At 30.6% G+C, this 41,302-nt stretch carries 30 protein-coding genes and 1 tRNA gene; 26 read left to right on the top strand and 5 right to left on the bottom strand.

The genetic code is table 11. From position 1 onward, the window contains the following. Positions 1–450: 450 nt before the first annotated feature. Positions 451–690, bottom strand: a complete 240-nt coding sequence (locus tag A3M9_RS0108885) for a hypothetical protein (RefSeq protein ID WP_027308922.1) — start codon at positions 688–690, stop codon at positions 451–453. Between the two features lie 506 nt (positions 691–1,196). Here A3M9_RS0108885 and A3M9_RS0108880 point away from each other — a divergent pair. The 5 genes from A3M9_RS0108880 to A3M9_RS0108860 all read left to right on the top strand — a co-directional run bounded on the left by A3M9_RS0108880 (position 1,197) and on the right by A3M9_RS0108860 (position 3,943). Beyond that, the gene (locus tag A3M9_RS0108880) at positions 1,197–1,835 is read left to right on the top strand and encodes a hypothetical protein (protein ID WP_027308921.1); all 639 of its coding nucleotides are present in this window, start codon (positions 1,197–1,199) and stop codon (positions 1,833–1,835) included. A gap of 389 nt (positions 1,836–2,224) precedes the next feature. Further along, positions 2,225–2,431, top strand: a complete 207-nt coding sequence (locus A3M9_RS0108875; RefSeq protein WP_027308920.1) for a hypothetical protein — start codon at positions 2,225–2,227, stop codon at positions 2,429–2,431. Between the two features lie 39 nt (positions 2,432–2,470). Then, positions 2,471–2,794: a hypothetical protein gene (locus tag A3M9_RS0108870; protein WP_027308919.1), complete on the top strand. Its 324-nt coding sequence runs from the start codon at positions 2,471–2,473 to the stop codon at positions 2,792–2,794. A 408-nt stretch (positions 2,795–3,202) separates the two neighbouring features. Next, positions 3,203–3,559 (top strand): YtxH domain-containing protein, encoded by a 357-nt coding sequence (locus tag A3M9_RS13560; protein WP_051350668.1) that lies wholly within the window; start codon positions 3,203–3,205, stop codon positions 3,557–3,559. 3 nt (positions 3,560–3,562) lie between these two features. Next, positions 3,563–3,943 carry a DUF948 domain-containing protein gene (locus A3M9_RS0108860; RefSeq protein WP_027308918.1) on the top strand — a complete coding sequence of 127 codons (381 nt, stop codon included), beginning with the start codon at positions 3,563–3,565 and terminating at the stop codon, positions 3,941–3,943. 8 nt (positions 3,944–3,951) lie between these two features. Here A3M9_RS0108860 and A3M9_RS0108855 read toward each other — a convergent pair whose 3' ends face one another. Further along, positions 3,952–4,353 (bottom strand): hypothetical protein, encoded by a 402-nt coding sequence (locus A3M9_RS0108855; protein ID WP_027308917.1) that lies wholly within the window; start codon positions 4,351–4,353, stop codon positions 3,952–3,954. Positions 4,354–4,489: 136 nt separating this feature from the next. Between A3M9_RS0108855 and tadA the strand changes: the two genes are divergently transcribed. Beyond that, complete coding sequence (gene tadA / locus A3M9_RS0108850) at positions 4,490–4,924, top strand: tRNA adenosine(34) deaminase TadA (RefSeq protein ID WP_198011959.1); 435 nt, start codon at positions 4,490–4,492, stop codon at positions 4,922–4,924. On the opposite strand, the gene fetB is transcribed toward tadA, so the two are convergent. From fetB to A3M9_RS0108835, 3 genes are read right to left on the bottom strand one after another with little or no spacing between them, the layout of a single operon-like run. Further along, positions 4,919–5,707, bottom strand: coding sequence for an iron export ABC transporter permease subunit FetB (gene fetB / locus A3M9_RS0108845; RefSeq protein WP_027308915.1), 789 nt, complete (start codon positions 5,705–5,707; stop codon positions 4,919–4,921). The genes tadA and fetB overlap by 6 nt on opposite strands. 5 nt (positions 5,708–5,712) lie before the next feature. Then, the gene (locus A3M9_RS0108840; RefSeq protein WP_027308914.1) at positions 5,713–6,330 is read right to left on the bottom strand and encodes an ATP-binding cassette domain-containing protein; all 618 of its coding nucleotides are present in this window, start codon (positions 6,328–6,330) and stop codon (positions 5,713–5,715) included. 4 nt (positions 6,331–6,334) lie between these two features. Further along, positions 6,335–6,643 (bottom strand): PadR family transcriptional regulator, encoded by a 309-nt coding sequence (locus A3M9_RS0108835; protein WP_027308913.1) that lies wholly within the window; start codon positions 6,641–6,643, stop codon positions 6,335–6,337. Between the two features lie 134 nt (positions 6,644–6,777). Here A3M9_RS0108835 and A3M9_RS0108830 point away from each other — a divergent pair. The 20 genes from A3M9_RS0108830 to A3M9_RS0108740 form a co-directional block, all read left to right on the top strand. Continuing rightward, positions 6,778–6,867, top strand: a tRNA-Ser gene (locus A3M9_RS0108830). Positions 6,868–7,107: 240 nt separating this feature from the next. Then, a complete protein-coding gene (locus A3M9_RS15025; protein ID WP_051350667.1) occupies positions 7,108–12,204 on the top strand; it encodes a S8 family serine peptidase in 5,097 nt (1,698 codons plus the stop codon). A 190-nt stretch (positions 12,205–12,394) separates the two neighbouring features. Beyond that, positions 12,395–14,068 (top strand): formate--tetrahydrofolate ligase, encoded by a 1,674-nt coding sequence (locus A3M9_RS0108820; RefSeq protein WP_035166233.1) that lies wholly within the window; start codon positions 12,395–12,397, stop codon positions 14,066–14,068. A gap of 10 nt (positions 14,069–14,078) precedes the next feature. Further along, entirely contained in the window at positions 14,079–14,924 is an 846-nt protein-coding gene (locus A3M9_RS0108815) for a bifunctional 5,10-methylenetetrahydrofolate dehydrogenase/5,10-methenyltetrahydrofolate cyclohydrolase (protein WP_027308911.1), read from the top strand. A 464-nt stretch (positions 14,925–15,388) separates the two neighbouring features. Then, positions 15,389–16,399 carry a LacI family DNA-binding transcriptional regulator gene (locus tag A3M9_RS0108810; RefSeq protein WP_027308910.1) on the top strand — a complete coding sequence of 337 codons (1,011 nt, stop codon included), beginning with the start codon at positions 15,389–15,391 and terminating at the stop codon, positions 16,397–16,399. 114 nt (positions 16,400–16,513) lie between these two features. Next, the gene (locus A3M9_RS0108805; protein ID WP_035166231.1) at positions 16,514–17,866 is read left to right on the top strand and encodes an ABC transporter substrate-binding protein; all 1,353 of its coding nucleotides are present in this window, start codon (positions 16,514–16,516) and stop codon (positions 17,864–17,866) included. 74 nt (positions 17,867–17,940) lie between these two features. After that, on the top strand, positions 17,941–18,834 hold the full coding sequence (locus A3M9_RS0108800) for a carbohydrate ABC transporter permease (RefSeq protein WP_027308908.1): 894 nt from the start codon (positions 17,941–17,943) through the stop codon (positions 18,832–18,834). A gap of 13 nt (positions 18,835–18,847) precedes the next feature. Then, positions 18,848–19,699: a carbohydrate ABC transporter permease gene (locus A3M9_RS0108795; RefSeq protein WP_027308907.1), complete on the top strand. Its 852-nt coding sequence runs from the start codon at positions 18,848–18,850 to the stop codon at positions 19,697–19,699. Between the two features lie 150 nt (positions 19,700–19,849). Next, a complete protein-coding gene (locus A3M9_RS0108790; protein WP_027308906.1) occupies positions 19,850–23,065 on the top strand; it encodes a hypothetical protein in 3,216 nt (1,071 codons plus the stop codon). A 19-nt stretch (positions 23,066–23,084) separates the two neighbouring features. Then, entirely contained in the window at positions 23,085–24,422 is a 1,338-nt protein-coding gene (locus A3M9_RS0108785; RefSeq protein ID WP_027308905.1) for a glycoside hydrolase family 30 beta sandwich domain-containing protein, read from the top strand. 74 nt (positions 24,423–24,496) lie between these two features. Continuing rightward, positions 24,497–25,843: a GH1 family beta-glucosidase gene (locus A3M9_RS0108780; RefSeq protein WP_027308904.1), complete on the top strand. Its 1,347-nt coding sequence runs from the start codon at positions 24,497–24,499 to the stop codon at positions 25,841–25,843. Positions 25,844–25,894: 51 nt separating this feature from the next. Beyond that, complete coding sequence (locus tag A3M9_RS13545) at positions 25,895–27,775, top strand: hypothetical protein (RefSeq protein ID WP_370882855.1); 1,881 nt, start codon at positions 25,895–25,897, stop codon at positions 27,773–27,775. Next, positions 27,760–28,632, top strand: coding sequence for a GH36-type glycosyl hydrolase domain-containing protein (locus A3M9_RS15065; protein WP_370882856.1), 873 nt, complete (start codon positions 27,760–27,762; stop codon positions 28,630–28,632). The genes A3M9_RS13545 and A3M9_RS15065 overlap by 16 nt, the downstream gene beginning before the upstream one ends. Positions 28,633–28,844: 212 nt before the next feature. Beyond that, positions 28,845–29,798 carry a sugar ABC transporter permease gene (locus A3M9_RS0108770; RefSeq protein ID WP_027308903.1) on the top strand — a complete coding sequence of 318 codons (954 nt, stop codon included), beginning with the start codon at positions 28,845–28,847 and terminating at the stop codon, positions 29,796–29,798. Positions 29,799–29,808: 10 nt separating this feature from the next. Beyond that, complete coding sequence (locus tag A3M9_RS0108765; RefSeq protein ID WP_198011958.1) at positions 29,809–30,705, top strand: carbohydrate ABC transporter permease; 897 nt, start codon at positions 29,809–29,811, stop codon at positions 30,703–30,705. Between the two features lie 70 nt (positions 30,706–30,775). Beyond that, positions 30,776–32,419, top strand: coding sequence for an extracellular solute-binding protein (locus A3M9_RS0108760; RefSeq protein WP_027308901.1), 1,644 nt, complete (start codon positions 30,776–30,778; stop codon positions 32,417–32,419). Positions 32,420–32,542: 123 nt separating this feature from the next. Beyond that, positions 32,543–34,465, top strand: coding sequence for a histidine kinase (locus A3M9_RS0108755; RefSeq protein ID WP_084424735.1), 1,923 nt, complete (start codon positions 32,543–32,545; stop codon positions 34,463–34,465). Next, positions 34,443–35,999, top strand: coding sequence for a response regulator (locus A3M9_RS0108750; RefSeq protein WP_027308899.1), 1,557 nt, complete (start codon positions 34,443–34,445; stop codon positions 35,997–35,999). Before A3M9_RS0108755 ends, A3M9_RS0108750 begins: the two co-directional genes overlap by 23 nt. A 236-nt stretch (positions 36,000–36,235) precedes the next feature. Then, positions 36,236–37,978, top strand: coding sequence for a methyl-accepting chemotaxis protein (locus A3M9_RS13540; RefSeq protein ID WP_027308898.1), 1,743 nt, complete (start codon positions 36,236–36,238; stop codon positions 37,976–37,978). A 234-nt stretch (positions 37,979–38,212) separates the two neighbouring features. Next, positions 38,213–41,302 (top strand): carbohydrate binding domain-containing protein (locus A3M9_RS0108740; RefSeq protein ID WP_027308897.1); only part of this gene is annotated, 3,090 nt, incomplete at its 3' end.

The following is a 41,302-nucleotide window of genomic DNA, read 5'->3' as shown; positions in this document are numbered from 1 at the left end:
TTTATTATAATTTTAAATTAATTAAAATGCAAAATTCATATAGGTTATTTATATTATATTATCAATATAAAGTATAGGTTATTCTATTTTTTTCTTTATGTTTTAAAATTTATGTTGTCACTGACAACATAATGACAACGCACGAAATGAAATTTTATAAAAAATAATACAATGAAAAAGGACAAGCACTTGCTGAAAGCCTTGAAAAATCTAATGTTATAGAATGGGAAAATAAGACAAAACATAAGAAAAAACATATTTTTAAGGTTTCCTAAACCGTGTGTCGCACGTTCGAATCGTGTCAGGTGCACCACGAAAGTCCTTGAAAACAAATGTTTTCAAGGACTTTTTTATTACTAAAATGACGCTTTAATAATTTAGCTCAAGCCAATAATTTATTCAGGACAAGAATTACTATTATAATCAAAAAAATAAGACCTCAAAGGAGGTCTAACGACTCATAACAGATTTTAAATCGTTCATAAACTTATAAGTTTCTTCAACCTTGTAGAACTCTTTATCAACTTCTTTGATGAAAGTTAAAATTGTTTGTTGTGTTTTTTCAATAGAATCAAGTCTTAATTCAATAGAACCAAGCCTTGAATTGATAGAATCAAGTTGTTGATAAACAGAGCTAAGCTTTTCATCAAAAAGTTTTTCAAGAGCCTTTAAAAGCACTTCATTTTCCATAATAACACCTCTGAAAAAATACTGCTAATAAATTATAGCATAAGTATTATAGAAATAAAAGATTGAAAGAAAAAGAGAAGTAATATGAACTAAATTATGGGTTAGAAAATGCCTAATTTTATACATTTAAATTATTAACTTGAATTTAAATTTTAAATTATCTAAAATAGTAAGTACAATCTAAATGTTACAAAGAGTTAATGAGAATAAGTTTTTTAAAATGTAAGAAATGCAAATCAATAATTTATTAGGAAATTAATAATTTTATTTTAAAGGTGGTTGCTAATGAGGTTAAAATTTAAAATTTTTTATGTGTTAATTTTGATGTTTTTTTTATTTTAACAGGATGCAAAGTATCTGGTTTTAATAATAAAGATTCGGTATCTTATAAAAACATAGAGAATGTAGATATATCCACAGAAAATTTTAATTTAGCAGATATAAAATATAAGTTTAACTTAAAAGGTATAGATGTTAACTATAAAAATTTAAATGGTATTGTGAATTTGTTAAACGTATATTCCTTAAATAATGAAAAAAAGATAGAGATTAAATACAGGTCTACTGTAAGTAATGGTAATGTTAAAGTTATAATGATAAATGATGAAAATCAAATTATTGAGTTATTAAATGGAGCAAAAGAAGGTAGTATGAAGTCTACAATTAATAAGAATATAATTATAAAGTGTATTGGTGATAATTTTTCTGGAAATATTAAGTTAGATATTTTATATGATGAACAACCTATTGAAAAAAATGACGAAGAACTGAAAGAGCAAGAAAAAATAGCTAAATATTTAGATGATGGAGAATATTTTATAAATAAAATTAATGTAAAGGATAATTATGCTTATGGTAACATATATAGAATAAAAGTTATCAATAAAAAAATTGATATGATTGCAAAGATAAAAGTTCAAGGAGAAATACAGAATCAGTTAGTAGAGTCTAAATATAATGATGATGGGTGGGGAAATTCAGGTTATGTTATTTTGGACTTTAGTGATGGTGAATTAAAAAGTATAGAAATAAAAATTACACACAAAAAGAGAGAAGCTTCTAAATGGGGATTTGAAGAAGGAGTATACAAGCCTATAGATATTGATAAAAAAATACCTCAAGAAATATTAGATTCATTAAATTAGTATTTATATATAATATAAATTATGAGAAGCTATATAATGGCTTATAAAAGGTGAATTAAAATGAAAAAATTAAGATTTTTATATTAATTTTAATAATTGTATTTTATTTTACCAGTTGTAATAAAGTTAATATTAAAAAAGAAGATGAAAAAAGTAATAATTTAAACAAACCGCATTATTTAACTGAAAAATTTATTTTAAAGGATGTAAGTTATAACTTTAACTCCAAGGGTATTGATATAAATTATAATTAATTAAAAGGAACTATAAGTTTACTAAATATTTATTCATTAACCAAGCAGAATAATGTAAGTATAAAGTATAAATTAAATATTAATAGTGGAAGTGTAAGGATTATATTAGTAACACAAAATGATGAGGTAATAAATTTGTCTGAAAATAAACAAGAAGGAGTTGTTTATTCAAAAATTTATGGAAACAATATTATAAAATGTGTTGGTGACAACTTTACAGGTAATATAAAGATAGATGTTCAATTTGATGAACAAACTATTGAAAATAAAAAGAATTTAGAAAGTATCAATGATAATGCATTAAATAATTTAAATGAAGATAATAAAAATAATTATATGTAATATAATGGAGAATGGGTAGGCAAGGATGGTTTAAATAGTTTGTACATAAAGTTTATTAGTAATGATACAGCAGTTGTTAATTTATATTCCATATCAGATAAAAATGCTACACATATAGCAAATACTGAAGACTTTAAAGTGAAATTTGATAAAAATGGAGAAGGAAATTTTGTATTTAATGAAGACGGATGGGGGAGTTCAGGAATTGGAAAAATTAAAATATATAAAGATAAAATTGAGGTTAAAATTAAAATAAAACAAAATCAAGAATATGGAAGTTTATATTGTATTTTTGGTGGAAAACAAAATATTATATTTGATAATCACAATAGCAAAGAGTTTAAACCATCTTATAATAATTGATTTAAGATATTTGGAATTTATATCCTTTGGAGGCAGTGAGTCAGATTATTTTAACCAAACAGCAACAGAAGTCTCCCACTTCTATAAGTAGGTGATGAATGTTGTAAAAATATATAAAAAATGCTACAATTATTAGAGCGAAAACCAAGCTAAGATTAGCCATGTAAATGGTACATCTGGGGAAGGAACAGCCCTTTGAGCGTGGGATAACTTGCTCTGTTGGGAGTATTGACCACGAAGCCACTACTTCTATAAGTGGGGGTAGTTCACATAGCAACATTTATTACTCACTTTTCTGATACTAAGTAATAAATGTTGCTTTATTTTTTATCTTAAAATCTAATATTTGTCGAAATAGTTTACTTTTTTATACTTTGTGGTATAATATGACAAAAGGAGGTTGATACTATGAAAAGGTTTGACATTGATTTAAGAGGAGAAAAGAGAGCAAAAAAGAGCTTAAGGAAAGGTCTTGCAGCGGGTGTAGCTATAGGTGCGGCACTTGGAGCAATTTCAGGTATATTATTTGCACCAAAGTCAGGTAAAGAAACAAGAGAGGATTTAAAGGAGGGTGCAAAGGAGGCATTAGATAAAGCAAAGGAAGTTGCAGAAAACGTAAAGTCAAAGTTTGTTAAGACAAGTTGCTGCTGTGAAGGAGAAGAATGTTTAGAGGATTTTGATTGTTGCTGTGAAGATGATATGGGCTGCTGTTGTGGAGAAGATGAAGATTGCTGCAATGATGAAGAGGAAAAAGAGGGAGAATAATATATGGGTAGTTTAACTTTAACTATAACTTTAAGTGATATACTTGCGTTAGTTGGTATAGTTGCAGTAATTTTTATTACATACTATATAGTTACTACTTTAAAGAAGTTAGGTTTAATGGCAGACAAGATTAACAGCATATTAGATACAAATAAAAACAATATAGATAATACATTAAATACCCTACCTAAGCTTGTTGATAATGTGAATAAAATTGCAGCAAGTATAGAATCAAAGGGTGATGAGGTAGGAGATATTGTATCAAGTGTAAATGAGGTTGCAGCAACTGTGGATGATATAGTATCAGCAGTTTCTGATGTTGTTGATGTGTTTTCACAGTTCAGGAGTCTTTTTTCTAAAAAGAAGTTTAAAATAAAGCGATAAGCATAGGCTTATCGCTTTATTTTGTAGAGAGTGTCAAACTTTATTTGATTTGGATATTTGCTAATAAATTCATTGAAGTTAATTTCTACGGTTTCAAATTTAGATAAAAAGGATTCAAAGTCCTTATTTTCTTCAAGTAGAGGTTCAACATCATCCTTTTCGCTATCTATTATTATAAAATTAAAGTTGCCTTCAATGTTAATAAGTACGTCCTTTACATTGTCAATTAATCTATGGGGACTTACTGCAATGTCGCAGGCACAGTGACCGTTACTTATATGATATAAATTTTTATCCTTAATTTCAACTAAATTAGATAAGTTTTGTACATAAAGGCTGCTCTGTTCGTTTCTTTCTATAACCTCTTCGTTAATAGTATTACTTGTTTCGGCAAAAATAAAATAACACATATAATCACCCCTTTTGTTTTATTAATTATATATTACCAAAAAAAATTATTAAAGTAAAGTAATTGTCGTTATAATTGTGTTTATTTTATTATTAACATAATTTATAATATCTTTGGGTGATGTTATGGAGTATTTTATGAATGAGGCTATTAAGGAAGCAAAAAAATGCCTATATTTAGATGAGGTTCCAGTTGGTGCTGTGATTGTTAAGGATGGGAAAATAATAGGAAGAGGACATAATTTAAGGGAAACTTTAAAGGATGCAACAGCCCACGCAGAGATAATTGCAATAAAGGAAGCCTGTAAAACGTTGGGTGGATGGAGGCTTATTGACTGTGAAATATATGTAACTTTAGAGCCCTGTGTTATGTGTGCTGGAGCGCTTGTAAATAGCAGAATAAAAAGGCTGGTTTTTGGAGCCTATGATAAAAGATTTGGTGCCTGTGGAACACTTTATAATATAGCCTACGATGAGAGATTGAATCATAGGATAGAGGTTATAGGAGGAGTGCTTTCTAAGGAGTGTGCAGAACTTTTAAGTAATTTTTTTAGAAAAAAGAGAGGATTATAGTTCCTCTCTTTTAATTTGCATTCTGTTATTAAAGAAGGTTTTATAACCAAATAATAGGAATATAATTACGCTTATTGATACACTACCTAAAATACCAAGCATAATAGCAATTTGATATTCTATTGCAACTAAGGGCGAAGAGCCTGATAGTATTTGTCCCGTCATCATACCAGGTAAAAATACTATTCCCATTCCAACCATCGAGTTTATAGTAGGTAGTATTGCAGAATCAAAGGCATTATCTAATATTGGTTTGCAGGCGTCTTTAGGAGATGCACCGAGCATTAGTGAACATTCAATTACATCAACTTGATTTTTAAATCCATCAATTAATTTGTTTATTCCAAGGCTTATTCCTGTCATAGAATTGCCTATTATCATACCAGCAAGAGGAATAAAGTATTGAGGATTATACCAAGGCTTAATGTTTATGACTATTAAAATAAAATAAAACAGTGTAAATAATGTTCCAATTAGCATAGAAAAAACAACTACTTTTTTAAGTTCATAAGAAAGTTTAGTTTTAGAACGTTTTATTATGTTTTGTATTGCAAAAATCTCCATAATTGATATTACAAGGAGGGTTATAAAAGGATTTGGATTTTTTAATATATATGTTAGAATATATCCTGTTAAAATTAGTTGTAGAGTCATTCGAGTAGTAGATATTATTATTTCCTTTTCTCTATTTAAGCCTCTCCTTTTAACTATCAAAAGAAGAATTAGTATAAACAGATAGGCAGATAATACTTGCATTATTGATAATTTTACAGCTCCATTCAAATAAATCATCTCCTTTTAGTTATTTCAATTATGTGGTCAGAGTATTTTTTTGCTATTTCCTTAGAGTGAGTTACCATAATAAGAGTCTTATTATTTTTCTTTACATATTCTACTACATAATTAATAACTAAATCCTCTGTATTTTCATCAAGGGCAGAAGTTGGCTCATCTAAAAGTATAACTTCAGGGTTCATTATAAGTATCCTAATTAAACAAACCCTTTGTTTTTCTCCGCCAGATAAATTTTCAGCAGGTTCATTTAGGTTTTTATTTACATTAAATTTTTCTAAAAGATTTTCTATCTCTTTAATATCATAGATTTCAGACTTAGAAAATTTTTTGCCTATTAAAATATTATCCAGTATACTTCCCTTATATATAATAGGAGTTTGTGGAAGCATAACCACTCTTCTTCTTAAATCAATTGGGTTGTATTGGTTTATTTCTTTTCTGTTAAAATATATTTCCCCCTCATCAGGGCTTATTATGTTATTTAGCATTTTAAGTAGGGTTGTTTTCCCGCTACCACTTTCCCCTACTATGCATGTGACGGAGTTTTTGTTTATATTAAGGTTGTCAATATATAATATATCTTTATATTTAAGATTTTTTATTTCAAACATAGTTTTATCCTCCTATTTCATTAATAAGTTCTAACGCCTTTTCTTTTGCTTTTATAAGCACATCTTCACCTTCTTTAGTAATAGAGTAGTATTTTCTGATTTTTCCGTTTACGTTTTGTTCCTCTACAGATAGAAGTCCCTCTCTACAGAGGGTGTGAAGAATTGGGTATAATGTTCCAGGGCTTATATCATATCCGTGGTGTTTAAGTTCCTCCATAATCCAAGAACCATAAAAGGGTTTCTTTTTTGCGTGGTAAAGTATGTGTATTTCGATAAAGCCAAGGAAAAGTTTGCGTAATATTTTGCTATCCATTAATAAACACTCCTATCTAAATTCGTTATCGAAAATCGATAATAAAATTATATCATTATTGAAAAAACAATACAAGTTAACTAAATATAAAATGTTGACATTAAAAAATAATACATATATCATATTATTTAGATGGAGAGATGGCAGAGTGGTCTAATGCACACGACTCGAAATCGTGCGTACGGGTAACCGTACCGTGGGTTCAAATCCCACTCTCTCCGCCAAGATTTAATATTTATTAAAATTATTTTTTAAATATGCAAATAATAGGACGACAAAATTGTCGTCCTATTATTTTTTTTGTCGATGTTAAATTAATGTAATACAAATTTGGAATAATTTGCGAACGATTATATATACTCATCGTTTTAAAAATATAGTATAAATACAATAAAGGAAAAAAATGAAAAAGGAGGGATGAATTAATTTTATTCAATTTAAAAAATAAATAAAGGGGGATCGATATGAAGATGAAGAAATTTATTAGCTTCACGCTGTCTGTTGCTCTTTTGTTTTCAAGTTTAATGCCTATGACGAAGGCAGCAGAAAACAGACGTGCAAATCAAGAAAATTTGGTACAAAAGTTTAAATTGCAAAAGCATCTTAAAAACTTTAAGGAAGTTGATGCAAGAAGAGCATTAATTCAGAAGTTTGGTAATGCATCAATAGTTGATGACAATTTTGACAATATGAAACCAGAACCAAAAGAAAATGACAATGTAAGGGTAATAGTTGAATTTGATAATCCAACTGCATTGGATTTGGCAAATTCAAAAAATGTAAGTTTAAAAAACAATAAACAGTTAATTGACGATGTAAAGGCTAATCAAACAAAACTTATATCTCAAATTAGTAAGTATGGTAAAGTTAGACATACTTATCAAAGTGTTTTAAATGGTGTTAGTTTAACTGTTAAGTATAGAGACATAGATGCAATTAGAAAGATTAAGGGAGTAAAAAAGGTAACAGTTGCTAACAAATACTATCTTGATATGTCAACAGCTGTTAATATTACAAACTCACCAACTGTTTGGAACGAACTTGGATTTAAGGGTGAGGGAACTGTTGTTTCAATAGTTGATACAGGAATAGACTATACACATAAGGATATGAAGCTAACAGATCCAACAAAGGCAAAGCTTAGTAAAAATTCAATAACAGAAGGACCAGGTAAGTTCTTTACAGATAAGGTTCCATACGGGTATAACTATGCAGATATGAATACAGACATAATTGATAAATCTGGTAGTATGCATGGAATGCATGTTGCTGGTATAGTTGCTGCAAATGGTGAAATTAAAGGTGTAGCACCAGAGGCTCAAGTTCTTGCTTTAAAGGTTTTCTCAAATGATCCAACAAATGCTGGTGCCTTTACTGATGATATTGCAGCAGCAATTGATGATTCTGTAAAACACGGTGCTGATGTAATAAATATGAGTTTAGGTTCATCAGCAGGGTTTGTAATGCCTGATGACCCAGAACAAAGAGCAATAAAAAATGCAACAGATGCAGGGGTTGTAGTTGTTGTTTCAGCAGGTAATTCATATTACTCAACTTATCCATATGTAGCATATGCACAGGACCCAGATACATCTATAGTAGGTTCACCTGGTTTATTCCCAGATACTATACAAGTTGCATCATCAGAGAATACACATTTAAGACTTCCAGCTTTAACATATGTATTAGGCACTGAAACAGGTGATATGGGTTATACTATATCAGAAATTGATCCAGTTGGAGTATTAAAGGGAGAATATGAACTTGTTTATTGCAACTTAGGATTGCCTCAAGATTTTGAAGGAAAAGATTTAACAGGAAAGATTGCTTTAATAAAAAGAGGAGCTATATCTTTTGTAGATAAGAAGCTAAATGCACAAGCAGCAGGTGCAGTTGGTGTAATTGTATTTAACAGAGATGGAGATAATTCATATATTAATATGGCGACAGACCCATCAGTTAAAATTCCTGCTGTTTTTATAAACAATGCAGATGGAGTAAAGCTATTAAACAATATAGAAAATGGTGTTAAGGTTAAATTCCAAGGGAAGCAAGCAATTGCACCAAATACAAATGCTAATAAAATGTCAGATTTTTCATCTTGGGGTCCAACACCTGATTTGAATTTTAAACCGGATTTAACAGCACCAGGAGGACAAATCTATTCAACTGTAAATGCAAATAAGTATGAGACAATGAGTGGTACATCGATGGCAGCGCCTCATACATCAGGAGCTGTTGCACTTGTTGTTCAATACCTAAAATCAAAGAATATGGGATTAACTCCAAGGGAATTTGTTGAACTTGCAAAGAGATTATTAACAAATACAGCAGAGCCAATGATAGATAAGGCGGTAGGATTACCATATTTAACAAGAAAACAGGGTGCAGGATTAATTAAGGTAGATAAAGCAATAAGGACAAATGTTACAGTAAGTACTGAAGGTGGAAGAGCTGTTGCAGCACTTAAGGAAGTATCAAAGGAGACAACATTTAAGTTAAAATTAACTAACTTTGGTCAAGAAACTTATACATTTAATTTAGTAGATAAATATGGTGTTTTAACTACTTATCAAAGAAATGGTTTATTATACCCAAATGCTATGAAGCTTACAGGTGCATCAATTTCATTTAGTGAAAATGAAGTTACAGTTGCACCAAATGAAACAAAAGAGGTAACAGTAACTTTAAATGTACCTGAAAGTGCACCAAGTAATATATTTGTTGAAGGTTTTATTAGTTTAATAGAAAAGGATAGCAAAAATCCAGAAATAGTAATGCCATATATGGGATTCTATGGTGAGTGGGATAAGGTTAGAATTTTTGATGCACCAATGTGGGATGAAAATTCATATTATGCCCAAACAACATTAGTAGATCCAATGGGATACTATTTAGGAGTTGAGGGATATAATGAAGAATATGATATGCCAATTATAAATCCAAAATATATTGCAATTTCACCAAATGGAGACTCTATGTTAGATGGAGTAATGCCTCTTGTTTCTTTCTTAAGAAATGCAAAGGAATTTAAGATTGAGGTATTGGACTCCAATAAGAATGTTTTAAGAACTATTTCTTATGATAAGAACATTAGGAAAAATAGAGCAAGTGAACAATTGCCAGCTAAGTACAATTTTGATTGGGTATGGGATGGAATGCTCTATAACGAGGAAAAGGATGAATACTATGTAGCACCTGAAGGACAGTACTATATAAGACTTTTAGGTAAAGTTGATTTTGAAGGAGCAGAATGGACAGAACTTACAATGCCTGTAAAGGTTGACTTAACACAACCTGAAGTTGAAGTTTTATCAGGAGATAAACCAACAGGCTTAAATAAGTATGACTTGGAGTTTAAAGGCAATGACAATTTAGGAATAATGTACTACTTAGTTGCTGTAAATGGAAACTATGATAATATAGTAGAATTCAAGCCAACAGATGAACTAAAATTATCTGTTGACCTTGAAAATGGAGTAAATGTAATTGAAATAGTGGCAGTTGATTATGCAGGTAATTTCCAACTTAAGAGAGTAGAGGTGGATAATTCACTAATTAAATTCAATGTTGATAGAGTATATTATACAAATCAAAATGATGTATCAATTCAGTATACATTTGATGACTCTATTAGATATTTTGTAGATGACGTTAAGGTATTCTTTGATGGAGAAGAGTTAGAGGCTAATAATAAGCTTGAATTCAAAGAATTAGCAGAAGGAGAACACAAGTTAGTAGTTAGAGCGTATGCACATAATTCGCTTATAACAGAAGGCGAAGTAAAGATAGTAGTAGATACTACAATGCCAACCATAACTCCAGGATACAGTGGTTCAATGTTTAACAATAGAGAAGTATTGCTTTCAGGTGAAGTAAGCGAAATGGTAAAGAGCCTAAAGATTAATGGGCAAGAAGTACCTGTAGAACTTTGGTATATGTTTGATGGAGATTCAGATGAACCAAGATTAGCTTATATGTATTTTACACAAGTAAATTTTGAAAAGGACGGGGTAAATAGAATTTATGTTGAAGTAGAAGATTTAGCAGGTAATAAGAATAGCTATGCATATAAGGTATATGTTGATACAACTGCTCCAATACTTGATCTTGAAGGAATTAATAATGGTAAAGTAAAGGTATCAAAGGATGTAGACAAATACACTGTTAAACTAAATGTTTCTGATGAGGTATTTGGATACAGACTTTATGCAAATGGAAATCAAATCGCCTATGAAGAGAGCGAAGTTGGAAATGGAGTATCGAAGTCATATACTTATGATGTTAAATTGAAGGATGGAGTAAATAAAGTTACATTTAGAGCAGTTGACCTATTTGGATTTGAAACAGTAAAGACAGTTGAAATAATTAAAGATAGCAATGCCCCTGTAATTGAAATAACAAGTCCAGAAAGTAACGCAACATTTGAAACAAAGAAGGTTACTTTAAAGGGAAGAGTTACAGATAATGATAAGATTGAATGGGTTAAGGTTAATGATGAAGTTGTAAAAATAAATGAAAACGGTGAATTTGAAAAGGAATTAACATTTAGTGAGTATGGTCAATATGAAATCGTAGTTACAGCAAAGGATGAGGCAGGCAATGTATCAACTAAGACTGTTAATGTTAACCTTGTTAAACCTCATATAGTTTCAATTGAAGTAACTAAAGATAAAAATGCTGTAGAGAGAGGAGAAACTGCACAATTTAAGGCAGTTGCAAAATACTCTGACGGTAGTGAAGCGGATGTAACAGATACAGCAGTTTGGTTAAGTACAGCTGGAACAGTTGAAAAGGGATTATTTACAGCACCAAAGGATTCCTCAGGAAATGTGACTGTTAAAGCTTCATTAGAAGGTGTTGAAGCTACTTCAAATATTGAAGTTAAGGTGCCAGTTGTAAAGAGTCTTGAATTAAAGGCAGATAATTATACTTTCTTATTTAATAATACAGCTAATTTAACAGTTACAGCAACTTATTCAGATGGAACAGTAAAGGATGTTACTTCAGAAGTTAATTATGTAGTTTCCGATTCATCTTTGATTAGTTTAACAGGAAACAAGGTAAAGGGATTAAAGCACGGAGAAGTTAAAATATATGCAACATTAGATGGAGTAAATTCAAACGAAATAAAACTAAATGTAATAAAACCAGCAGAAGTTATCAAGAATATAATTAATGTAATAGCAAGCAAACTTAATATAAGAGAGAGTGCGACTACAAATAGTAAAAAACTTGGAACATTTAGCTATGGAGCAGAGGTTGAATACCTTGAGGTAGTAAATGGATGGTATAAGATTATATACAATGGTGATATAGCATACGTTTCAGCTAAATATGTAAAACCAACTACAAAGACTATATACAATAATGATGTAAAGGAAAAGAAGGTAACAACAACAATTGCCTTGAATGTAAGAAAAGGAGCAGGTGCAAAATATAGTAGATTAGGAACTATAAGAAAGAATACACAGGTTACAGTATTAGAAAAGGTAAATGGATGGTATAAGATAAATTACAATGGTAAGATTGGATATATATATGCTAAATATACAAAATAATTTTAAAGGGTTAGCGTAAGCTAACCCTCTTTTTTATCGAGGTTCCATAAAAGACAACTACTAAATTTGATAACTTTTTGAAATATTATAAACATTGATATAGAAGGATAGAATTAAATAGTGTAGAATATATTTTATAGAGAGTAGGCGGTATCTTTATTTATGTAATATAAATAAGAGGAGGGCGTTTATGTTTAAAACGGATATTGAAATTGCACAGGAGGCAAAGCTTTCAGACATCAGGGAAATTGCCAAAAAGCTTGATATTACAGAGGATGAGATTGAACTTTATGGAAAGTATAAGGCAAAGGTTGACTACAACATTTTAAAGAACAAAAAAAGTAGGAACGGAAAGCTTATTTTAGTTACGGCGATAAATCCAACTCCAGCAGGGGAAGGAAAAACAACAACTTCAATTGGACTTGCAGATGCTCTAACAGTACTTGGTAAGAGAACTGCAGTTGCACTTCGTGAACCATCTCTTGGACCTGTATTTGGAATAAAGGGAGGAGCAGCAGGGGGAGGCTACTCACAGGTTGTTCCAATGGAGGATATTAATCTTCACTTCACAGGTGACTTCCACGCAATTGGTGCGGCAAATAATTTACTTGCAGCAATGCTTGATAATCATATATATCAAGGGAATGAATTAAACATAGACCAAAGAAGGATTACTTGGAGAAGATGCGTTGATATGAATGATAGGCAGCTAAGGTTTATTGTAAGTGGGCTTGGAGGAAAGGTTAATGGCGTCCCAAGAGAGGATGGGTTTGATATAACTGTTGCATCAGAGGTTATGGCAATATTCTGTCTATCAAAGGATATAAATGACCTAAAGGAAAGATTATCAAGAATAGTTGTTGCATATAATAGAGAAGGTAAGCCTGTTACAGCGGGGGATTTAAGGGCACAGGGGGCAATGGCAGCACTTTTAAAGGATGCCCTAAAGCCTAACTTAGTTCAAACATTAGGAGGTACACCTGCCTTTGTTCACGGAGGACCATTTGCAAATATTGCCCACGGATGTAATTCAATAATGGCAACTAAGATGGCTCTTCATCTTGCAGATTATGTTGTAACGGAGGCAGGCTTTGGAGCAGACTTAGGTGCGGAAAAGTTTATTGACATAAAGTGCAGAATGGCAGGTCTTGAGCCAAGTGCTGTTGTTATTGTTGCTACGGTAAGGGCCCTTAAGTATAACGGAGGGGTTTTAAAGGATAAGTTAGGTGAAAAGAATCTTGAGGCACTTGAAAAGGGACTTCCAAATCTTTTAAAGCACGTTGAAAACATAACACGAGTATTTAATCTTCCTGCTGTTGTTGCCTTGAATAGATTTCCAACTGATACAGAGGAAGAAATTGAGCTTGTAAAGGAAAAGTGTAGAGAGCTTGGTGTTAATGTTAAGATATCAGAAGTTTGGGCAAAGGGTGGGGAAGGCGGAATAGAAGTGGCTGAGGAAGTACTAAGATTAATAGAAGAAAAGAATAGCAGTATGAATTTTGCTTATGATTTAAATATGCCAATAAAGGAAAAGATTAAGACAATAGCAAGAAGAATATATGGTGCTGAAGATGCAGTGTTTACACAGGATGCAGAAAAGCAGATTGCAGAACTTGAAAAGCTTGGATTTGGAAACTTGCCTATTTGTATGGCAAAAACTCAGTATTCATTGAGTGATGATGCAACAAAGCTTGGAAGACCAGAGGGATTTAAGATAACAGTAAGGGAAGTATATGTTTCAGCAGGTGCTGGTTTTATAGTTGCAATTACTGGAAGTATTATGAAGATGCCGGGGCTTCCTAAGGTTCCTGCAGCAGAAAAGATAGATGTAGATGAAAATGGCAGAATAACAGGACTTTTTTAGGAGGGATAGCTTGATACTATATGGGAAACAGGTTGCAGAAAAGCTTTCAGATGAAATAATAGAGGAAGTTAGGAGTCTTAAGGAGAAGGGTATAGGACCAAAGCTTGCAATAGTTAGAGTTGGAAGAAATGAAGGTGATTTATCCTATGAGAGGGGAGCGTTAAAGAGGGCAGAAAAGCTTGGTATAAAGGTTGAGGTCTTTGAATTAGAAGAAGGCGTAAAAACTGAGGATTTGATAGAATGTATAGACAAGATAAATAATGATGCTTTAATACACGGAATACTTCTTTTTAGGCCTCTACCTAAGAATATAGATGAAAATAAAATAAAAAACTACATAAATCCAAACAAGGATGTGGATTGTATAAATCCTATAAATGTAGCAAAGGTTATGGAGGGGGATAAAACAGGCTTTGCTCCTTGTACTCCATCGGCAGTAATAGAAATATTAAAACATTATGGCATTGAACTTAAGGGTAAGAATGTTGTGGTAATAGGAAGGTCAATGGTTGTTGGTAAGCCCTTATCTATGCTTCTACTCAATGAAGATGCAACTGTTACAATATGCCATTCAAAAACACGAAACTTAAAGGAAATAACAAAAAAGGCAGATATGCTTATTGTTGCCATAGGTCGTGCTAAATATATAAATAAAGAATATGTAGGAGAAAATACAGTTGTAATTGATGTTGGTATTAATGTGGATAATGTGGGCAACCTTTGTGGTGATGTTGATTTTGAGGACGTAAAGGACATTGTGTCGGATATAACCCCAGTTCCAGGAGGAGTTGGAGCTGTAACAAATACAGTATTATTTAAGAATCTTATTAATGCCTGCAGGTTACAGATAAAATAAACTTTTTAGGTGAGTTTAATTAGCCCTATGAAGGATTTTAAGGTATCCTTTCATTTCGCCAATCAAATCTAAGCTTTTTGTTGGAAAAGTCCTACCCTTGCGATGCCATCGTCCTGATGGCTTCTTGGTTCGACACGTCCTGTACTGAATTACGGACTTTTTCAAAGTCTAAAGCTACGATTTGCTAAAGCTTATGAAGGAGTGTAATAAAATCCTTTTATGGGGCTTCTTTAAATTAAAGACATCAAATAGATTGTTAATAATAAAAAAAACTTTGGCAAATAAATCCTTATAATACCCAAAACTCTTGCTATTTTAATGATTATAGCAATAATGAAATAATATATAATTGTAAATTTACTGAAATTTTTTAATATAATATATTGACGTATTATGCGTTATACTGTTATAATAAAAATATATTACGAAATGGGTTTCGAAAAAAGAATAAGAGGTGTTAATACTTGACAGTTACAATATATGATATATCAAAAGAAACAGGGTTTTCACCAACAACAGTATCAAAGGCTTTAAACAATTATCCAGATGTAAGTGAAAAAACTAAAAAAATAATTTTAGAGAAGGCAAATGAAATGGGGTATATCCCTAATTCCCACGCAAGAATATTAACTACAAAAAAGTCTTGGACTATAGGAATACTATTCGATGAAAAGTTAAACGTAGGTATGAAACATCCGTTTTTTAACGCTGTTATAGAAAGTTTTAAGAAAAATGTAGAAGCAAGAGGTTATGACCTATTATTTATATCAAAGGATATAGGTGGCGACAGAATTACCTATTTAGATCACTGCAAAATTAGGGGCGTGGATGGAGTAATAATAATAACTTCAGACCCTCAAAACAACGAAATACAGGAACTTATAAACAGTGATTTTCCCTGTGTTTTAATAGACAATGAATGTAGTAGAGCAAGCAGTGTTCATTCAGATGATATACAGGGGTGTTACTTAGCAATTGAATATCTTTATTCTTTAGGACACAGAAGAATAGCTCATATTTATGGAAGTTTAGATACCTTTGCAGGTCAAGCAAGATATAATGAGTTTTTAAACGTTATAAGAAGATTTAAATTAGAAAAAAAGGATGAATATTTAGTAGATGGGGGCTATTTCTCCTATGAGGGTGGTTATAATGCTATGAAAAAGCTCTTAGAGTTAAAGGAACCACCAACTGCAGTATTTGCATCAGGAGACTTTATGGCAATTGGAGCAATAAATGCAATTAAGGATAGGGGATTAAGGGTACCTCAAGATATATCAGTAATTGGATATGACGATTTAGATTTATGTAAATATATAACTCCAAAGCTTACAACAATAAGACAGAACACAGATTTGATAGGAGAAAATGCAGCAGAGATATTAATTAATGCTATAGATAAAAAAAATAGCAGAACATCTGTAATTGTTCCAGTTGAATTAGTTATTAGAGATTCCTGTGAATCTTTAATATAAAATTTATCCTTTTTCTTTTTTAATGTATTCGAAACCGGTTTCGAAAGAAATAATAATCTAAGTATGTAGCACAAAAGTGTTACTATAAAAAAATAAAAAGAGGGGGCAAATTTGATGAAAATTAAAAAGTATTTAGGTATCTTATTGTCAACAGTGCTTGTAACAACATCACTTGTTGGTTGTGGACCTAAAAAAACAAGTGAAAACAAAGAAAAATTAGAAGTGGATAAGACAAAGGTATTAAGAGTTTGGTCCTTTACAGACGAACTTAAAGAACCACTTAAGTATTTTGAACAAAAATATGGCATCAAGACTGAACTAACAATTGTACCAACAGAAAACTATGCTTCAAAGCTTCAACCGGTTTTAGACAGTGGAGTTGGAGCACCAGATGTATTCACAGCAGAAATTGCGTGGGTAAAGCAATGGATTGATTTACCATATTGGGAAAACTTATCAGGTGAACCATATAATGCTGATAAATGGGCAGATGATTATGTTCCTTACGTTTATAACATAGGTAAGGATATGAATGGAAACGTAAAGGCATTATCTTGGCAAGCAACTCCAGGTGGATTTATATATAAGAGATGGATTGCAAGAAAAGTTTGGGGAAATGATGATCCAGCATTTGTAGCACAAAAGCTTTCATCAATGGAAAACTTTATGAAGGCAGCTGAAGAATTAAAGCAAGCAGGATATAAGATTCTACCAGACGAAGGTGCTATCCGTTGGTTTGCTAAAGGTTCAGATCCAAAGCCTTGGGTAAATGAAAAGAATGAACTACAACTAACTCAAGCACAAATAGATTTTATGGACTATCAAAAGAAGCTACGTGACAATGAATATACAGCACTTGCTCCAGAATGGTCACCAGCTTGGTTTGCTTCAATGCAAGGACAAATACCAATAAATGCTGGTTGGGAAAAGGACGTAAACAAGGTTAAGGGAAATAAGACTGAAGTTTTTGGTTATGTAATGCCAACTTGGGGATTACACTATGTAATTAAACCAAATGCAAAGGAAACAGCAGGCGATTGGGGATTAACATCAGGACCATCTCCATACTTCTGGGGAGGAACTTGGATAGGTATATATTCAGGTTCAAAGAACAAAGGAGCTGCTTGGGAATTTGTAAAGATGATGACTCACGATGAAGAGTTCTTAAATTGGTGGTACAAGAAAACAGGAGACCTTTTATCATATAAGCCAGTAACAGAAAAGGTAAAGGACACAGCAAAGGATGAATTCTTAAAGGGACAAAACCATTATGAATTCTTCTTAAAGGAAGCAGAAAAGATAAATCCAAATATTGTTACAAAGTATGATCAAGGTATAGATACTATATGGGGTAATGTAGTAAAGGAATACATCGAAGGTAAGAAGACAAAGGATGCGGCAATAAATGAATTCTATAAACAGGTTAAAAATGCATACCCTGAAATAAAAACTCCATTAGATAAATAATTAATTTTTGAAAATTGTATAATAGGTGAACTTATGTTCACCTATTATATTAATTTAAAGAAAGAGGGTGTACTATGAATTCCAGAAATAAATACGGATATTTATTTATAGCTCCATTTTTTATTGTTTTTAGTATATTTGGCATTTATCCAATACTTCTTTCTTTATATATGAGCTTCACAGATTATAAAGGTATTGGTTCTCCTTTTAATGCAAATTGGGTAGGATTACAACAATATGCAAGACTATTAAAGGACACATATTTCCTTCAAGCATTTATAAACACTTGGAAAATATGGGGAGTAAATATAATTCTTCAATTAGCACTGGCGTTAATTCTTGCTGTAATTTTTTCAGACGTAAGATTAAAACTTAAAGGGGTTAGTTTATATCGTGCAATATTTTATCTACCTAATTTAATGACAGTTTCATCTGTTGCACTACTTTTCTTATTCATTTTAGATTGGCAGCACGGTGCATTAAATGGTTTGCTGCTTAAGGCTGGATTTATATCAAAACCTGTTAACTGGTTAGGACAACCACAAACAGCACAGCTATCGGTTTCATTAATACAAACTTGGCTTTGGTTTGGTCATACATTTATTATAATTTTTGCTGGTATAGAAGGAATTTCAAAGGATTATTTTGAAGCAGCTATGATAGATGGTGCAAGTAGAACTCAGACCTTCTTTAAGGTAACACTACCACTATTAAAACCTATAATGATTTATGTTGTTATAACATCATTGATAGGTGGATTACAGTTGTTTGAAATACCTTTCCTAATGTCTCAAAATGGTCTTGGTGGACCTGAGGGCTCATTAGTAACAATGGTTTTATATCTATATAATCAAGCATTTAAATACCGTAACTTTGGATATGCCGCAGCAGTTGCATATGGTCTATTCTTTATAATATTAATATTCTCCATATTCGTATTTAAGGGTATGTTCAAGGAAGAGGCCTAAGGAGGTGTGAGTTTTGAATAAAAGAAATTTTATAAGAGGAATATTATATGCAGCTTTGACTTTACTTGCTTTAATTTGTTTAATACCTTTTGCAATGATGATAATAAATTCAACACGTTCAAATACAGAAATAGTAAGAGGATTTACATTAATACCTGGTAAGAGCCTAATTGAGAACTATAAAAATATGATGTACCATATGGATGTTTCAGATGGGGTATTTAAAGGAATATGGTTAGGATATAAAAACAGCTTTATAATTGCCATATCTGTAACAATATTAAGTGGATATTTTTCGGCATTAACTGCATACGGTTTTTATGCTTATGATTTTAAGGGTAAAAAGGTGTTATTTATTCTAATTTTAATTATGATGATGATACCAAGCCAATTAGGTTTACTTGGATTTTATGAATTAAACAAGGCTTTAAAAACTTTAGATAGCTATATTCCACTTATAGTACCATCTATAGCTACACCATTTACAGTATTTTTTATGCGCCAATATTTAGTTTCTACAATGCACCCTGCTCTACTTGAGGCGGCAAGAATTGATGGTGCAAATGAGTTCTCAATATTCCATAAGATAGTATTACCTATAATGCTTCCAGCAATTGCAACTATGTCTATATTTACATTTATAGGAGCTTGGAACAACTACTTGATACCACTAACAATAATTGTTTCACCACATAAATATCCACTACCAGTACTTATGGGATATCTAAAGGGCGGTAAGGTTTCAGAAAACTTAGGTTCAATGTACCTTGCAATTTCAATGTCAGTTGCTCCAATTATAATTGCATTTATGTTCCTATCAAAATATATAATAAGCAGTATATCTGCAGGTTCTGTTAAGGAATAAAATATTATAACCTAATAAAAATTAAAATTTTTCTTAGGTTTATCCTCTTTATTTAGGGTGTTAATCATAAAAAAATGTTGTTTTAGACATAAAAGAGGTTGACTTTAAACACTTCATAAATATAGAAGTTTTTATTAAGGGAGGATAAATATGAATAATTATTACTTTGATAAAAAAAACAGATTTGTAATAGAAAACTTCAATAATTCAAAACCCTTTTCAAGCTTTTTGCCAGGTATCGCAGGTGAAAAGGGAATTCCTATGTGGATTTTTTATGTAAACAGAGGCCAATGTATTTCAGCCTTTGGTATAAAAAACAAGGATAATCCAATAATGGAGTTTTTCCCAGCATATAAGTGTTATCAAAATGTACAGAGCGTTGGTTTTAGAACATTTATAAAGTTTGATAATAAATCTGTTTACGAACCATTTTTAAATATTAGAAATAATGAAAACGTAACTCAAAAGATGTATATAGGTATGAATGAATTGGAGATTGAAGAGATAAATAATGAAAATGGCATTCAAATAAATGTGCTTTATTATATGTTACCACAGGAAAAAATAGCTGCACTTGTTAGAAAAGTTACAATTAAAAACATATCAAAGGGTAAAAAGAAGATTGAAGTTTTAGATGGTATGCCAGCCCTACTTCCTTATGGTGTGAGTGATGGAGGGTTAAAACAGGTAGGAAATACACTTAAGGCGTGGATGGAAGTATATAATCACGAAGAGGGTACACCAATTTTCAGAATGAGGTCATCATCAGAAGATAGTGTAAATGTAACTGAGTTTAAAGAGGGTAATTTTTATTTATCATTTAAAAATGTAAATGGAAATAAAGAGTTAATAAAGCCAATAGTTGATGTAGATTTAGTATTTGGTATGAATACGTCTTTAAGCTTTCCAGATGGATTTGCAAATAATTCTATTGAAGATATATTATGTAGAAAACAAATTACTTCAAATAAAGTTCCTTGTAGTTTTGCAGCAGCAAGTGCTGAATTAAATGCTGGGGAAACTATAGAGTTATATTCTGTTGTTGGGCATACGCCAGAGGTTTCAGTTTTAGAGAGCTATAAAGATAAATTTACTAGTGATTTATATATAAATAACAAATACTTAGAGGGTAAAGAAATAATAGAGAAAATAACAGATGATATATATACAAAGACATCCTCTAAGTTATTTGATGAATACTGCAGACAAAGCTATTTAGACAATATATTAAGAGGTGGATATCCTGTTGTTTTCAATAACGGGGATAAAACCTTTGTTTACTATATGTATTCAAGAAAACACGGAGATTTAGAAAGAGACTACAACTATTTTTCACTTCAGCCAGAATACTATTCAAGTGGAAATGGAAACTATAGAGATGTAAACCAAAATAGAAGAAATGATGTATTCTTTAGACCAGAGGTAAAGAGCTATAACATAAAGACCTTTATGAATTTAATTCAAGCAGATGGATATAATCCTCTTGTTATCAATGGAGTTAAATATAGAGTAAATACAAATGACTTAAATTTTGTAGATGAATTGGTGGAAGAAGGAAATACTTTAAAGGAATTTTTAACTAATTCATTTACACCAGGAAAGCTATTTACTTTTATAGAACAAAAGAACATAAAGCTTAAGGTTTCAGAAGAGGAACTGCTTAAAAGGATTATGGAAAATGTTGAAGAAGAGGTGGATGCAGTTCACGGAGAAGGCTTCTGGACTGACCATTGGACATACAATTTAGACTTAATTGAAAACTATTTAGAGGTTTACCCTGATAAGAAGAGAGATTTATTATTTAATGAATATGACTACACATATTTTGACAACAGTGAGGTTGTACTTCCAAGGGAAAGAAGATATGTATTAGCAGGTGACAAAGTAAGACAATATAATTCATTGGTTGAAGATAAGGAAAAGAAAAAGCTTATAGAAAGCAGGAAAACCTACAAAAATTTAATGAGAGCCAACAAAGGTTTAGGAGAAATATACAAAACAAATCTTATTGTAAAATTAGTAAATCTTGCTTGTGTAAAATTTGCAACAATAGATCCATATGGTATGGGGATTGAAATGGAGGCAGGAAAACCTGGTTGGTATGATGCATTAAATGGTTTACCTGGACTATTTGGTTCTTCAGTTGCAGAGGCCTATGAGCTTGTTAGACTATCTAATTTCATAATTGATATATTAAAGGAATATAAAGAGGCAGAAATTAAATTGCCTGTTGAAGTTTTTGACTTAATAGAAAAGGAAGTAGAGCTTTTAGATAATTATAACAAGTCACAGGAAGAAGATAGAGACTATAAGCTCTGGTCAAAGATGTCTGATTTACGTGAAAAATATAGAGAAGAAGTTAAATTTGGTTTTGAAGGAAAAGAAATTTCAGTAAATGCAGAGATACTTGCTAATAAGATTTTAGAGCTAAAGAATAAATTAGAATCTAAATTAGAAAAGGCAAAAGAAGAAAATGGAGGCATTATGCCAACGTACTTCTACTATGATGCTGAAGAGTACGAAGTTATTGAAGATAAAAGTGAAGTTGAAGAAGATGAAAGTACACAAAGATACGTTAGAGTACTTAAATTCAGACAACATAGAATGCCACTATTTTTAGAGGGAGTAGTTAGAGGATTTAAAATCTATAACGATAGAGAGCTTTTAAGTAATGTTTACAATAAAGTTAAAGAAAGTGATTTATTTGATAGAAAACTAAAGATGTATAAAGTAAATGCGTCACTTAACAACGAGACAATAGAGATTGGTAGAGCAAGAGCCTTTACACCAGGTTGGCTTGAAAATGAATCAATATGGCTTCATATGGAATATAAATATATGCTTGAGATATTAAAGAGTGGTCTATATGATGAGTTCTATAGTGACTTTAAAAATGTTTTAATTCCATTTATGGATCCAAGCATATATGGCAGAAGTCCACTTGAAAATTCATCCTTCTTAGCAAGCAGTGCTAATATAGATGAATCAATACACGGAACTGGATTTGTTGCAAGATTAAGTGGTGCAACTGCAGAACTTTTAAGCATATGGAGACTTATGTTTGTTGGTAAAAAACCATTTGATATGAGAAATGGAAAACTAACTTTAAGCTTTAATCCTATTCTGCCAGAATGGTTATTTGACGAAGAAAACAAAGTTAGCTTCAACTTCTTAGGAAGATGTAATGTTACTTACTACAATCCAAATAGAAAAAATACCTATGAAATAGATTCTTCAAATCAAAGAATAGTGCTTTACCTAATAGATGGGGGTAAGGTTGAAATATCAGGAAATGTAATTGAAGAAGAATATGCAATTAAAGTGAGAGAAGGAAAAGTAAATAAGATAGATGTTTATCTACAATAAACCTTTTATGGAGGTAAAAATGAAAAGGGAGTTTAAAGTTTATTTAACAGCAAGGGATACCGATGATAGGTTAACCTTTAAAGGAACGAAATCATTAGAGTTAAATGAAACTTGTGATAAGGCTATTGAGGTTTTTGAGGATGAAACATTTCAAACTATAGAAGGGTTTGGTGGAGCTTTTACTGAAGCTGCTGCATATAACTTCTACAAATTAGGAGAGCAAAATAGAAAAGAAATATTAAAGGCATATTTTAGTGATGAAGATGGAAACGGATATAACCTCTGCAGAACCCATATAAATAGCTGTGACTTTTCATTAGGTAACTACGATTATGTAGAAGAATATGATGTAGAGCTTAATAGCTTTAATATTGAAAGGGAAAGAAAATACGTTATTCCGTTTATTAAAGAAGCAAAGGATGTTTCTAAGGAGGAGATTAGAATATTTTCTTCTCCTTGGAGCCCACCTGCTTGGATGAAGACAAATGGTGAAATGAACAACGGTGGTAAGCTAAAGGATGAGTATAAGGATGCTTGGGCTCTTTACTTTGCAAAATATATAAAGGCAATGAAACAGGAAGGAATAGATATTTGGGGCATTACAGTTCAAAATGAACCAGAGGCAACCCAAGTTTGGGATTCCTGTAGGTATACAGCAGAAGAGGAGAGGGATTTTGTTAAATATCATTTAGGGCCAACTTTATGTAAAGAGGGTTTAGAGGATATAAAGGTCATTGTTTGGGACCATAATAGAGACCTATTGTATGAAAGAGCAAAGGTTATTTTATCTGATAAAGAGGCTTCAAAATATATATGGGGTGTTGGATTCCACTGGTATTCAGGTGACCAATTTAAAAATCTTGAAAAGACACACAGGGATTTTCCAGATAAGAAACTTCTATTTACAGAAGGATGCCAAGAAGGTGGAGTTAAATTAGGAGATTGGAATGTCGGTGAAAGGTATGGACATAACATAATTGGAGATTTGAATAATCATACAGTCGGTTGGGTTGATTGGAATTTAATATTAGATACACAGGGAGGACCTAATCACGTTGGTAATTACTGTGATGCTCCAATCATAGTAGATACACAAAATGATAAGGTATATTACCAAAGTTCCTACTATTATATAGGTCATTTTAGCAGGTTTATAAAAAGAGGAGCAAAGAGAATAGGTTTTGTTAATCCTTACGAAAATTTAGAGGTTACAGCCTTTAAAAATTTAGACGGAAAAGTTGTTGTTATAGTTATGAATAAATCAGATGAAGATGTGGATTTTAATCTAAATTTAAATGACAAATTTGTAAAGTGTAATAGCATTAAACATTCTATAATGACGCTAATAATGGAGTAATATATGCTGATTAGGCAAGTAACCAGACATAGGAGTTACTTGCCAAATTTATAAGTAAAAAATAGGAGGTAAGTATGGCGAAATATAATTTTCCAAAGGATTTTATATGGGGAGTAGCAACATCCTCATATCAAATTGAAGGTGCCTACAATGAAGACGGCAAGGGTGAAAATATATGGGATAGATTTACTTCTATTCCAGGTAATATATATAAAAACCATAATGGTAATGTAGCCTGTGATCATTATCACTTATATGAAAAGGATATAGAGATATTAGAACAATTAGGTATAAATAATTATAGACTTTCAATTTCGTGGGCAAGAATCTTTCCAAAGGGATATGGAGAGGTAAATCAAAAGGGAGTGGAATTTTATAAAAAACTTATAAATACTTTAATAAGCAAAGGTATACAGCCAGCAGTAACCTTATACCATTGGGACTTGCCACAACATCTTCAAGATATGGGAGGATGGGCAAATAGGAAAGTAGTAGATTATTTTGTTGAATATGCTGAGTTTATGTTTAAGGAATTTGGGGATTTAGTGCCTATATGGATTACCCATAATGAGCCTTGGGTAGTTTCGATGTTGGGTTATGCTTGGGGAATACACGCACCAGGAATTAAGGATTATAAAATGGCATTACAGGTTGCCCATAATGTACTTTTATCACACGGAAAAGTTGTAAGGCTTTATAGAAGTATGGATTTAAAGGGCAAAATAGGTATAACATTAAACCTATTAACATCATATCCATATACAAATGACGAAAAGGATATATTAGCAGCAAAAATTAATGATGGATTTGTAAATAGATGGTTTTTAGATCCAGTATTAAAGGGCAAATACCCTGAAGATATGGTTAAGCTTTATAGAGAACAAAATCTTTTACCTGAACTTCCTGAAGAGGATATGGAGATTATAAATGAAAAAATAGACTTTTTGGGTATAAATTATTATACAAGAAGTGTTGTTAAATATGATGAGGCATCTTATCCTTTGAAGGCTTCAGGAGTAGAGTTAGACAATCCTAAAACTGATATGGGATGGGAAATATATCCTAAAGGTTTATATGATATGCTTAATTACTTGCATCAAAACTATGATGGTATAGAAATATTAATTACAGAAAATGGAGCTGCCTTTAACGATATAGTTAATTCTAATGGTAGGGTAATAGATGACTATAGAATTTTCTATCTAAATGAGCACTTAAAGGAAGTATATAGAGCAATTTCAGATGGAGTAAATGTTAAGGGATATTATCTATGGTCATTTTTAGATAACTTTGAATGGGCTGAAGGCTATGCAAAGAGATTTGGAATTGTGTATGTAGACTATACTAACCAAAACAGAATTATAAAAGACAGTGCATATTGGTATGGAGATGTTATTAAAAACAATGGGTTAAAGGAATAAGTATGGTTAAAACAAGTAATTAGCAATGAAAAATCAAGGAGGTTTATTGTTGTGGATAAAGTTAAATATTGGGAATTTATAAATGAAAATGGTGAATTTGAACTTGAGGATCCTCAAAAAAGCAGTTATCTATATTTTCCTATTGCAAATGAAGCTGGTTTAATGTCATCCATTACACCTACATTAAATGGAGATATTAAGTCAGGTCAGAATACTTTTCTTTTACTTCCTGTATCAGCGGAGGATTTACACAATACAAGAAGCTCAAGAAATTTTTGGATTAACATAAAAGGATATGGACCTTGGTCAGTTAGTGGAAATTCACCAATGCAGATAGGATATACCTTTAGAGAAAATTCTCCTGAAAAAGTTAAATTAGAAGCGGGTTTTTTATGGCACAAGATAACAAGGGAAAATAGTGATTTAGGAATAAAGGCAGAGGTTTTAAATTTTGCACCTGCTGACAATCATAAGGTAGAACTTATGAAGGTTAGTATTACAAATACAGGAGAAGATACTAAAACAATAGTTCCAACTGCCGCAATTCCTATATATGGACGTTCAGCAGACAATTTAAGAGACCACAGACACGTTACTTCACTTCTTCATAGAATTAAAACAACTGATAATGGTGTAGTAGTAAAACCTACACTTTCCTTTGACGAAAGAGGACATAAAATTAATAATGTTATCTATTCTGTACTTGGTGTTGAAGAAAATGGTGAAAATCCAATAGGATTTTTTCCAGAGGTTGAAGAGTTCATTGGAGAAGGTGGAAATTTAGAGTGCCCTGAAGCAGTATTTTGTAATAAAGAGCCATATGCTAAGCCTGGTGATATGTTTGAAGGATATGAAGCAATAGGTGCTATAAGGTTTAAAGAAGTAGAACTTTTAGCAGGGGAAACTAAGACATTTATAGTAATGATGGCTATAAATGAAGATGGTGATGAAACAGAAAATAGAGTGCTTATAAGTAAATATGGAAGCTTAGAAAAGATTGATAGAGCTTTAGATGAGTGTAAAAAATATTGGGATAACAAATTAAAAAGGCCAGAATTTGAGACAGGTGATGAAAAATTTGATAAGTGGATGAAGTGGATTAATCTACAACCAATTTTAAGAAGAATATATGGTTGTTCATTCCTACCTCACCACGACTATGGAAGAGGCGGAAGAGGATGGAGAGACTTATGGCAGGATTGTCTTGCACTACTTATGATGGAACCAGATGAAGTAAGAAAACTTCTATATAATAATTATGCTGGTGTTAGAATAGATGGAAGTAATGCTACTATAATTGGTTCAAAACCTGGTGAATTTATTGCAGATAGAAATAATATAGCAAGAATATGGATGGATCACGGAGCGTGGCCTTTCCTTACTACAAAATTATATTTAGATTTAAGTGGGGATTTAAACTTCTTATTAGAAGAACAGGAATACTTCAAGGATAGACTTGCCAGCAGATGTTCTGATTTTGATGAAACTTGGACGATTGAAGAAGGTAACAAATTAAAAACCTTTGAAGGAAAAACTTATAAAGGAACAATTTTAGAACATATTTTGATTCAACATCTTACTCCGTTCTTTAATGTTGGAATGCATAATAATATTAGGCTTGAGGGTGCAGATTGGAATGATGGTTTAGATATGGCACCTGAAAGGGGAGAGAGTGTTGCGTTCACTGCTCTATATGGAAGCAATTTGATTGAGTTTGCGAAAATATTAAAGGAACTAAAGAAAAGATACTCTGTTAATGAAATAGAACTGGCAGAAGAAATGTTATTACTACTTGATTCATTGAGTTCACCTATAAATTATGATTCTGTTGAGGATAAGGTTAATCTATTAAATAAGTATTTTAATAGCTGTAAGAGTAAAATATCAGGAAGAAAAGTTAATGTATCAATAGATGAATTATCAATGATTTAGAAAGAAAAGGAAATTGGATAATCAATCATATTAGAAATAATGAGTGGATTAAAAACTCTGAAGGTTATGAGTGGTTCAATGGTTATTATGATAATTCAGGTAATAGAGTTGAAGGAGACCATCCAAATGGTACAAGAATGAATTTAACAAGCCAAGTATTTACTACAATGGGTGGAACAGCTACTGATGAACAAATAGAAAAGATAATAAAATCAGCCAACAAATATTTGAAGGATGATAAAGTAGGAGGATATAGATTAAATACTAATTATCACGAAGTTAAAAAAGATTTAGGAAGGCTTTTTGGTTTTGCCTTTGGACATAAGGAAAATGGTGCGATGTTTAGCCATATGGCAGTAATGTATGGAAATGCTCTTTACAAGAGAGGATATGTAGAGGCAGGATATGAGGTGATTAATTCTATATATTCGCATTGTATGAATTTTGAAAAGAGCAGAATATATCCTGGTATACCTGAGTATATAAACGAAAAGGGAAGGGGTATGTACCATTACCTTACAGGTTCAGCAAGTTGGCTATTATTAACTGTGCTTACAGAGATGTTTGGAGTTAAGGGCGAACTTGGAGATTTAGTATTAGAACCAAAATTAATAGATAAACAGTTTGATAATGAAGGCAAAGCCTCTGTTATTGCACTATTTGCTGAAAGAAGTATAAGGGTTCAATACATTAATAGGATCAAATTAAACTATGGACAATATAAAATAGTATCTGTAAGCATAAATGGAAATAAAGTAGAATGCAGTATATGTGGAAATAAAGCAGTGATAGAAAGAAAGGTTATAGAATCATTAGATATTAATAAGCTTCACAATATAGTTGTAGAACTTGCTTAATTAAAAGCACTTTCTAAATCTTTAGGGCGGGTATTCAGTTTGAATTCCTGTCCTTTCTTTCATTGACAGTACTTTCAATAAGTAAGACCATATCCAAAAAAAATGCACCTCATATAAAAAACCATACCTTAAAATGGAAAAATTCATAGAGTAAAATAAATATAGAAAAATAAGAAAATTCGAATGTTTTAGGTATGGAGGAAGGTAAGACGATGGATGTTAAATTAAGCAGCAATGTTGTCGTAAAAAAAAATAAACCGAACAAAATATTAAGTAAATTTTTATCTCAGAAGTATTTGCAGGTTATGGCTCTTCTTGGAGTTATATGGATGATTATTTTCAACTATTTGCCAATGTATGGACTTGTTATAGCGTTTAAAAGGTACAGTATTATAAAGCCAATATCTAAAGCACCGTGGGTAGGATTACAAAACTTTAAAGATTTTTTGACAGATCCAGAGTTTTATAATGTTGTAAAAAATACTGTTGGAATTAGTGCACTAAAGTTATTAATAGGTTTTCCACTCCCAATTATTTTTGCACTCTTTTTAAATGAATTAACTTCAGTAAAGTTCAAAAGGGCTGTACAGACAATATCATATTTACCTCACTTTTTGTCTTGGGTTGTTTTAGGTGGCATATTAACAACTTGGTTATCAGATGTTGGTATAATAAATGAAATATTAATGAAAATGAATATTATAAAGGAGCCTGTTAATTATTTAGCAGAACCTAAGTATTTTTGGGGTATAGTAGTTTTGTCTGATATATGGAAGGAATTAGGGTGGTCGGCAATAATATATTTAGCTGCAATAGCAGGAGTAGACCCTGAAATGTATGAAGCAGCAACTATAGATGGAGCAAGCAGAATACATAGAATGATATACATAACACTACCAGCAATAAAACCAACTATAACAATTTTGTTTATTTTAGCGGTAAGTGGTATTTTAAATTCAAATTTTGATCAAATTTTAGTTTTAAGGAATTCGTTAAACGCCAGTGCAAGTGATGTTATAGATATATATGTCTATAGAATGGGTCTTCAACTTGGCAGATATTCTTATGCAACAGCTGTAGGATTAGTAAAATCAGTGATAGCATTCCTACTACTTCTATCAGCAAATTATGTATCTAAGAAACTCAACGATACATCTTTGTTTTAGGGGGGAAAATATGAAGATTAATATACTAAAAAGAAGAACAACCGGCGAAAAAGTATTTGATACTATAAACGTACTTATAATGCTCATAATTTGTTTTTTAACATTATATCCGATTTGGTATGTGATAGTTAATTCATTTAATGATGGTATGGATGCAATGAGGGGTGGAATCTACTGGTGGCCAAGAAAATTTAGCTTAGATAGTTATAAAGTAGTTTTCTCAAGTCCAGGTATAGCAAAGGCTATGTGGATTACAGTAGCAAAGACAGTTATAGGAACAATAGTGCACGTATTTTTTACAGCTATGGTAGCTTATGCACTGTCTAAAAGGGATTTAATAGGAAGAAAATTTTATATGACATTAGGTACAATTACATTATTTTTCGGTGGAGGATTAATACCATATTATTTATTACTTAAGAACTTAGGCTTTTTAGATAAATTTATAGTTTACATTATACCTGCGATGTTTAGTTTTTATGATGCAATAATATTTATGGCTTTCTTTAGGGAAATACCATCAAGCTTAGAAGAGGCAGCAAGAATCGATGGAGCAAATGATTTTGTTATATTTTTAAAGGTTATATTACCTGTATCTCTACCAGTTATTGCGACAATAGCACTTTTCCATGGAGTATATCAATGGAATGATTACTTTACAGGAATGATTTTTATAAACAATCCGGACCTTCAACCAATACAAACATATTTATATAGAATAGTTGCACAAGCAGGTAGCAATACAGCTATGCAGGCTGCACCTGGCGGAATTGTAACAAGAACAGTAACAAGCCAATCTATCAAACTTGCAACAATGGTTGTTACAACATTTCCTATTGTATGCGTATATCCATTTCTACAAAAGTATTTTGTTAAGGGTATGATGATAGGTTCAGTAAAAGGTTGATGATGTTTGTTGTTTGTTAAAATTCTTTGCTTTAAGCAAAGATATAATAAAAAGAAGAAGGGGGATTAAAATGAAAAAAACAAAACTAACAAAAGTACTATCTCTTCTTTTAGCAATCTTAATGACTGCAACAGTTTTTGCAGGTTGTGGTAAAAAAGAAGAGAAAACTACAGAAACAAGTAACGACACAACTGTGTCATCAGACACTCCAGGATGGAAGCAGGACGCTGACAAACCAATTACATTTGATTGGTATCTAAACTTTTCATGGTTCCCAAATAAGTGGGGGGTTGATTTAACTTCACAATATGTTACAAAGAAGACAGGCGTAAACATTAACTTTATTGTTCCAGCAGGAAATGAAAATGAAAAACTAAACACAATGATTGCTTCAGGTAAACTACCTGATTTTATAACTCTTGGTTGGTGGGAAGACGGCGTTAAAAAGATGATAGAAGGTGGATTAGTTTTACCTTTAGATGAACTTGCTAAGCAATATGATCCATATTTCTTTAAGGTTGCAGACCCAATAAAGTTAGAATGGTATAGACAACCAGATGGACACGTATATGGTTATCCTAATGCATCTTCATCACCAAAGGATTTTGATAAATATAAGGAATTAAAGCCATCAAATCAAACATTTGTAGTAAGAAAAGATATATATGAAGCACTTGGAAAACCAGATATGAGGACACCAGAAGGCTTCTTAAACGCATTAAAGATGGCAAAGGAAAAGTTCCCAACAGTAAATGGACAACCATTAATACCTCTTGGATTGCATGAGTTTACTGAAACAGGAAACTATTCATTAGAAGAATATCTACAAAACTTCCTTGCAATTCCAAAAGAAAAGGATGGAAAGCTTTATGATAGAATGACTGATCCTGAATATGTTAAATGGTTAAAGACATTTAGAAAGGCTAATGAGATGGGACTTCTTGCTAGGGATATATTTGTAGATAAGAGAGCTCAAATGGAAGAAAAGATAGCACAAGGAAGATATTTTGCAATGCTATTCCAAAGAAGCGACTTTGCAGCACAAAACCAAGCACTTTATGCTAAAGATCCAAACTCTGTTTATATAGCAGTTGATGGACCAGCCAATTCAAATCTTGATGCACCAAAGCTTGCTGGTGACGGATTATCAGGTTGGACAATTACATTAATTTCAAAGGATTGTAAGGATAAAGCAAGAGCTATTAAATTCTTAAGCTACTTAATTAGTGAAGAAGGTCAAAAGGATTTATACTTAGGAGAAAAGGGAGTAACTTATGACACTATTGATGGAAAAGACCAATTTAAACCAGAAGTATTAGATTTACTAAACAAGGATAGAGCAGCATTTGATAAAAAATATGGTGCAGCTTATACATTCTGGATGCTTATGGATACAAATATGATGCTTCAATGGGCTCCTCCAACAGCAGAGCCAATGAAGCAATTAGAGGATTGGACAAAGGGTAAGACTGTAAGCTATGCTGTATTTGATGGCATAAATCCAACAGGAGACTCAGATGAAGGTATCGCGGCTAATAAGATAGCAATGGAATGGGGTAAAACACTACCAAAATTATTGTTAGCTAAATCAGATGAAGAATTTGATAAATTATTCAACGAATTCTTAGAAAAGAGAAAACAATATGGATATGATAAAGTATTAAAATATCAAGAACAAAAATATCAAGAAAACAAGAAGAAGATAGAAAAATAATTAAATAATAAACGGTTAAAAACCCAGCAAAACTGGGTTTTTAGCCGTTTCATTAAATATATTTACGTTTTTATTATAGAATTTTATAATTTTAACAAAATATGTTATGAAAGTGGTGTTATATTGGAACCATTAATTTCAACAATAAGAGAAAAGAAGAGGAATTTAATAGAATGGTATGATAATTTATCTCTACAAAATAAATTGGTTTTATCATATATATTGGTAATTCTTATCCCTATTATTATATTTTCCTTTATATTTTTTAAGAGGTTTAAGGATAATGCAATAAGTGATGCTATTAAAAATTATGAATATCTATTAGAGATAGAAAAGGTAGGAATATTAAAAAATATAAATACTATGGAAAATGTGGCTCAAATGGTTATTTCAGATAAGAAATTTATAGATTTTATAAAAAATAGAAAAGAGTCTACTACTGATGAACTAATAGATTTTAATTTTAATGGTGTAGCAAATATATTAAGATTACAAAATAGTAATCCAAATATTGAACACATAAGATTATTTACTAATAATTCATATATAAATGAAATTTGGCCTATAGTTTTTAATGAGTCAAGGGTTAAAAATAAATTATGGTTTAAAAAAACTAACGAATTAAATGGAAGAACGCTTTGGTATTTTCAAGATAAGGATGATGAAGTTGTTGATAGAAAATATAATGCTATTCCTGAAAATTCTGCTAAAATAATGCTTCTAAGAGAAGTAAATTATCCAGAGGATGAACACATAGGTGTTATAGAAGTGGATATGCTCTTGAAGAATTTTTTTCCTAAAATGTATGCAAAAACTCCAAGCCCTCAGTCTCAAATTTTGTTAATAGATAACAAGAGAAATATTTATATGGATTTACAAAATGATTTCTTTAAGCAGAACAAGCTTGAGATTACATATATAAGTAATGAGCTAAATAAGAAAATAAACCAAAATAGGGGGAGCTTTTTTTTAGATAATGAAAATAAATCTATATATGTTATTTATTCTTATGTTGAAGAAATTGATTCATATATAGTTTCAATAATATCTTTAAAAGAAATTTTTACAAAAATATCTCGAATGAGAAACTATATTATATTTATTACTATTTTTTTAACAGTTATTTTATCTATTATAACTAATTTTATTAATTCAATTGTATTAAAAAAATTAAATGCACTAATCCATTCTGTTAAAAGAATAAGAAAGGGAGAATTTGATATTGATATTGATGTTAGAGGCAGTAGAGAAATAGGTGAGCTTGCTCATCACATTAGAAGATTGTTAGATAAAATAAATGAACTTATTGCAGAATCGGTTAATAAAAAGGCTGTTACAAAGGAAGCAGAACTAAGAGCTTTGCAAAATCAAATTGATTCACACTTTTTATATAATACCTTAGAAAATATTAAAATGCTTGCAGAAATAGATGGAAAATACGAAATATCTGATGCATTAACTTCCCTTGGGGATATGATGAGATACAATATGAAGTGGACGAGTGAATATGTATTATTAAAGGATGAAATAGAACATATTAAAAATTATATCGCTTTAATGAATATTAGATTTGATAATAAAATTAATTTAGTTATAAATATTGATGAATCAGTTTATGAACAGGAAATATTAAAAATGTCTCTACAACCAATAGTTGAAAATGCAGTTAAGTATGGAATAAAGGAAGATGAACAATTTACTATTGAGATAAGTGCATATATAGGTTTAAATAATGTGGTTATTGTTATTAAGGATTATGGTAGAGGTATAGATGAAAATAAATTACAAGAAATAAACTATAAAATAAATTTAGATGATGAAACATTTAATAGTAGGTATTTAAATAAAGATAAAACGTTTGGCAATACGAAAAATAGTGGTTTAGGTTTAAGAAATGTTAATCAGAGAATAAAGTTATACTATGGTAAAGAATATGGCATATGTATTGAAAGTAAGGAAGGGATTTTTACAGTAGTTACTGTAAAATTACCTTTGCTGATACTCTCAGGAGGTTTAAATAGCTATGAAAAAAATATTAGTAGTTGACGACGAAAAGAATATTCGACAAGGTATAAAAGCTATGATAGAAAATAAATACCCTAATGTTTATGAGATACTTCTTGCATCAAATGGACAAGAAGCATTGAACTATTATAAAGAGAATAATATAGATATATTGATAACAGATATAAGAATGCCTGTTATGGATGGATTAACCTTAATAAGTAATTTACATAATAATAATATAGAAACTAATATTATTATTTTAAGTGGGTATGATGATTTTAATTATGCAACCCACGCCTTAAGAAATGGAGCAAAGGATTATTTATTAAAGCCAATTAAAAGAAACCAACTTTATGATGCAATTGATAGGATAGAGAAAGAGACAAGAAATAAAGAAAATAGTTTTAATAAAACAAATAAAAATGCAGATGAATTTTTTAATTCCCAAGTAAATTATATTTTATTAAATTCTAATCTAAGAAAAGATGATGTAAATGAACTATGTAAAAAAATAAACTTAGACGTTTTCAAAGACAAGTATTATATATATGTTATAGACAAAGTTAAATGTAATAATTGTCAAATAGATACTAAAGAAGTATTAAAAAAATTAAAAGAAATGCTATCTGAGTATAAAAGAGGTTTAAATGAGGAGTTTGCTGTATTTTTGGATAAGGACGGTAGGGCAGTTGTTATATGTAATAATATTGAGTTACATAGATATATTATTTTAAAATTTGAACAGTGTCATATAACAATAAACTTAGGAATAAGTGAAGAAAGTAGTTATTTAGGGGAATTTAGGGATAAATACTATGAAGCAATTGAATCATTAAAGTATATATTTTTATATGCAAACCAACAAGTTATAAGATATTCAGATATAAAAAATAGAATGGATAATTATATAATTCCTATAAATAAAATAAAAAAGCTAAATAATATGATAGGAACCGATAGAGAAGAGGATATAAAAAGTTGTTTAAGAGAAATATTTGATATAAATGAAATATTAAAATACAAAATTAGTTATATTGAAGAAGTAAATAAAGAAATAAGTGGAATTATAAAAAGCTTTATAACAAATTTAGATAGAGATTTTTATGAAGAATTTAAAGAATATAAAATGATAGAAGACATATATAGCTATTTAAGTTTTCATGAGTATTATAGGACACTTGAAAATTTAATACTTAAATTAAATGAATACATTAATCAAAAGAAATTAGCTTATACTGACAACATATATATAGAAAAGGCTATCAAGTATATTCACGAAAACTATTATAAAGATATAAATATGGCTATGGTATCTAATTATGTTTCTTTAAATTATTCATATTTTTCACAGATATTTAAAGAATATATTGGACTTAATTTTGTTGACTACTTAAAAAAGATAAGGATAGAAGAAGCTAAAAAACTTCTTGAAGATAATGACTATAAAATATATGAAGTTGGTGAAAAAGTTGGTTATAAGAATTCAAAACAGTTTGCAAAAATATTTAAGGAGATGGAGGGTATTTCACCAATAGAATATAGGCAAAAAGTGTATGCCTTAAAATTTAAGTAGGATTTTTGTGCCATATGGGATGCTCTATATGGCTTTTTATTTTTCTAACATTCTATAAATTCAGAAAAAAACACACCAAAAACAAAATATAGACACTAAAACTTAAAAAATTACATTATTATAATAATATTAGAATAGCTATAAAAAGTTAATTTAGTTTTAAAATATATTTAAACTCAAGTAAAATATTTTTCATTTATTGTATTTTAAATTTATCATTAGGGGGATGAATCTGAATGTTAGAAAAGTTAGGTAAGAAACCACTAATAAATAAGTTAAAAATCAGGAGCATTTTATCAATAAAATTACTCTTAAATGTCTTAGTTATTATTGCAATCATAACTTCATTAATAACATCAATGGAGGGATTAAGAAACTTAAACAATACAAATAATGCACTATTTAGTATGTATAGTGATATAGTAATGCCAACAGATTACATACAGAATATAAATAGTTCTTTTTTTGAGATGAGAATAAACGCTTATAAGGCCTTTAGATTAAATGTGTTTAAGGAATATGATAAAAATTACAATATTAACGTTCAAAATTTATATAAGGATATTATGAGTAAAATAAGTGAATATGAAAAGAAACCGTGTACATATGAAGAGAAACAATTAATAGCACAGCTAAAAAATGATATTTCAGATTATATGAAGGTTTGGCAACAGTATAATGAAACTATGGAAAAAAAGGAGGAAATAAACGATTTATTTAAATTTAATACAGTAGGAAATAAGACTCAAAATACAATAAATGAATTAGTTAAAATAAATAGAGATATAGCTAAAGAAATTTATGAAAAAAATCAATATAGCTTCAAACTAACACTTATAAGGGAAATTGTAATAATAGTATTAGGTGTAATATTATTATTATTTATTTCAATAAAAATTATAAAAATTATGGTAAAGGAAATTAAAGAAATAAATGATATAATATATGAGCTATCTAATGCTAACTTTAATGTTAAAATTAAAACCGATGGTAGTAATGAATTTTCTAAGATGAAAAGCCTTTTAAAGGAAATGACTGAAAAGGTATCATCATTAATAAAAAATGTGAAAATTAGTACTGAAAATTTAAGCAAAAACTCAAGTGAATTATCAGCTATATCTGAAGAAATGGCACTATCAACACAAGAATTATCAAAAACAATGCAAAATGTATCGGAAGGTTCATTATCACAGGGAAACCAATTTAAGGAAATAGCAAGTTTAATTACAGAACTATCATATAAAATAGAAAATGTTTATGAAAAGATTAAAGAAGTAAAGAGTCAAACCTATTGTGCAATAGAAAAGGCCTGTGAGGGAAATGAAGAAATGAATAGTTTAGTAAAATCTATAAATGAAATCAGAGGTGCTTTTAAAACTGTTATAGATAAGATAAATAACTTAAATGTTTCAGTTAAAGAAATTAATAAAATAACAAATGTAATAAATACATTATCAGAACAAACAAATCTATTGTCATTAAATGCAGCTATAGAGGCAGCAAGGGCAGGAGATGCTGGACGTGGATTTGCGGTTGTTGCAGATGAAGTAAGAAAACTTGCAGAAAGAACAAAAAAATCAACAGAGGATATATCAAAACTTTTAAAATCAATACAAAATGATACTATAGATGTAATTGAAACATCAAATAATGTGGATAACCTTATTAATCAACAAATAAGTATGGTTGAAAATTCAGTGGTTGTATTTGATAATATTTTGGATTCAGTGCAAAAAATAGAGCCTTTGATGTTAAATACATTTGAAGAAATAAAAAATATGGAAAGAGCAAAGGACAATGTTTTAGATAGACTAAATTTAGTTAATGAAGTCACTAAAGAGAATATAGAGTTTATTGAAGAAGTAGCATCTTCATCAGAAGAACTTTCTTCTTCTTCTGAAGAAGTGGCAGCCACAGCATTATCTTTAAGCAGTATGGCAAATAATTTATCTGATATAGTTAATAAGTTTAGTATATAAAAAATAAAATTATTAAAAGGTTCCCCCTATCTATGTTTACAGATAATAGATTTATAATTTAGTGCCCCTAAAAATATGTTTTTTATTTAGGGGTATATTTTTTTTTGTGTAGAAAAATATACCATCTAAAATAAAGAAACCAAAAGCAAAATACAACGACTTTTATTAATAACAAATGAATATTAAGATAAAATTGATAATTCAGAATAAAAATGTTAAACAAGGGGGGAAAGTATGAAAAAATCAAAAACTATTTTATTAACTTTACTTATTTTATTTGCTGTATCCTTTACTGCATACTGGGCATTAGGGTTTAAAAGATCAAATGTGCCACAGGCTCAAATCAATCAGGAAAAGGTAGCTCAAGACAGTAGTAAAAAGGAAGATACAAATAAAGATGAATCGCAAGATAATTTACAACAACAATCAATGGAACAGAATACAGAACAGAATGATGCAAATAATTCATCTGGCGAAAACAAAAATAATGCAGCTTATACAGGCTCTAATAGTAAAAAGACTGTAGATAATAGCAAAAAAGAGGATACAGATATGAAAAATGAAACTAAGAAGGATAACTGGAAATTAGTTTGGAGTGACGAGTTTAATGGTAAAGAGCTTGATTTAGTAAAGTGGGGATATGACATAGGGAATGCATTATTAGATGCAAATGGTAACAAAATTGCTGATGGTTGGGGCAATAATGAAAAACAATATTACACAGATTCAAAGAATAATGTATATGTAAAAGATGGAAAGTTGATGATTGTAGCAAGAAAAGAAAATGTAACAGATCAGTTTGGAACAACATTAAACTATACTTCAGGAAAGATAAAAACAAAAGGAAAGTACTCTAAAAAATATGGAAGAATAGAAGTAAGAGCTAAACTACCTGAAGACAAAGGTTTATGGCCAGCTATTTGGATGTTACCAGAAAAAGATACTTATGGTGGTTGGGCAGCATCTGGAGAAATTGATATTATGGAGGCTTGGGGAAGTAATCCTAATAAGGTAGCAGGAACAATTCACTATGGTTCAACTTGGCCAAATAACACTTATACAGGAAAAGAGTATTTATTTCCTCAAGGCAAGAGTATAAGCAGTGATTTTCATACCTATGCAATTGAATGGGAACCTGGTGAGATAAGATGGTATGTTGATGGCAATTTATATCAGGTACAAAACAATTGGTATTCAAAGGATCCTATTACAGGCGAGAAATTTTCTTTTCCAGCCCCATTTGACCAAAACTTTTATATAATTTTAAATTTAGCTGTAGGTGGAAACTGGGATGGAGAACCAGATGAAAACACGAACTTTCCAAAGACAATGCAGGTTGATTATGTACGTGTTTATGAACTTGTTGGTAGACAATATAAAACACCAGTAGAACCATTGGTAGAAGCAGAACCATTACCAGAAGATTCAAAATTACCAACAAGTGATGGTAATTATGTATATAATGGTGACTTTAGTAAAAATGAAATTCAAGAAAATGTAGATGGAAGCTTGCCATTTGGAACAGGATGGAATTTTGTTCATGTACCTGATTTTGGTGGTAATGGTAGCGTTTCTATTGACCAAGTTAATGGTAGCAATTTTGCAAAGGTAAATATAACTTCTCCAGGAACACAGGATTATGCTGTACAGCTTATTCAAATAGTTCCAATGGGAAAGGGAAGATGGTATAAATTATCTTTTGATGCAAAGACAGATACAAGTAGGACTATTAATGTAAAAATAGGCGGTGGTGCTGAAAGAGGATGGACATCCTATACGGATAACTTTAAAGCAGAACTTACAAGTGATGTTAAGCATTTTGAAAATGTATTTCAAATGCAGAAGGACTCAGATGCATTCGCACGTTTAGAGTTCCAATTAGGTTTAAGTACAAAACCTGTTTGGATTGGAAATGTAAGACTTGAAGAAATACCAGCTCCACAAATAGATTATAATGCACCAAAGGAACCATTATTAGATGGTAATCATATTTATAATGGTACATTTGATAAAGGAAATATTGACAGGATGACTTATTGGAATTTTGTGGCAAATGAAGCAAAGGCAAGTGCTCAAGTTTTAGAAGAAACAAGGGAATTAAAGGTGGATATTAAAAATGGAGGTACTCGTCCAGAAAATATTGTGCTATATCAAAGAGGTATTCAGTTGTTAAAAGATAATGAATATAGATTAACATTTAAAGTTAGAGCAGATTTACCAAGAACAATTAAAGTAGCATTTTTAAATAAAGATGGTAACATTAATTACCTTGCAGACAATACAGTAAATGTAACTAAATCAATGCAGGAATATACAATTGATTTTAAAATGCAATATGAAAGTGATTTTGAGTCGCAGATAATGTTTAAACTTGGAGGGAATAATTCAAATATTTATATTGATGATGTTAAGTTAATTAAAACTTCAAATCCAATAGACTATTCAAAAATAGAACTTTATCCATTAAAAAATGGAGATTTCTCTAAGGGATTAGAAATGTGGAAGCCATATCCTAATATAGGTGATGGTGCAGATTCTACTATAACAGTAGAAAATGGAGAAGCAAAAATTTCTATAAGAAATGCTGGTCCTAATCCTTGGTCTATATTATTAAATCAAGAAGGATTCAGATTGTATAAGGATGTTGAGTATGTGCTTGCCTTTGATGTTAGAGCATCAGAAAACAGAAATATTGAAGTTGTAATCGATAATGCAACATATTATAGGTATTTTAGCAAAGTTGTTGAAGCACCAAAGGGAAGTGAGATGAAGCACTATGAATTTACTTTTAGAATGGACAAAGATGAAATAGCAAACATTAAGTTCCTATTAGGAAAAACAGATGATACTGTTCCACCTGAGCCACACGATATTTATATTGACAATGTAGTACTTGAGGTTAAATACAATATGCTAAAGAATGGAGATTTTACAGAAGGGACAAAGAACTGGATACACTTTATGGCGAATTGGGAAGGAGCATATTCAACATTTAGTGTAGAAAATGGAGAAGCGAAAATTCATATTGATTTTGAAGGAACACAATTCTGGTCAACACAATTGGCACAGGAAGGACTAAATATTGAAAAAGGTAAAACGTATGTAATAAGCTTTGATGCAAGAGCAAGTATAAATAGGAAGATACAGGTTATAATTGAGAAAAATGGCGAGCCATTTACAAAATATTTAGAGCCACAAGTAGCAGATTTGACAAACGAGATGAAGAGATTTACCTTTGAATTTACAATGAATAATGAAACAGACACAAATGCACATATAGTATTTGCTTTAGGGAAAATAGATGGTAATGAGTTCCCTCTTCAA

The organism is Caloramator sp. ALD01, from assembly GCF_000472625.1.
In the GTDB taxonomy this organism is placed as follows: domain Bacteria; phylum Bacillota; class Clostridia; order Clostridiales; family Caloramatoraceae; genus Thermobrachium; species Thermobrachium proteoclasticum.
Note: the sequence above shows the minus strand (reverse complement) of the source record. Positions and strands in the feature narration are given on the sequence as shown.

Excerpts from the sequence above, each read along its gene's own strand:
- A3M9_RS0108885 (WP_027308922.1), bottom strand. The coding sequence starts at position 690 with ATGGAAAATGAAGTGCTTTTAAAGGCTCTTGAAAAACTTTTTGATGAA.
- A3M9_RS13560 (WP_051350668.1), top strand. The coding sequence starts at position 3,203 with ATGAAAAGGTTTGACATTGATTTAAGAGGAGAAAAGAGAGCAAAAAAG.
- A3M9_RS0108860 (WP_027308918.1), top strand. The coding sequence starts at position 3,563 with ATGGGTAGTTTAACTTTAACTATAACTTTAAGTGATATACTTGCGTTA.
- A3M9_RS0108855 (WP_027308917.1), bottom strand. The coding sequence starts at position 4,353 with ATGTGTTATTTTATTTTTGCCGAAACAAGTAATACTATTAACGAAGAG.
- tadA (WP_198011959.1), top strand. The coding sequence starts at position 4,490 with ATGAATGAGGCTATTAAGGAAGCAAAAAAATGCCTATATTTAGATGAG.
- A3M9_RS0108840 (WP_027308914.1), bottom strand. The coding sequence starts at position 6,330 with ATGTTTGAAATAAAAAATCTTAAATATAAAGATATATTATATATTGAC.
- A3M9_RS0108835 (WP_027308913.1), bottom strand. The coding sequence starts at position 6,643 with ATGGATAGCAAAATATTACGCAAACTTTTCCTTGGCTTTATCGAAATA.
- A3M9_RS15025 (WP_051350667.1), top strand. The coding sequence starts at position 7,108 with ATGAAGATGAAGAAATTTATTAGCTTCACGCTGTCTGTTGCTCTTTTG.
- A3M9_RS0108820 (WP_035166233.1), top strand. The coding sequence starts at position 12,395 with ATGTTTAAAACGGATATTGAAATTGCACAGGAGGCAAAGCTTTCAGAC.
- A3M9_RS0108805 (WP_035166231.1), top strand. The coding sequence starts at position 16,514 with ATGAAAATTAAAAAGTATTTAGGTATCTTATTGTCAACAGTGCTTGTA.
- A3M9_RS0108800 (WP_027308908.1), top strand. The coding sequence starts at position 17,941 with ATGAATTCCAGAAATAAATACGGATATTTATTTATAGCTCCATTTTTT.
- A3M9_RS0108790 (WP_027308906.1), top strand. The coding sequence starts at position 19,850 with ATGAATAATTATTACTTTGATAAAAAAAACAGATTTGTAATAGAAAAC.
- A3M9_RS0108785 (WP_027308905.1), top strand. The coding sequence starts at position 23,085 with ATGAAAAGGGAGTTTAAAGTTTATTTAACAGCAAGGGATACCGATGAT.
- A3M9_RS0108780 (WP_027308904.1), top strand. The coding sequence starts at position 24,497 with ATGGCGAAATATAATTTTCCAAAGGATTTTATATGGGGAGTAGCAACA.
- A3M9_RS0108770 (WP_027308903.1), top strand. The coding sequence starts at position 28,845 with ATGGATGTTAAATTAAGCAGCAATGTTGTCGTAAAAAAAAATAAACCG.
- A3M9_RS0108765 (WP_198011958.1), top strand. The coding sequence starts at position 29,809 with ATGAAGATTAATATACTAAAAAGAAGAACAACCGGCGAAAAAGTATTT.
- A3M9_RS0108760 (WP_027308901.1), top strand. The coding sequence starts at position 30,776 with ATGAAAAAAACAAAACTAACAAAAGTACTATCTCTTCTTTTAGCAATC.
- A3M9_RS0108750 (WP_027308899.1), top strand. The coding sequence starts at position 34,443 with ATGAAAAAAATATTAGTAGTTGACGACGAAAAGAATATTCGACAAGGT.
- A3M9_RS13540 (WP_027308898.1), top strand. The coding sequence starts at position 36,236 with ATGTTAGAAAAGTTAGGTAAGAAACCACTAATAAATAAGTTAAAAATC.